This window comes from Actinocorallia sp. A-T 12471, assembly GCF_033875155.1.
In the GTDB taxonomy this organism is placed as follows: Bacteria; Actinomycetota; Actinomycetes; order Streptosporangiales; family Streptosporangiaceae; genus Actinocorallia.
The window spans coordinates 1-57,451 of record NZ_JAWZTE010000011.1 but is presented as its reverse complement, the minus strand read 5'-3'; the positions used below and the strand labels follow the sequence as shown (position 1 = coordinate 57,451).

50 protein-coding genes (1 of these 50 cut by a window edge) are annotated in these 57,451 nt (G+C 71.0%); 21 read left to right on the top strand and 29 right to left on the bottom strand.

The features are described 5' to 3' along the window. Positions 1-1,198, bottom strand: partial view of a PucR family transcriptional regulator gene (locus tag R9X44_RS26295; protein ID WP_319816963.1) — the 5' portion only. The gene continues 161 nt to the left of window position 1, outside the view; only the first 1,198 of its 1,359 coding nucleotides appear in the window; it begins with the start codon at positions 1,196-1,198; its stop codon lies off the left edge, out of view. Between the two features lie 105 nt (positions 1,199-1,303). Between R9X44_RS26295 and gabT the strand changes: the two genes are divergently transcribed. Further along, on the top strand, positions 1,304-2,635 hold the full coding sequence (gabT, locus tag R9X44_RS26290; RefSeq protein ID WP_319816962.1) for a 4-aminobutyrate--2-oxoglutarate transaminase: 1,332 nt from the start codon (positions 1,304-1,306) through the stop codon (positions 2,633-2,635). Positions 2,636-3,552: 917 nt separating this feature from the next. On the opposite strand, the gene R9X44_RS26285 is transcribed toward gabT, so the two are convergent. Beyond that, positions 3,553-4,731 (bottom strand): extracellular solute-binding protein, encoded by a 1,179-nt coding sequence (locus R9X44_RS26285; RefSeq protein ID WP_319816961.1) that lies wholly within the window; start codon positions 4,729-4,731, stop codon positions 3,553-3,555. A 240-nt stretch (positions 4,732-4,971) separates the two neighbouring features. Further along, positions 4,972-5,274: a hypothetical protein gene (locus R9X44_RS26280; RefSeq protein ID WP_319816960.1), complete on the bottom strand. Its 303-nt coding sequence runs from the start codon at positions 5,272-5,274 to the stop codon at positions 4,972-4,974. Positions 5,275-5,501: 227 nt separating this feature from the next. Between R9X44_RS26280 and R9X44_RS26275 the strand changes: the two genes are divergently transcribed. Both R9X44_RS26275 and R9X44_RS26270 read left to right on the top strand, forming a co-directional pair. After that, complete coding sequence (locus tag R9X44_RS26275) at positions 5,502-6,845, top strand: CoA transferase (protein WP_319816959.1); 1,344 nt, start codon at positions 5,502-5,504, stop codon at positions 6,843-6,845. 109 nt (positions 6,846-6,954) lie between these two features. After that, positions 6,955-9,051: a hypothetical protein gene (locus tag R9X44_RS26270; protein ID WP_319816958.1), complete on the top strand. Its 2,097-nt coding sequence runs from the start codon at positions 6,955-6,957 to the stop codon at positions 9,049-9,051. A gap of 141 nt (positions 9,052-9,192) precedes the next feature. Here R9X44_RS26270 and R9X44_RS26265 read toward each other — a convergent pair whose 3' ends face one another. After that, entirely contained in the window at positions 9,193-10,800 is a 1,608-nt protein-coding gene (locus tag R9X44_RS26265; protein ID WP_319816957.1) for a PucR family transcriptional regulator, read from the bottom strand. A 109-nt stretch (positions 10,801-10,909) separates the two neighbouring features. Between R9X44_RS26265 and R9X44_RS26260 the strand changes: the two genes are divergently transcribed. Both R9X44_RS26260 and R9X44_RS26255 read left to right on the top strand, forming a co-directional pair. Beyond that, positions 10,910-12,193, top strand: a complete 1,284-nt coding sequence (locus R9X44_RS26260; RefSeq protein ID WP_319816956.1) for an aspartate aminotransferase family protein — start codon at positions 10,910-10,912, stop codon at positions 12,191-12,193. Beyond that, positions 12,193-13,683 carry a CoA-acylating methylmalonate-semialdehyde dehydrogenase gene (locus R9X44_RS26255; RefSeq protein ID WP_319816955.1) on the top strand — a complete coding sequence of 497 codons (1,491 nt, stop codon included), beginning with the start codon at positions 12,193-12,195 and terminating at the stop codon, positions 13,681-13,683. The genes R9X44_RS26260 and R9X44_RS26255 overlap by 1 nt, the downstream gene beginning before the upstream one ends. Positions 13,684-13,717: 34 nt before the next feature. On the opposite strand, the gene R9X44_RS26250 is transcribed toward R9X44_RS26255, so the two are convergent. Further along, entirely contained in the window at positions 13,718-14,875 is a 1,158-nt protein-coding gene (locus R9X44_RS26250; protein WP_319816954.1) for an alpha/beta hydrolase, read from the bottom strand. Between the two features lie 670 nt (positions 14,876-15,545). Between R9X44_RS26250 and R9X44_RS26245 the strand changes: the two genes are divergently transcribed. The 5 genes from R9X44_RS26245 to R9X44_RS26225 all read left to right on the top strand — a co-directional run bounded on the left by R9X44_RS26245 (position 15,546) and on the right by R9X44_RS26225 (position 22,038). Continuing rightward, the gene (locus tag R9X44_RS26245) at positions 15,546-16,403 is read left to right on the top strand and encodes a GDSL-type esterase/lipase family protein (RefSeq protein WP_319816953.1); all 858 of its coding nucleotides are present in this window, start codon (positions 15,546-15,548) and stop codon (positions 16,401-16,403) included. 261 nt (positions 16,404-16,664) lie between these two features. Continuing rightward, positions 16,665-18,767, top strand: a complete 2,103-nt coding sequence (locus tag R9X44_RS26240) for a serine/threonine-protein kinase (protein ID WP_319816952.1) — start codon at positions 16,665-16,667, stop codon at positions 18,765-18,767. Between the two features lie 109 nt (positions 18,768-18,876). Next, positions 18,877-19,791, top strand: coding sequence for a PP2C family protein-serine/threonine phosphatase (locus tag R9X44_RS26235; protein WP_319816951.1), 915 nt, complete (start codon positions 18,877-18,879; stop codon positions 19,789-19,791). Positions 19,792-19,801: 10 nt separating this feature from the next. Next, positions 19,802-21,208, top strand: coding sequence for a hypothetical protein (locus R9X44_RS26230; protein ID WP_319816950.1), 1,407 nt, complete (start codon positions 19,802-19,804; stop codon positions 21,206-21,208). Then, positions 21,205-22,038 carry a glutamate ABC transporter substrate-binding protein gene (locus tag R9X44_RS26225; RefSeq protein ID WP_319816949.1) on the top strand — a complete coding sequence of 278 codons (834 nt, stop codon included), beginning with the start codon at positions 21,205-21,207 and terminating at the stop codon, positions 22,036-22,038. The genes R9X44_RS26230 and R9X44_RS26225 overlap by 4 nt, the downstream gene beginning before the upstream one ends. Here the strand turns inward: R9X44_RS26225 and R9X44_RS26220 are convergent. From R9X44_RS26220 to R9X44_RS26190, 7 genes are all read right to left on the bottom strand, one after another. Continuing rightward, positions 22,035-22,625 (bottom strand): ATP/GTP-binding protein, encoded by a 591-nt coding sequence (locus R9X44_RS26220; RefSeq protein WP_319816948.1) that lies wholly within the window; start codon positions 22,623-22,625, stop codon positions 22,035-22,037. The two genes, R9X44_RS26225 and R9X44_RS26220, sit on opposite strands and share 4 nt — an antisense overlap. Next, positions 22,606-22,995, bottom strand: a complete 390-nt coding sequence (locus R9X44_RS26215; protein WP_319816947.1) for a DUF742 domain-containing protein — start codon at positions 22,993-22,995, stop codon at positions 22,606-22,608. The genes R9X44_RS26220 and R9X44_RS26215 overlap by 20 nt, the downstream gene beginning before the upstream one ends. Then, positions 22,992-23,399, bottom strand: coding sequence for a roadblock/LC7 domain-containing protein (locus R9X44_RS26210; RefSeq protein WP_123662616.1), 408 nt, complete (start codon positions 23,397-23,399; stop codon positions 22,992-22,994). Before R9X44_RS26210 ends, R9X44_RS26215 begins: the two co-directional genes overlap by 4 nt. After that, a complete protein-coding gene (locus tag R9X44_RS26205; protein ID WP_319816946.1) occupies positions 23,399-25,633 on the bottom strand; it encodes a nitrate- and nitrite sensing domain-containing protein in 2,235 nt (744 codons plus the stop codon). The genes R9X44_RS26210 and R9X44_RS26205 overlap by 1 nt, the downstream gene beginning before the upstream one ends. A gap of 239 nt (positions 25,634-25,872) precedes the next feature. Then, a complete protein-coding gene (locus R9X44_RS26200; protein ID WP_319816945.1) occupies positions 25,873-27,363 on the bottom strand; it encodes a prenyltransferase/squalene oxidase repeat-containing protein in 1,491 nt (496 codons plus the stop codon). Then, positions 27,360-28,202: a terpene synthase family protein gene (locus tag R9X44_RS26195; RefSeq protein WP_319816944.1), complete on the bottom strand. Its 843-nt coding sequence runs from the start codon at positions 28,200-28,202 to the stop codon at positions 27,360-27,362. The genes R9X44_RS26200 and R9X44_RS26195 overlap by 4 nt, the downstream gene beginning before the upstream one ends. A gap of 34 nt (positions 28,203-28,236) precedes the next feature. Beyond that, a complete protein-coding gene (locus tag R9X44_RS26190) occupies positions 28,237-29,487 on the bottom strand; it encodes a cytochrome P450 (RefSeq protein WP_319816943.1) in 1,251 nt (416 codons plus the stop codon). A gap of 448 nt (positions 29,488-29,935) precedes the next feature. Here R9X44_RS26190 and R9X44_RS26185 point away from each other — a divergent pair, with 448 nt between their 5' ends. Beyond that, a complete protein-coding gene (locus R9X44_RS26185) occupies positions 29,936-30,976 on the top strand; it encodes a polyprenyl synthetase family protein (protein WP_319816942.1) in 1,041 nt (346 codons plus the stop codon). Here the strand turns inward: R9X44_RS26185 and R9X44_RS26180 are convergent, their stop codons facing one another. The 3 genes from R9X44_RS26180 to R9X44_RS26170 form a co-directional block, all read right to left on the bottom strand. Continuing rightward, the gene (locus R9X44_RS26180; protein WP_319816941.1) at positions 30,977-31,354 is read right to left on the bottom strand and encodes a DUF742 domain-containing protein; all 378 of its coding nucleotides are present in this window, start codon (positions 31,352-31,354) and stop codon (positions 30,977-30,979) included. It abuts the gene before it with no gap. Continuing rightward, the gene (locus tag R9X44_RS26175; RefSeq protein ID WP_319816940.1) at positions 31,341-33,752 is read right to left on the bottom strand and encodes a nitrate- and nitrite sensing domain-containing protein; all 2,412 of its coding nucleotides are present in this window, start codon (positions 33,750-33,752) and stop codon (positions 31,341-31,343) included. The genes R9X44_RS26180 and R9X44_RS26175 overlap by 14 nt, the downstream gene beginning before the upstream one ends. A 311-nt stretch (positions 33,753-34,063) precedes the next feature. Then, positions 34,064-34,528 (bottom strand): winged helix-turn-helix domain-containing protein, encoded by a 465-nt coding sequence (locus R9X44_RS26170; protein ID WP_319816939.1) that lies wholly within the window; start codon positions 34,526-34,528, stop codon positions 34,064-34,066. Positions 34,529-34,601: 73 nt separating this feature from the next. On the opposite strand from R9X44_RS26170, the gene R9X44_RS26165 reads away from it, so the two are divergent. The 4 genes from R9X44_RS26165 to R9X44_RS26150 all read left to right on the top strand — a co-directional run bounded on the left by R9X44_RS26165 (position 34,602) and on the right by R9X44_RS26150 (position 38,408). Continuing rightward, positions 34,602-35,135, top strand: a complete 534-nt coding sequence (locus R9X44_RS26165) for a PH domain-containing protein (RefSeq protein WP_319816938.1) — start codon at positions 34,602-34,604, stop codon at positions 35,133-35,135. A 151-nt stretch (positions 35,136-35,286) separates the two neighbouring features. Next, entirely contained in the window at positions 35,287-36,621 is a 1,335-nt protein-coding gene (locus R9X44_RS26160; protein WP_319816937.1) for a hypothetical protein, read from the top strand. Positions 36,622-36,693: 72 nt separating this feature from the next. Continuing rightward, a complete protein-coding gene (locus R9X44_RS26155; protein WP_319816936.1) occupies positions 36,694-37,128 on the top strand; it encodes a hypothetical protein in 435 nt (144 codons plus the stop codon). Further along, on the top strand, positions 37,128-38,408 hold the full coding sequence (locus R9X44_RS26150) for a hypothetical protein (RefSeq protein WP_319816935.1): 1,281 nt from the start codon (positions 37,128-37,130) through the stop codon (positions 38,406-38,408). The genes R9X44_RS26155 and R9X44_RS26150 overlap by 1 nt, the downstream gene beginning before the upstream one ends. Positions 38,409-38,449: 41 nt before the next feature. On the opposite strand, the gene R9X44_RS26145 is transcribed toward R9X44_RS26150, so the two are convergent. The 6 genes from R9X44_RS26145 to R9X44_RS26120 all read right to left on the bottom strand — a co-directional run bounded on the left by R9X44_RS26145 (position 38,450) and on the right by R9X44_RS26120 (position 45,552). Next, entirely contained in the window at positions 38,450-39,859 is a 1,410-nt protein-coding gene (locus R9X44_RS26145; protein ID WP_319816934.1) for an FAD-dependent oxidoreductase, read from the bottom strand. A gap of 86 nt (positions 39,860-39,945) precedes the next feature. Beyond that, positions 39,946-40,731 (bottom strand): ABC transporter permease, encoded by a 786-nt coding sequence (locus tag R9X44_RS26140; RefSeq protein ID WP_319816933.1) that lies wholly within the window; start codon positions 40,729-40,731, stop codon positions 39,946-39,948. Next, the gene (locus R9X44_RS26135) at positions 40,728-41,582 is read right to left on the bottom strand and encodes an ABC transporter permease (protein ID WP_319816932.1); all 855 of its coding nucleotides are present in this window, start codon (positions 41,580-41,582) and stop codon (positions 40,728-40,730) included. Before R9X44_RS26135 ends, R9X44_RS26140 begins: the two co-directional genes overlap by 4 nt. A 1-nt stretch (position 41,583) precedes the next feature. Continuing rightward, positions 41,584-42,795, bottom strand: coding sequence for a spermidine/putrescine ABC transporter substrate-binding protein (locus R9X44_RS26130; protein ID WP_319816931.1), 1,212 nt, complete (start codon positions 42,793-42,795; stop codon positions 41,584-41,586). Between the two features lie 4 nt (positions 42,796-42,799). After that, entirely contained in the window at positions 42,800-43,909 is a 1,110-nt protein-coding gene (locus R9X44_RS26125; protein ID WP_319816930.1) for an ABC transporter ATP-binding protein, read from the bottom strand. A gap of 206 nt (positions 43,910-44,115) precedes the next feature. Continuing rightward, complete coding sequence (locus R9X44_RS26120; RefSeq protein WP_319816929.1) at positions 44,116-45,552, bottom strand: gamma-aminobutyraldehyde dehydrogenase; 1,437 nt, start codon at positions 45,550-45,552, stop codon at positions 44,116-44,118. Between the two features lie 224 nt (positions 45,553-45,776). Between R9X44_RS26120 and R9X44_RS26115 the strand changes: the two genes are divergently transcribed. After that, a complete protein-coding gene (locus R9X44_RS26115; RefSeq protein WP_319816928.1) occupies positions 45,777-46,247 on the top strand; it encodes an Lrp/AsnC family transcriptional regulator in 471 nt (156 codons plus the stop codon). Here R9X44_RS26115 and R9X44_RS26110 read toward each other — a convergent pair. The 8 genes from R9X44_RS26110 to rpsB all read right to left on the bottom strand — a co-directional run bounded on the left by R9X44_RS26110 (position 46,244) and on the right by rpsB (position 53,171). Further along, positions 46,244-46,672 carry an HIT family protein gene (locus R9X44_RS26110; RefSeq protein ID WP_319816927.1) on the bottom strand — a complete coding sequence of 143 codons (429 nt, stop codon included), beginning with the start codon at positions 46,670-46,672 and terminating at the stop codon, positions 46,244-46,246. The genes R9X44_RS26115 and R9X44_RS26110 overlap by 4 nt on opposite strands. Before the next feature lie 20 nt (positions 46,673-46,692). Continuing rightward, on the bottom strand, positions 46,693-47,862 hold the full coding sequence (locus tag R9X44_RS26105) for a hypothetical protein (RefSeq protein ID WP_319816926.1): 1,170 nt from the start codon (positions 47,860-47,862) through the stop codon (positions 46,693-46,695). A gap of 41 nt (positions 47,863-47,903) precedes the next feature. Continuing rightward, complete coding sequence (rlmN, locus tag R9X44_RS26100; RefSeq protein ID WP_319816925.1) at positions 47,904-49,094, bottom strand: 23S rRNA (adenine(2503)-C(2))-methyltransferase RlmN; 1,191 nt, start codon at positions 49,092-49,094, stop codon at positions 47,904-47,906. A 14-nt stretch (positions 49,095-49,108) separates the two neighbouring features. After that, on the bottom strand, positions 49,109-49,888 hold the full coding sequence (locus R9X44_RS26095) for a phosphatidate cytidylyltransferase (protein ID WP_319816924.1): 780 nt from the start codon (positions 49,886-49,888) through the stop codon (positions 49,109-49,111). Positions 49,889-49,941: 53 nt separating this feature from the next. Beyond that, positions 49,942-50,499, bottom strand: a complete 558-nt coding sequence (gene frr / locus R9X44_RS26090) for a ribosome recycling factor (protein ID WP_319816923.1) — start codon at positions 50,497-50,499, stop codon at positions 49,942-49,944. A 16-nt stretch (positions 50,500-50,515) separates the two neighbouring features. Then, positions 50,516-51,277: a UMP kinase gene (gene pyrH / locus R9X44_RS26085; protein ID WP_319817180.1), complete on the bottom strand. Its 762-nt coding sequence runs from the start codon at positions 51,275-51,277 to the stop codon at positions 50,516-50,518. A 111-nt stretch (positions 51,278-51,388) separates the two neighbouring features. Then, positions 51,389-52,225 (bottom strand): translation elongation factor Ts, encoded by an 837-nt coding sequence (gene tsf, locus R9X44_RS26080; RefSeq protein ID WP_319816922.1) that lies wholly within the window; start codon positions 52,223-52,225, stop codon positions 51,389-51,391. A gap of 37 nt (positions 52,226-52,262) precedes the next feature. Further along, positions 52,263-53,171: a 30S ribosomal protein S2 gene (gene rpsB, locus R9X44_RS26075; RefSeq protein ID WP_319816921.1), complete on the bottom strand. Its 909-nt coding sequence runs from the start codon at positions 53,169-53,171 to the stop codon at positions 52,263-52,265. Positions 53,172-53,528: 357 nt separating this feature from the next. Between rpsB and R9X44_RS35820 the strand changes: the two genes are divergently transcribed. The 5 genes from R9X44_RS35820 to R9X44_RS26055 all read left to right on the top strand — a co-directional run bounded on the left by R9X44_RS35820 (position 53,529) and on the right by R9X44_RS26055 (position 57,265). Continuing rightward, a complete protein-coding gene (locus R9X44_RS35820) occupies positions 53,529-55,211 on the top strand; it encodes a peptidoglycan DD-metalloendopeptidase family protein (RefSeq protein ID WP_413774993.1) in 1,683 nt (560 codons plus the stop codon). A gap of 217 nt (positions 55,212-55,428) precedes the next feature. Continuing rightward, positions 55,429-55,923, top strand: a complete 495-nt coding sequence (locus R9X44_RS26070; protein WP_319816920.1) for a Mu transposase C-terminal domain-containing protein — start codon at positions 55,429-55,431, stop codon at positions 55,921-55,923. Continuing rightward, positions 55,920-56,078, top strand: coding sequence for a hypothetical protein (locus R9X44_RS26065; RefSeq protein ID WP_319816919.1), 159 nt, complete (start codon positions 55,920-55,922; stop codon positions 56,076-56,078). Before R9X44_RS26070 ends, R9X44_RS26065 begins: the two co-directional genes overlap by 4 nt. A gap of 91 nt (positions 56,079-56,169) precedes the next feature. Next, the gene (locus R9X44_RS26060) at positions 56,170-56,736 is read left to right on the top strand and encodes an ExeA family protein (protein WP_319816918.1); all 567 of its coding nucleotides are present in this window, start codon (positions 56,170-56,172) and stop codon (positions 56,734-56,736) included. 88 nt (positions 56,737-56,824) lie between these two features. Further along, positions 56,825-57,265 carry a DUF4259 domain-containing protein gene (locus R9X44_RS26055; RefSeq protein WP_319816917.1) on the top strand — a complete coding sequence of 147 codons (441 nt, stop codon included), beginning with the start codon at positions 56,825-56,827 and terminating at the stop codon, positions 57,263-57,265. Positions 57,266-57,451: the final 186 nt, after the last annotated feature.

Genomic DNA, 57,451 nt, shown 5'->3' with positions numbered 1-57,451 from the left:
CCTGGCCGTGGTGGGCGAGGTAGGCGTGCAGGGAAGCGCGCAGGGACGGGTCGAGGGGGGCCAGGAGGTCGGCGGCGGCTTCCCGCGCGGGGTCGCCCAGGTGGCCGAGGACGCCGCCCGGGAGGTCGCTGTGGCGGCGGACGCCCTCGGCTGGACGGGCGCGTTCGGCCTGCGCGAGGGAGCGTGCCGCCTCCGTCAGCGGAACCGCCTCGCCGACCCCGACGGGCCCCGCCGCGACGGCCAGGGCGGCGACCCGCTCGACGAGCGCATCCGGCGCGATGACGGCCGTGAGCGTGCCGTGCGGGGCCGTCAGGCAGCGATCGGCCGCCGGGTCGCCTTCGAGGGCGTCGGCGGCGTCCTGGCCGCACAGCAGCACCCTGACGGGCTCGTCGGGGAAGCCCGGAGCGCCGCCCAGCAGCATCCGGCCCAGCGCCTCGCGCACCCGGTGCTCGCCCGTCTCCGAGAGCAGGCTGAGCAGCGACACAGCCGCCCCGACCACGGTGTGCGCGACCGGCCGCAACTGATCCGGCGTACCGACCGCGAGGTACGCGCGCGGCCTACGACCCAGCCCGACGGGCTGCACCACGACCGGCCCCGGCAGCGCGAGGCTCGCGGCACTTGCCAGCCGCGGAAGCTCCACGGCTATCTCCGGCGCGCGTACGCGAGCCGAATCCGGCGCGGCGTAACGCACCTCCCCGGCCGGGTCCAAGAGAAGCGCCCACCCACGCAGCACCCGCGCGAGCACAGCCAAGACCGCGTCCGGGCCGCGCAAGGCCGCCCGCGCAAGCTCCCGCTGTGCCTTGGCCGCCCGTGTGACGTCCTCATACTGCTCGGCCGCCAGCATCCGTGACACGGCCTTGCCTATCGCGACGAACGGGGTCGGCCTGGGCACCTCGAGCAACGGAAGCCCATATACGCGGGCCGCCTCCACCAGCGCGGGAGGCACCCTGTCATGTCCGAGTCCTACGCCGAACCCCAACCCCGCGACGTCACGGCCCACAAGGCGCGACACGTACGTCTCGGCATCCTCCAGCCGCATCCCCGTCGTCAGTACCAGCTCGCCGCCTTCGAGGAACGGCGTCGGGTCGGCGAGCTCGCTCACCGCGACCCAGCGGACCGGCACGTCAAGGGGCGCTTCGGTGCGCGGGAGCAGCCGCAACGCGGGCAGGGCCGCCACCGCGGCGAGGGTCGGTGCCATGATCGTCCAGAGCGGGTGTGGATGTTCCAAGGTGTCCAGTTCGGACGGCCCAGTTGTCCGGTGTGGACCGTCCCCAGCCTAGGTCTTCCCGCCTAGGGTCGAGCCATGAGCGAGCCGATGAACGGCGGGCCCGACCTGCCGCAGCAGCGCAAGATCGTCACCGAGATCCCCGGTCCGAAGTCGCGGGCCCTCCAGGAACGCCGCCTGAAGGCGGTGCCCCCGGGCGTCGGCTCGACCCTGCCCGTCTACACCGTCGCGGCGGGCGGCGGCGTCCTCGTCGACGTGGACGGCAACAGCCTCATCGACTTCGGCTCCGGCATCGCCGTCACCAACGTCGGCAACGCCCACCCGGAGGTCGTCCGGCGGGTGCAGCAGCAGGTCGCGGCGTTCACCCACACCTGCTTCATGGTCACCCCGTATGAGCCCTATGTCGAGGTTTGTGAGCGGCTGAACGCGCTCACCCCCGGCGACCACGAGAAGCGGACGATCCTCGTCAACTCGGGCGCGGAGGCCGTCGAGAACGCGGTGAAGATCGCGCGGTACGCGACGAAGCGGCCCGCCGTCGTCGTCTTCGACCACGGCTACCACGGGCGCACCCTGCTCACGATGACCCTCACGGCCAAGAACATGCCGTACAAGGAGGGATTCGGGCCATATGCGCCCGAGGTGTACCGGGTGCCGATGGCCTACCCGTTCCGCTCCCCCGAGGACGGGCCCGCGACCGCCGCCCGCGTCATCGACCAGATCACCAAGCAGATCGGCGCGCACAACGTCGCCGCCGTGCTGGTCGAGCCGATCCTCGGCGAGGGCGGCTTCATCGAGCCGTCGCCCGGCTTCCTGCCCGCGATCGCCGAGTTCGCCAAGGACAACGGCATCCTGTTCATCGCCGACGAGATCCAAACCGGCTTCGGCCGCACCGGGCACCTGTTCGCCAGCGAGCACGAGGGCATCGTCCCGGACATCATCACCACCGCCAAGGGCATCGCGGGCGGCCTGCCGCTCGCCGCCGTCACCGGCCGCGCCGACGTCATGGACGCCGTCCACGGCGGCGGCCTCGGCGGCACCTACGGCGGCAACCCCCTCGCGTGCGAAGCCGCCCTGGCCGTCTTCGACGCCCTCGACGCCGACGACATCACCGCCAAAGCCGCCCGCATCGGCGACATCATGCTCCCGGCCCTGCGCGCCCTCGCCGCCGCCGACCCGCGCATCGGCGACGTCCGGGGCCGCGGCGCGATGATCGCCATCGAACTCGTCAAGCCCGGCACCACCGAGCCCGACCCGGCCCTCGCCGCCTCCATCGCCAAAACCTGCCACGCCAACGGCCTCATAGTCCTCACCGCAGGCACCTACGGCAACGTCCTCCGCTTCCTCCCACCCCTGGTCATCCCCGAACCCCTCCTCCACGAGGGCCTACAAATCCTCACAGAAGCGTTCTAATTGCCGCGCTGTGTTTTGTGGGCCTCGCTCCGCTCGGCCGGTGATTGGGCGCCTCAAGCCGCCGTCTTCCCTCCGGACTTGCTCGCCTAGCGGCTCACAAGTCCTCCGGTCCAGACGACGGCGCGCCCAATCACTCCCAGCGTTAGGACCCACGGCCGTGGCCCCGGCTGACCTGGAACCCTCACACAGCGCTAAGTCCCGAGGCCGTGGCCACGGCGGACGTGGTCAACGACGCGCCCGATCACTCTCAGCGTTAAGCCCGAAGGCCGTGGCCCCGACTGGGGCTCGCTCTGTGGTGTTCTGCTGAAGGTGCGGTCTCGGCGGGCGTGGGGGCCTTGCGCGGTGCTGGGTGCCGGGGGCGTGGTCTCGGGGGTGGGGTGGGGGTGGGGGCAAAGCGACACAGGGGCTTTTGCCGAGTGCTGACCGGGGGGTGGGACGGGGCAAAGGTGGGGGCACGTACAAAGGAGGAGAACCGAGGAACGGTCACCGCGAAGGGGGAGAGCAAATGAGCCGCACGACCAGCCGAGAGGGCATGGTCCTCGGCGCCGGCGCTCGCGCCCGCATGCCGGGCGGCTCAGGGGTGTTCGCGCACGCTTCGATCGGCGTGCCCGCCCTGCGACCCGGCGATGGCCGTTCACGGTTCCCCGGAGGGACGCGAGCGTCCTGAAGGGTGAGGCGAAAGACCTCACTGGATAAGCGGGGCCCCTGGCTTTCGGGGGGTTGGCCAGGGGCTCCCGCTCCCACAAAGGGATGCGAAGTAGGCGGTTCTCGCCCACGCGTCCGCGAGACGGGCCTGACTGGGGGCGGTCGGGCCCGTTCTCGTTTCCCGAAACTCGCCAGAGGCGAGAAACTCAGAGACAAGATTCTTAACACTAAGATTATTAGGACCTCGGATAAGATTCTTAGGACCGAGATTCTCAGGGCTCTGTCGTGACGCGGGTCCAGGCTTGGGTCCAGGCGTCCCAGCGGGCGCAGTCTTCGCAGTCCTGCTTCGGGGAGCGGGCGAAGACCAGGGAGTCGAGGTAGGAGCGGTCGCCGACGTGGTAGGCGGTGCAGAAGCCGGGGCGCAGTGAGCCGCACGCTTCGCCGTTGGCGGGGGCGACGCCCTTCCACTCGGCCATCAGGCGCTGGACGCCGGGGGTCGAGACCCACTCCATCCAGCGGTACATGCAGCCGGGGTGCCGTGCCGTGGCGCTCATCATCCAGGCGTTGGCCCAGCCGGTCCTGCCCTCGCGCGGCCCGGCCTCGGCGACGGGACGGCCGCCCTTGAGGAGCACGTCGAGCGTGTGCGCGTCGGCCATCGCGATCTTCGCGCCGCCCGTGGCGAGGCCCTCGACGGGCTCGGAGCCGTCACGCCAGACCGTCCGCACGTTGCGGCGCTGCTCAACCAGGACGTCGGCGACCGCGTCGAGCTGCGGGACGGTCAGCGCGAACGGGTCTTCGATCTTCAGTTTGGGGCGGCGTTCCTTCAGCCAGAGGGCGGCGAGCCCGAGCGTCGCCGGGGAGTCGCGCCACAGGACGGTGCCGCGCTGCTCGTCCTGCGGCGAGAACACCTCACCCCACGATGACGGGCTCGCCGCCCTCGGGTCGTACAGCAGCAGGTCCGCGCCCCACGCGTTCGGCACCCCGTAGACGGCGTCCTTCGCGTCCTCGTCGTCCTCGTCGTCCTCGTCGGCCTTGACGGTGACGAGCGCGCGCAGCTCGGGCGCGATCGACCGCAGCACCGGAAGCAGGTCGGGGTTGAGCGGCGCGGCGGCGTCGCCCGCGATCAGCTCGCCCGCGACCTCGACGGGCACGAGCCCGCCGTCGTAGCCGCCGGCCGCGAGCCTGTCGCGCACGTCCTTGGCGGTGCCGACGGTCCGGACGGTGACCTCGCAGCCCGTCGTCTTCTCGAACGGCGTCACCCAGTCGGCGGCCTGGTCGACCGCGCCGCGCTCGGCGTACCCGGGCGGCGCGACGAGGGTCAGCGCGCCCTCCCCCGCGGCGACCGAGGCGGCCGGGGTGACCGCGCCGCGCGGCCGCGGGTCGTCGCCGCTGCACCCGGCGAGCGCGAGCGCGAGGAACACGCCGACCGCGCAAGGCCGAAGAAGACTCATGACCGCGCAGCCTAACCGTTCTCCCGCCCCGTCCGCGCCGGGCCCTCAGGCCCCGGGCCCCGCCCGGCCCCGCGCCCGTCGGAGCCGGGTGCGCGGGACGCGGGGCGGGCGGGAAGGTGACGACCCCGGGGGCGGGGCCGGGCGGGTGCGCTCGTCAGGGGCTTGGAGGAAACGAGTGCGTCCGCTTGCCCTCCGGGGTCGTCGTGGGCCGTTGGATGTGGCGGGGCTGGGGTACAGCTGTCACCTTGCGGGGTTGCCCGGCCGGGTCGCCAACGGCACCGGTCGCGCCGGGGGTGTGCCGAGCCGGAGGAAGCTCGGTGCGGTCCGGAGCGCCGGGGTCTCTGACTGGATGAGGTCAATCCGGGAGACGAGGCCCTCGACGTCGAGGGCCTCGACGAAGTCGCCGATGTCGCGTTCGCGGGGCGGCAGCGCCCACCACCTTCGCGTCGCGGGACCGAACCAGATGGTCCAGCGCGGATATCGGCGGACCAGGAAGGACAGTTCCGCGACGTGTTCCGCAGTGAGCCCTTCCGCGTCCGACATGTCCGCCTCCCCTTTCCCCGTCCATTGTCGAGTGTGTCCAGAGAAACAATTCAGGTCAAGAGTTGTAGGAATGTTCCGCAATGCCGTGGGATACCGGAAAACCGCTTACCTTCGGCATGCCGATCCGGGTTACGGAAATGGCGTGCGCCGGGGTCGCGGGCGGATTCTTCCCGGGTGGGCCGCGCCACACCGTGATTCGGCTGCCGGAGGACGGGAAGACCGCCCAAGTGAAGGACACGACCGAAGAACAGACCGCGTGGCTGTGCGGCCTCGCGGAGCTCCCCCCGGTCCCCGTCGCGTTCGGCGGCGCCACCGACCTGCTCCCGTCGGTGTACCAGGTCGGCACGGTGGCCGCCGCGAGCGTCGGCGCGGCGACCGCCGCGGCGGCCCTGCTGTGGGAGCTGCGCGGGGGGCCGCCCGCCGCCGCGACCGTCGACCGCGGGCACGCCGAGTTGGCGTTCCTTTCCGAGCGCGTCTTCAAGATCGCGGGGCGGCCGCTCCAGCTTTGGGCGGAGTTGTCCGGCGATTATCGGACGCGTGACGGGTGGGTGCGGCTGCACTGCAACTTCCCCGCGCACGAGGCCGCCGCCCTAAGCGCGCTAGGGTGCCCGCCCGAACCCGACGCCGTCGCACGGGCGTGCGCCGCGCTCGACGCGGTGGACGTCGAGGAAGCCGTGCTCGCCGCCGGAGGGGCCGCCGCGGCGCTGCGCGACAGGGCCGAGTGGGCGGCGTTCGCGCACGGGCCGCTGCTCGCGCTGAACCGGATCGGCGACGGGCCGGTCGTCCGGCCGTCCGCCGCTGAGCTGCCGCTTGAGGGCCTGCGGGTGCTCGATCTGACGCGCGTCATCGCCGGACCCGTCGCGACAAGGCTGCTCGCCGCCTACGGGGCCGACGTGCTGCACGTCGGCGCGCCCGCGGTGCCCGAAGTGCCGGGTCTCGTGCTCGACATGACGTTCGGCAAACGGGTCTGCCGGCTCGACCTGAAGACCCCCGAAGGCCGCGCCGACCTGCGCGCGCTCGTCGCCGACGCCGACGTCCTCGTGCAGGGCTACCGGCCGGGCGCGCTCGCCGCGCTCGGCTTCGGCCCCGAGGACCTGCGCGCGCTCAACCCGTCGCTGGTGACCGTCGACGTCCAAGCCTACGAGCCGGGCACGCCGTGGGCCGCGCGCCGGGGGTTCGACAGCCTCGTGCAGTTCTCGACGGGCATCGCGCTCGAGTCGCAGCGCGCCGCCGACGCCGACTCGCCCGGCGCGCTCCCCGCGCAGGCGCTCGACCACGCCACCGGCTACCTCGGCGCGCTCGCCGCGATGGGCGGCCTCGTCCACCGCGCCGCGAGCGGCGGCTCGTGGCACGGCACCGTCTCCCTCGCCGCCACCGCGCGCTGGCTCGACGCGCTGGGCCGCACCGCGGTACGCCCCGCCGGAACCCCGCCCGACGACGTCCTCGCCGCCATGGACAGTCCGCACGGAGTCCTCAGCTTTGTGCTTCCACCCGGCATGGTCGGCGATTTCCGTCCCTTCTGGGCGACCCCGCCCCCCGGCGACGCGCTCGATCCCCCGAAGTGGCGCTGAAAACCATTTTTTCCCCCGCTCCGTAATCTGTCCGCATTCTTCTCCCCCCGAAGCAAGTAATAGGTGTCCTGCAGTTCCGGCAACCTTTCCTGATTCGGGGGGAAATAGCTTGTCCACCACCACACCGCCCAACCCGTCAGCGTCCGCGCGCGGCCCGCGCCGCGCGGCCTCCGCGGCACTCTCGGTGGCCCTGACCAGCGCCTTGACCGGAGCCCTGACGGCGGCGCCGTCCTACGCGGCGGCTCCTCCGCCTCCCCCGCCACAGCCCGCACGCCACCCCATCGTGATCATCCTCGACCCGGTTTTCATCCCGTACACACCCGTCGCACCCGCCGTTCCCGCCCAGCAGCCCGCTTCGGGACCCGCACAGCAGGGCGACCCCTTCCCGAGCCCGATGCCCGTCCCCGCTGACGCACCCGTCGGCGACGCGTCCGACTCCGCGCCCTACTTCGGGGAGGGCGCGCCCTTCGTCCCGGGCCAAGCCGAAGGCCAGGATTCTGCAGGAAGGCCCTACTTCGTCCAGGAACCGGGGACTGACTCCGCAGCACCCGACGCCTACCTCGTCCCCGGCCTCGGCCTCACCTCCGACGCCGACAGCCGCGACCCGTTCCCCGCCGACGTCTACGGCACACCCGATCCCCGCGGCACCTCACTGCCCGCTCCGGAAGACCCGGCTGACCAGAAACCCGCGGTGAAGCGCCCCGCCGCACCCGCCCCGAGCCCCACGACTCCGAGCCCCGCACCCACCGCCTCAAAAACCGCGAGCCCCGCGCCGAAGACCCCGAACGCCGCGCCCACAGCGATCAAGTCCCCGAGCCCCACACCGACGGGCTCCAAGACCGCAAGCCCCGCGCCCACGGGCTTTGCGACCCCGAGCGCCGCGCCCACGGGGGTCAAGTCCCCGAGCCCGACGCCGACGGGCTCGAAGACCGCGAGCCCTGCGCCCACGGGCTTTGCGACCCCGAGTCCCGCGCCGACGAGCCCGACCCCGACGTCTGGGAGTGACGCTTCCGCTGAGCCTGTGAGCCCCTCCCCTGCGGTGGACGTGCCCGCGTCGCCGACGCCCGTCCCGTCGGTGCCCGGGGTTCCGAGTCCGGCTGTGCCGTCGAGTGCGGACGAGCCCGGTGCGGCGCGGCCGGGCTCGGTCGGCAGGCCCTGGATCGCGGACGCGATCCTCGAGGCGCTCGCCAAGGGACCCAAGCGGAACAAGGCGAAGACCCCGGCCGACGACCCGCTGCCCCCGGGCCTCGACGCCGAGAAGCCCGAGGCGGTCGGCGCTGAGCCGCACATCCCCGAGCCTGACGAGCCAGGCGTCACGCGTCCCGGCTCGGCAGACCCGGACACGGACGTGCAGGACACCGGGGACCCCGGTACCGAAGCACCCGGTACTGACGCGCCCGGCGTCGGGGAGGTCGACGGCGAAACCCCTGACGAGCCGGGTGTCGAAGACCCGGGCGCCGAGGAGCCTGCCGACGAACTCCCGGCGACTGACGAGCCCGGATCGGAGGAGCCCGGGACCGACGTGCCCGGGACCGACGTGCCCGGTGCGGAGGAGCCGGGGACGGAGGAGCCAGGGGCCGAAGACCCGGGCACTGAGGAGCCCGGATCGGAGGAGCCCGGATCGGAGGAGCCCGGAATCGAAGGGCCTGGGGCTGAGAAGCCTGGTGCTGAGGAGCCCGGGACGGAGGAGCCGGGCGCGGAGACGCCGGGGTCTGAGGAGCCCGGGGCTGAGGAGCCTGGGACGGAGGAGCCTGGCGCGGAGACGCCGGGGTATGAGGAGCCCGGGGCTGAGGAGCCCGGGGTTGTGGGGCCGCGGATGCCGGTGGGGACGACCGTGGCGACGTCGTTCTGGGATGCGCGGACGGCGTCGGGCAAGCCGATGCGGTATCGGACGCTCGCGAGCCCGTACTGGCCGCTGGGGACGAAGGTGCGGATCACGTATGGGGATCGCAGTGCGATCGGGTATGTGGAGGACTTCGGGCCCGCGCAGTGGGCGGTGCGCCAGCACCGACCTCCGGCGATCGTTGATCTGTCGGAGAAGATGATGCAGCGGCTGACGGGCAGGCGGTCCCACGCCGTCAAGGTGAAGTTCGAGGTGCTGCGCTGGGGCAAGGGCCGCCGTTACAAGACCGCGGGCATCGGCTACGCCCTCGCGATGGGCGACCACGACCGCGCCCGCCCGAACAAGTCCGCCGACGACCGCTGACCGACCGGGCTGCCGGGAGCCCGCCTCCCGGCAGCCCGACGCACCCAACGCGCTGTCCCGGGCGCGCCACCTCCCGGGACACGCGCCGAAAAGCGCGGCGATCCCGACCAGGGCCCCGAAGCGCAGGCCGGAGGGGTGGGGTTAGGGGGATTGGGGGCGGCGGAGGGAGGTTAGGGCCAGGAGGGCCACGTGGAGGGAGGTGCAGGTCTCGATGTCGTCGAGGTCGGTGTTGAGGATGCGTTCTATGCGGCGGAGGCGTTCGTAGAGGGCGGGGCGGGACAGGTGGGCGCGTTGGGCGGCTTCGGCTTTGTTGCGGCCGGCGTCGAGGTAGAGAGAGAGGATGCCGGTCAGGTCGGAGTCACGTTGGGCGTCGTATTCGAGGAGCGCGCCGAGTTCGCGTTCCACGAACGTCTGGAGGCGGGCGTCGTCGCGCAGGAGGTGCAGGAGGCCGCGCAGGCGCAGGTCGGGGAGGCGGTAGAAGGGGCGGTCGCCGGGGCCCCGCGCGGCGACGTCGGCCACCTGCTCGGCTTCGAGGAACGATCTGCGGACGTCGCGCACCGACTCCACGACCGACCCGCACGCGACGACGGCGTCCGGCGCGCTCTCGCGCAGCGCCCCCGCCAGCGCGGTCAACGCCCGCTCGACCTGGGTGCGGTGCGGCAGCGACGCGAGCACCCCCACCCTGGCCTGCTCGGTGCCCTCCCCCAGCACCCCGACGAGCGCCGCGAGCCCGGCGGCCCGGCTCGCCGCCGCCGTCGCCTCCGCCAGATCCGCGACGGCCTCCGGCGCGGTCCGCTCACGCGGCCGGATCACCACCCCGAGCAGCCGCCGCCCGGAAAGCTGGACGCCCAGCGCGCGGGCCCGCGCGGCGGCCTCCTGCGGGTCGGAGTAGGCGTGCGCGAGGATCGCGCTGATGATCGTCCCGTGCGCCTGCCGCTCAAGTGACGCCTCGTGCCGATCCAGCAGCCGCCCGAGCGCCAGCGTCGTCGCGGCCCGCTCCATCAGGACGGTCTCGCGCGGCGTCGGCGCGGCCCCCGCGAGCATGATCAGCCGCCCCCAGTCCTCCCCCCGCGCCCCGACCATCGTGACGAGCCAGCCGGTCGCGTCGTCGTAGGCGGTCCGTTCTGCGGGCCGCACCGACCGCGACCGCGCCTCCCATGACGACAGCAGCTCGGCCGGGTCGCGCCCTGCCGCGTCGGCGGCGAGGACCTGGTGCGCGAGGTTCTCCAGCACCACGGGCCGCCCCGCGAGCACCGCGACCTGCCTGACGACCTCGTCGGGCCCCGCCCCCTCGACGCTGAGCTGGGTGAAGATCTCGTGCAGCTGTTCCGACGCGCGCAGCTCCTCGAGCTGGGCGTCGAGAATCCGCGCGTGGACCGCCTCGGTGACGTCGACGAAAAGCGTCTCGCGCTCCAGCACGATCACCGTCACGCCGAGCTTCTCGGCCTCCCTGACCAGCGCCTGCGGCAGTTCGCCCCGGTAGCGGCGGCCGAGTTCCACGATCAGCCCGCTCACCCCGACCTCGGCGAGCGCGCCGATGTAGTCGCGCAGCCTGGACGCCTGGTCGGGCAGCGCGATCCCGGTGGTGAGGACGAGTTCGCCGCCGCGCAGCAGCGGCGCGATGTCGGCGATCTCCGCGACGTGGACCCAGCGCACGCGGGAGTCGAGGCGGTCGCGGCCCGCCACCACCCGGGGCCTGCCGCGCCGCACCGGTTCGAGGTCCAGGACGTCGGCAAGGGTCGGCATCATCGCCCCATCATCCTAGGTGACCTGCATGAACATGCTGTAAAGGGTTCGGTCGATTCGCCGACATGTTGCAGCTGGCCGGACGGGCGCGGCCGGACCCAGACTTGGCGGCATGTCGGAACTCCTGGCGCGGCACCGCGCGGTCATGCCCCACTGGATGAGCCTCTACTACGAGCAGCCCATCGAGATCACGGGCGGCAAGGGCAACCACGTCGTGGACGCCGAGGGCAAGTCCTACCTCGACTTCTTCGCCGGAATCCTCACCAACATGATCGGCTACGACGTGGCCGAGGTGCGCGAGGCCGTCGAGCGGCAGATCGCCACGGGCGTGGTGCACACCTCGACGGTGTACCTGCTGCGCGGCCAGGTCGAGCTTGCCGAGAAGATCGCTCGGCTTTCCGGCATTCCGGACGCCAAGGTCTTCTTCACCAACTCCGGCACCGAGGCCAACGAGCTCGCGCTGCTGCTGGCGACGGTCGCGCGGCGCAGCAACCAGATCCTCGCGATGCGCCAGAGCTACCACGGCAAGTCCTTCGGCGCGACGGCCGTCACCTCGAACCGGGCCTGGAAGAACAACGGCCTGAGCCCGTTCAACGTGAGCTTCCTGCACGGCGCGGACCGCCACCTGCCGCAGTTCGCGCGGCTGTCCGACCACGACTACGCGGCGGTGTGCGTCGAGGACCTCCGGCATGTCCTGGCCACCGCGACGGGCGGCGACGTCGCCGCGCTGATCGCCGAGCCGATCCAGGGCGTCGGCGGGTTCACCATGGCCCCCGACGGCCTGTTCGCGGCCTACAAGGAGGTCCTCGACGAGCACGGCATCCTGTTCATCGCCGACGAGGTCCAGACCGGCTGGGGCCGCACCGGCGAGAACTTCTGGGGCATCGCCAACCACGGCGTCGTCCCGGACGCGATGACCTTCGCCAAGGGCCTCGGCAACGGCTTCGCCATCGGCGGCGTCGTCGCGCGCGGCGACCTGATGGACGGCCCGGGCGCGATCGGCCTCGCGACGTTCGGCGGCAACCCGATCTCGACGGCCGCCGCGAACGCCACCCTCGACTACGTGCTCGACAACGACCTCCAGGCGAACGCCGCGGCCCGCGGCGCGGAGATCATCGACGGTCTGCGCGCGGCCGCCCCCCGCTTCCCGTTCGTCGGCGACGTGCGCGGCAAGGGCCTGATGTTCGCGCTCGAACTCGTGGACCCCGAGACCGGCCGTCCGGACCCCGCGCTGGCGGCCCGGATGATGGAGGAGACCAAGGCGCGCGGCCTGCTCGTCGGCAAGGGCGGCCTGTACGGTAACGCCATGCGGATGGCTCCGCCGCTCACCCTCACGCAGGCCGAGGCCGCCGACGGCCTGCGCATCCTCGTAGAGTCGCTGGAGGCGATCGCCTGATGGGCAAGCACGTCACGCACTGGATCAACGGCAAGCCGTGGAGCGGCCAGGCGCAGCGGACCGGAGACATCTACAACCCGGCGACGGGCCTGGTCACCGGAACCGTCGACTTCGCCTCGACGGCCGACGTCGATGAGGCCGTCGCGTCCGCCAAGGCGGCGTTCCCCGGCTGGCGCGACACCTCGCTGTCGCAGCGCGCGAAGATCCTGTTCCGCTTCCGTGAGCTGCTCGTCCGCGACTCCGCCGAGGTCGCCGCGCTCATCTCCGAAGAGCACGGCAAGGTCCTCTCCGACGCGGCGGGCGAGGTCGCGCGCGGCCTCGAAGTCGTCGAGTTCGCCTGCGGCATCCCGCACCTGCTCAAGGGCGGCTTCTCCGAGAACGTCTCAAGCAAGGTCGACGCCTACTCCATCCACCAGCCCCTCGGGGTGGTCGCGGGGATCACGCCGTTCAACTTCCCGGCGATGGTGCCGATGTGGATGTTCCCGATCGCGATCGCGTGCGGGAACACGTTCGTGCTGAAGCCGTCGGAGAAGGACCCGTCGGCCGCGCTGAAGATCGCCGAGCTGTGGGCCGAGGCGGGGCTTCCCGAGGGCGTGTTCACCGTCGTGCACGGCGACAAGGTCGCCGTTGACGCGCTGCTCGAGCACCCGGACGTCAAGGCAGTCTCGTTCGTCGGCTCGACCCCGATCGCGCGCTACATCTACGAGACCGCCGCCCGGCACGGCAAGCGGGTGCAGGCGCTCGGCGGCGCGAAGAACCACATGCTGGTGCTGCCGGACGCCGACCTCGACCTCGCGGCCGACGCGGCGGTGAACGCCGGGTTCGGCTCGGCGGGCGAGCGCTGCATGGCGATCTCGGTCCTCGTCGCGGTCGACCCCGTCGGCGACGAGCTCGTCGCCAAGATCAAGGACCGCATCTCCGGCCTGGTGACGGGCCCCGGCGACGACCCCGCCTCGGAGATGGGCCCGCTGGTCACCCGCCAGCACCGCGACAAGGTCGCCTCCTACCTGACCTCCTCGGTCGAGCAGGGCGCGACCCTCGCCGTCGACGGACGCGAGGGCCTGCCGTCCGGCGACGGTTTCTGGCTCCGCCCGACCCTCATCGACGGCGTCACGCCGGAGATGGACTGCTACAAGGACGAGATCTTCGGCCCGGTCCTGTCGGTCGTCCGGGTGCCCAGCTTCGATGAGGGCATGGCCGTCATCGACGCCAACCCCTACGGCAACGGCACCGCGATCTTCACCAACGACGGCGGCGCGGCCCGGCGCTTCCAGAACGAGGTCGAGGTCGGGATGGTCGGCGTCAACGTGCCGATCCCGGTGCCGATGGCGTACTACAGCTTCGGCGGCTGGAAGGCGAGCCTGTTCGGCGACAGCCACGCGCACGGCACCGAGGGCGTCCACTTCTACACCCGCACCAAGGCGGTGACGGCCCGCTGGCTCGACCCGTCGCACGGCGGCGTGAACCTGGGCTTCCCCACCAACGGCTGACCCTGTGCTGACGCCGCCGCGCGACGCGGCGGCGTCAGCAGTAAGCGCCGGGCCCGAGCATGCCCGGGTAGTGGTGCAGCGTCTCGTCGAGCCAGTCGTAGACCCGCTGGTCGAGCCGCGACCTGTTCCACAGCTCCAACGGGCCCGCCGCGCCCTCCGCGCGGGTGAAGACGGTGAAGGTCTTCTGGCATTCCAGGGCCTGGTAGAACCGGGCGGCGCGGTGTGAGAACAGGTCGGCCTCGGCGGCCGTGACGAAGGTCGGGCAGCCGATGTCCCCGACGATCTCGGTGAGCCGGTAGCGCGCGAGGTCTTCCACGTAGGCGTCGAGGTCGTGGAAGCCGTGCGCCCACATCCCGGCCCGCTGGTACAGCCACCGCATGACGGGGTCGGCGAACGCGTCATCGTCGGGCGGTTCCGCGCCGAGGTCCCACGGGCCCGGGTCGGTGACGAGCGCGGCGACCTCCGGGAACGCGGCGGCGGTCCGCGCGGCGAGGAACGCGCCGAACCCGACGCCGACGAGCGCGATCCTGTCCGGATCGACCTCGGGACGGCGGCGCAGGTCGGCAAGGACCGGCGTCATGACGTACTCCCAGTCCGGCCGCATCGGCAGGCCGAGTTCGATGAGGCCCCTGCCCTGGCCCGGGCCGTCGAGGAGCAGACAGTGGTAGCCGCGCCGCACGGCCGGCAGCCCGTGCATCCCCCACCGCTCGTGCAGGTTGGTGCCGACCCCGCCGACCGACACCACGACCGGCCTGCGCTCGGCCTCCTCCGGACCCTGTGCCGGACACAGGTAGCCGCGCAGCTTCACCCCGTCGAAGGGGACCTCGACCTCACGCAGCTTGCGCAGCTCGGCGAAGCGCCGGAAACTCTCCTCCTCGCGTCGGAACCCCAGCACAAGACGCGGATCAACCGGAGTGCCGTAAAGCGGGTAATAGGCCGTACGGTAGTAGGTGGCGGCCTTGAGCCAGGCGTCCGACGCGCTCAGATAGTGCCCCTTGTCGTCGCTCACCGCCGCCCACTCCGCGACCGTGTCGCCGAGCGTGGTCCACGAGCGGTACCAGCTCGCGTCATCACCCTCGACGATGTCGGCCGCGGCCGCCTGGCACTCCCCGTACTCCGCGCCGCCACGCGGGATCATCGCGAGGGCACGCGCCGCGAACAGCTGGAGCAGCGGGTTCTCGAACAGACGCATGATCGGCCCCTACCCTGTTTGATGGTCGCTCGCGCATTTGGGTCGCTCCTTCGTCGCTCCCGGGTTCGGGCGCTTGAGAGCCTCAGGCTCGGTTCGAGCGCTAGGGCGCTCAAACCGAGCCTGAGGGCGCCCGAACCGAAGGCATCGGGGTGGAAGGCCCTTGTCCGTGGCTCGGGTGGAAGGGGGCTCGACCAGACCTGAGGGTGCCCGAACCGCGCATCGGGGCGGAAGGCCCCTGTGGTGGCTCGGGTGGAAGGGGGCTCGACCAGACGTGAGGTGCCCGAACCGCGCATCGGGGCGGAAGGCTCCTGTCCGTGGCTTGGGTGGAAGGGGCGCCGGGAGGCGTGGGAAGTGTCGTGTTCGTTGGGTCGCCGGGGAGGCGGGCCGGGTAAAGGGGGTAAAGGTGGGGTGGTGGGCGGGGCATCGGGCGGTGATGGTTTGTCCGTGTGGGGGGAGTGAGTTTCCCGCGCCGGAGTTCGCGGGGCGGGCGGTGCGGCAGGTGGTGCATCTGCAGCGGGGTGGGACTCGGTTGCGGGTGTGGTTCAGCAATCAGTTCGGGCGGGGGGCTGTGCGGTTCGGGCGGGGGCGGGCGGGGCTTCATCTGGGGGGTGGGAGAGTTGCGCCGGGGGCTGCGGAGTTGCGGTTCGGCGGCGGGGAGGGGGTTGAGATTTTGCCGGGGCTCGATGTTGTCAGCGACCCCGTCGACCTCGATGTGCCGGATGACGCGGAGCTTGCGATCACCGTCGCGGTCCTGGACGACGGGGGCGCGGCCACGCAGCACCCGGAAGGTCTCCAGACGGGGTATGCCGCGCCGTTCGCGTCGGTGGACTCGCCCATCCTGCCCGGTGCGCGCGAGTTCACCGAGCTGCACTGGATCAAGGGCGTCGACATGTCCGGGGAGGCGGCGCGCGGCGAGCCCGTCATCGTGGCGTTCGGCGACTCGCTCACCGACGGGTCGGGCACCACGCCCAACGCGCACCAGAGGTACCCCGACCACCTGTGGCGGCGGCTCGGCGTGCCGGTGCTGAACACCGGGATCGGCGGGAACCGGCTGCTGGCCAACGGCTTCGGCCCGGCCGGGGTGCTGCGCTTCGCGCGGGACGCGCTCGGCGTCCCCGGCGTGACCCACGTGATCATCGCCCTCGGCGTCAACGACCTCGGCCTGACGGGCCGTCCGGTGACGGCGTCGGCGCTGATCGCGGGCTACACCGCGCTCGCCGCGCGGGCGCGCGAGGCCGGCGTGGTCCCGGTCGGCGCGACGCTGCCGCCGTTCGGCGGCGCGGTCTACCCCGGCTACCACACGGGCCACGGGGAGCAGACCCGCGCGGAGTTCAACGCCTGGATGCGCGCCTCCTCGGGGAAGACCGGCCTGTTCGCCGCCCACCTCGACATGGACGCCGCCCTGCGCGACCCGGCCAGGCCCGTCCTGCTGCGCGAGGACCTGCACTTCGGCGACGGCCTGCACCCGAACGACGCGGGCGCGCGGGCGATCGCCGCTGCGGTCTCCCCCTCCGCCTTCGGTCTGTGACGGGCCGCCCGTGACGCCGGACTGCCTTACGAAGTCGGGATTCTCACCGGGCATCCCGTTCCCGGTTTTCCGGACGTGCCGGGAGGTGCCTTAGCGGCGTCCGTGACCCTGTGGTTTTTCGCATGATGCCCACCTGATTGAACCGGTTGCGGGAATCTCGCATCCAAAGAGGAAAACGGTGGTCACGGACGGTGTACCGGCGGAGGCGGGGTGGGGGTAAACAATACCGAAAGGCGGCGCTTGTCCGATAATGGGGAATTGATGGACCACAAGCCGACCGTCGCGGACGACGGGTTCCCCAGGACGGGTTCGATCAGGCCGCCCGCGGCATGGTCGGCGCCCGCCCAGCCGGGTTCCACAAGCGGCAGGTCACGGCGCGGACTGCTCGGCGCGGGGCTCGTCGAGGTCCCCCCGGTGCCCTACCGGGACCCCGCCGAGGCGGTCCTGGACAATCCGATGGTCGCCGAGCGGCGCAGGTTCTGCCGGTGCGGCGAACCCGTCGGCCGGGGCAGGGGCGGTGGGCCCGGCCGGACCGAGGGGTTCTGCCCGCGCTGCGGCGCGGCCTACTCGTTCCTGCCGAAGCTGCGGCCCGGCGAGCTCGTCGGCGGGCAGTACGAGGTGCTCGGCTGCCTCGCGCACGGCGGGCTCGGCTGGGTGTACCTGGCCCGCGACCGCAACGTGAACGACCGCTGGGTCGTGCTCAAGGGCCTGCTCGACACCGACGACCCCGCCGCGGGGGCCGTCGCGGCCGCCGAGAAGGCGTTCCTGGCCGAGGTCGAGCACCCCAACATCGTCAGGATCTACAACTTCGTCCAGCATCCCGAGCCCCGGACTTTCGCGCCGGTCGGCTACATCGTCATGGAGTACGTCGGGGGGCGCTCGCTCAAGGACGTCCTGCTGGAGCACCGCGACAAGCACGGCCAGGACACCGCGCTGCCGCTCGGCCAGGCCATCGCCTACGCCCTCGAGGTGCTGCGCGCGATGGGCTATCTGCACGCGCTCGGCCTGCTGTACTGCGACCTGAAGCCCGACAACGCCATCCAGGCCGAGGAGCAGCTGAAGCTGATCGACCTGGGCGGGGTGCGCCGGATGGAGGACTTCACCTCCGCGATCTACGGGACGGTCGGCTACCAGGCCCCGGAGATCTCCGGGCTCGGCCCGTCGGTCTCCTCCGACCTGTTCACCGTCGGACGCACCCTGGCCGTCCTCAGCTTCCCGTTCCGCCACTTCACCACGACCTACGCGGCCGACCTGCCGCCGCGCGAGCAGGTCCCGGTGCTGCGCGACAACGAGTCCTACGACAGGTTCCTGCGCCGCGCCACCGCGCGCGACCCGTTCGCCAGGTTCACCGACGCGGGCGAGATGGCCGAGCAGCTCACCGGGGTGCTGCGCGAGGTCCTGTCGGCCGAGGACGGCGAGGCGAGGCCCGCCCCGTCGGCGCTGTTCGGGCCGGAGCGCCGTACCGTCTCGGGCGATCTGACGCCAAGACGCGCGGTGCGGGCGCTGCCCGTCCCGATCCTCGCGCCGACCGGCGAGGGCGTCCCCGCGCCCGCCGCGGGCGACGACGATCCCGTCGCGGTCCTCGCCGCGCTTGCCTCGGCGAACCTCGCCGACGCGCCCGTCGAGCTGCTGCTGCGCAAGGCGGTCGCGCACATCGAGCTGAGCGGCAGGGACGAGGCGCGCCAGGTGCTCGCCGGACTGCCGCCCGGCGACTGGCGCGCCGACTGGTGCCACGCGATGGCGGCCCTGTCGGCGGGCGAGGCCGCCGAGGCGCGCGCCGGATTCGACGCCCTGTACTCGCTGCTGCCGGGCGAGCTCGCGCCCAAGCTCGCCCTCGCCTTCTGCTGCGAACTCCTGGGCGATCTGCCCGCCGCCCAGCGCTACTACGAGGCGGTGTGGCGGACCGGCCGCTCCCACGTCAGCGCCGCGTTCGGGCTGTCGCGGGTGCGCCTTGCGGCGGGCGACAGGCCGGGCGCGGTCGGCGCGCTCGACTCGGTGCCGCCGGTCTCCAGCCAGCGCCAGGCGGCCGGGATGTCGGCGATCCGCGCGCTCGTGCTCGGCCGCTCCCCCGCGAACCTCGCCGAGGACGACCTCCTCGACGCCGGACGCCGTCTCGACCGGCTCAGGCTCGACGCCGAGCGGCACGGCACCCTCGCCGCCGACATCCTCGACGCGGCACTCGGATGGGTGCTCGCCGGGCACTCCTCCACCGCCGTCCTGCTCGGCCATCCCCTCACCGAGCGGGGTCTGCGGACCGGGCTGGAGAGGACCTACCGGACCCTCGCCCGCCTCTGCGACGACACACCCGAACGCCACAGGCTGATCACCCGTGCCAACGCCGTCAGACCGAGAACCCTCCTGTGACCGGGACCGCCGCGACAAGCGGCCCCGCGCACGGGAACGGCACGGCGACCAGCCGCAAGCTCCCAGCGAACGGAACGACATGCACTGCCCGATCTGCTCCGCACCGGTCATGCCCGGTGACGTGTTCTGTGAGGTCTGCGGCCACCGCCTGCGCGGGCGGGAGGCCGAGGCCGGCGGGACCTCCCGGCGCGCCCCCGCCGACCACATGGAGATAGACCTGGGCCACGACGCGGCCGCGGTGAGCGACCGCGGCCTGCGCCACCCCACCAACCAGGACGGCATGGCGCTCGCCCGCACCTCGGCGGGGGTCGTCGCGGTGCTCGCCGACGGGGTCTCCGCCTCGCCCCGCCCCGAGGAAGCCTCCCGGGCGGCGGTCGAGACCGGCCTCGCCGTCCTCACCGCCGAGCTCGAGGCGGGCGCGGACCCCCGTGACGCCACCCGCACCGCCGCGCTGGCCGCCGCCAAGGCCGTCGCCTCGCTCACCTCCGACAAGACCTCGGCCCCCGCCTGCACCTACATCTCCGCCGTCGCCGGACGCACCGGCGGCCGCGACACCCTCACCCTCGGCTGGATCGGCGACAGCCGCGCCTACTGGGTCGGCGCGACCGGCGACGAGCTGCTCACCGAGGACGACTCATGGGCCGAATGGGTGATCGCCCACGGCAAGATGTCGGAGGAGGAGGCGTACGCCGACCGGCGCGCGCACATGCTCGTCGGCTGGATGGGCGCCGACGCCCGTGAGATCGACGTCCACGTGCGCGTCTACGCCCCCGAGGTGCCCGGCGTCCTCGTGGTCTGCACCGACGGCCTGTGGAACTACATGGCCTCCCCGATCGCGATGGCCGCCGCCGTCGCCGACCCGCTCGCCGACCCCGTCTCAGGGCCGCTCACCGGGCCGCGCGGCCAGCGCAGGACCCCGCTGTCGGTCGCGCGGGAACTGGTCAGGACGGCGTTGCACGGCGGCGGGCACGACAACATCACCGTCGCGGTCGTCCCCGTCGAGGCCGACGGGCTCGACCTGTGAAGGGCGCGCCGTGACGGACACGATCACCCCGCCCTCCGAGCCGGCGCGCAGGGCCGTCAGGTCGCGGCGGCGCAGGGTGCGGACGCCGCGCCGCCGTCCCGCGCCGCGCACCGTGCCCGCGCGGCTGTACCTGTGGACGGCCGCCGTGGCCGTCGGCGTCGCCGGGCTGTTCGGCGCGGTGCACAGCGGCATGGCCGAGTCGCGCGAGGGGCTCCAGGTCGTCGGGGAGGGCGCCGGGCCCCAGGCCGTCAACACCGGGGGGCTGTACCTCGCGCTCAGCGACATGGACGCCCAGCTCGCCGGCATCCTGCTGATCGGCCGCGAGCACGGGCTCGGCCAGGGCAGGGACGCGTCCATGACGATGTACGAGGAGCGCCGCAAGCAGGCGGGCAGGGCGGTGCTCCAGGCGTTCGACATCGCGGGACGCAACGAGCAGGGCCGCGAGACCGTCCAGTCGGTGCTCGACAACCTCGGCGAGTACGAGCGGCTCGCCGCGCGTGCGATGGTCCTCGCCGAACGGACGAACCAGAGCGCGGGCCCGCCGCCCCGCGAGGTCCTCGCCGTCTACCGGCGGGCCACCGACCTCATGCGCACGAGGCTCCTCCCCCAGGCTTACAACCTGACGCTGGAGAGCGCCGCGATCGTCCGGCGCACCTATGTCTCGGAGACCGACCGGGCCACCGACGCGCTCGTCCGCGTCGGCGTCGCCGCCGTCGCGCTGCTCGCCCTGCTGGCCGGGCTCCAGGTCTGCATCTCGCGCAGGTTCCGCCGCGCGGTCAACCCGCCGCTCGCGCTCGCCACCGCGGCCGTCCTCGTGCTCTCCGGCCTCGCCATCGCCTCGCTTGCCAGATCCTCGGCGCATCTGCGCCAGGCCAAGGAGGCGGGCTTCGACAACGCGCTCACCTACACCAGGGCGCGCGCGATCAGCAGCACGGCCGCCGCCGACCAGCTCCGCTGGCTCCTCGACCCCGACAGGGCCGAGACCTACGAGCAGGTGTACTTCGACACCTCGCAGACCATCGCCTATGTGCCCGCAGGCAACCTCCCCACCTACTACGCGGCGATAGCCAAGTCCCCGCTCAAGGGCGGCTTCCTTCAGGACGCCGACGCCTCCGACCCCGTCCTCGTGCGCTACCGGGCGTTCCAGAAGACCGACCGGAACCTTCGCGAACTCGTCGGGGCGGGGAGGCTCAGGCAGGCGATCGTGCTGCGCACCGGCTCGGCGGCCGGGACCTACGCCGCCTACGACCAGGAACTGGACAAACTCGTCAACGCCGGACGCACCTCCTTCGACGCGGGCGTCACCCGCGCGGGCGAGGCGCTCGACGGCTGGGACACCGGCCTGCCCGTCAGCGTGCTCGCCGTCCTCGCCCTCGTGCTGCTCGGCATCCGCCCCCGCCTCGCGGAGTTCCGATGACCCCCACCCCGCGCGGCCTCGCGCGCCGCGTGCTCGCCCCCGTCCTCGCGGGCCTGCTCGCCCTGACCCTGACGGCCTGCGCCGAGGAGGCCCCCCAGGGCGTCGAGGGCAAGAAGACCCTCCGGATCGGCGTCAAGTTCGACCAGCCCGGCATCGGCCAGCGCACCTCGAACGGCGAGTTCGAGGGGTTCGACATCGACGTCGCCCGCTACGTCGCCGCCTACCTCGGGGCCGAACCGGACTTCGTGTCGATCACCTCCGGCGACCGGGAACGGCTGCTGCGCGAACGCAAGGTCGACCTCGTGGTCGCCTCGTACTCGATCACGCCCGACCGGCGTCTCGAGGTCAACTTCGCGGGCCCGTACATCATCGGCCACCAGGACATCATGGTCCGCGACGACGACGCCGACATCCACAGCGTCCACGACCTGCGCGGCAAGCGGCTGTGCAAGGCTGGCGGCTCGATCTCCTGGCAGCGGGTCACCGTCGAACTCGGCATCAAGGCGCGGCTCGTGCCCGCGACGACCTACGGCGAGTGCGTGGAGATGCTCGAGGCGGGCCGCCTCGACGCGCTCACCACCGACGACGTCATCCTCGCCGGGTTCGCGCTGCGCAGGCCCGAGGCGTTCCGCCTGGTGAACGCCAAGTTCACCGACGAGAAGTACGGGATCGGCATCCACAAGGACGACATAGGCGGATGCGAGGCGGTCAACCGCGCCCTGACCGAGATGTACCAGGACGGGACCGCAGGGAAACTGCTCGCCCGGTGGTTCCAGCCGACCGGGCTGAAGACCACCGGGCATGTGCCGCAGTTCGAAGGGTGCAGCTAGCGTGCCGCGCGCTGGCGCATCGCGTGCTGCACCAGCGTGATCAGGACCTCCTTGGAGGACTCCTTGGAGCGGGCGTCGCACAGCACGACCGGGATCTCCGGCGGGATCTGCAGCGCCTGCTTGACGTCGCCGACCTCGTAGCGCTGCGCGCCCTCGAAGCAGTTGACCGCGACGATGAACGGGGTGCCGCGGCGCTCGAAGTAGTCGATCGCGGGGAAGCAGTCGGCGAGCCGCCGCGTGTCGGCGAGGACGACCGCGCCGAGCGCGCCGAGCGCCACCTCGTCCCACATGAACCAGAACCGCTCCTGCCCGGGCGTGCCGAACAGGTACAGGACGAACTCCTCGCCGAAGGTGATCCTGCCGAAGTCCATCGCGACGGTCGTGGTCTTCTTGGCTTCGACGCCGTCGAGGTGGTCGACGCCGACGCCGCGGTCGGTCAGGATCTCCTCGGTGCGCAGCGGCTTGGTCTCCGAGACCGCGCCGACGAGGGTCGTCTTGCCGGCGCCGAAGCCGCCCGCGACGAGGATCTTGATCGCCGTCGGCATCCGGCGGCGCGTCCCCGGAGCGCTAGAGGGCGCGGAGGCCATCAATCACCGCCTGGTACATCCTGAGGTCCTGCATGTCGATCTCCGGTGTGGGTTCCTGGACGGTGACGTGACCCTTGTCGAGCAGGTCTCCCAGCAGCACCCTGACCGTCCCCGAGGGAAGGTCGAGGTGCGCGGTGAGTTCGGCCACCGACATCATCGTCTGCGCGAGGCGGAGGATCGCCAGATGCTCGGGTCCGAGCCCGATGACGTGCGCCGGGACGGGTCCCGTCGCCTCCACCAAGGTGATCAGGTCGAAGGTGCCGCGGACGGGCTGAAGCCGTCCGCCGGTCATCACATACGGCCTGACGAGGGGACCGGCGCCGTCGTCGGTCCAGCGGTCGGGATCCTGCCCCTCCGGCGGGTAGCTCACGCCGACTCCGTCACCCGCGCCGGGGTGGAGAGATGGTGGCCGAGCTTGGTGACCATCATCGCCATCTCGTAGGCGATCAGGCCGACGTCGGCGTCCTCGGTGCTGAGGACCGCAAGACACGCGCCCTGACCCGCCACCGTGACGAGCAGGAACGCCGACCGCATCTCCACGATGGTCTGGCGGACCGCTCCGCCGCCGAACCTCTCGCCCGCGCCCTTGGCGAGGCTCTGGATTCCGGCCGAGACCGCCGAGAGGTGCTCGGCGTCGTCCCGGCTGATCGCGTGCGACTGGGCCATGAGCAGGCCGTCGGCCGAGAGCACGATGGCGTGCTCGGCCTCGTTGACCCGCTTGACCAGGTCGTCCAACAGCCACGCCAGATCGGCGCCGGCCCCGGTCTTCTGCATCACTCGGTCTCACTCTCAACGGAGGCGGCCCTGCCGCGCAGTGTGCCGCTCTGGAACGCGCCCACGATCCTGCGGATCTCCTCGGGCGAACGGCCTGGATCGTCGTCGACGGTTGCCTCGTTGGGTTCCTCCCGGAGCTGGGAGGCGAGGCTGGCCTGCGGTACCCGCACCGGCAGTCCCGACTGCGTCGTCGGGTTCTGCGGCGGCGCTTCGGCGGCCGGCGGTGCGTTCACCGGCGGCGCCTGCTCGGGGGCGGGCGGGGGAACCAGGGCGGGGGCGCTGAACAGCTCCCCGTTCCGGCTCGGCGAGTCGGTGCTCTCCGGCATGGACGCCCCGACGACCGTCAGAGGCTTCGACGGCGCGCCGGACTCTCCTTCCTCGATGAGTTCCCGCGGGATGATGACCACCGCGGTCGTGCCCTTGTAGGGCGAACGCTTGAGCATCACCTGGATGCCGTACCGCTCGGCGAGCTTGCCGACCACGTAGAGGCCGAGCTGGACCGAGCTGGAGAGGTTGAACTCCGGCGGGTCGGCGATGCGCTGGTTGATGAGTTCCAGGTTCTCGTCCGACATGCCGAGGCCGCGGTCCTCCACCTCGATCGCGTACCCCGACGCCACCATGTGGCCGGAGATCTGCGCGTAGGTGTAGGGCGGCGAGAACGACACGGCGTTCTCGATGAGCTCGGCGAGCAAGTGCGCGATGTCGGCGACGGCGCGGCCGACGAGGTGGACCTCGTCGATCGGCATCACGGTGACGCGCGTGTAGTCCTCGACCTCCGAGACCGCCGAGCGGACCACGTCGACCATGGGGACGGGCCGCCGCCAGCCGCGCGCGGGGGTCGCGCCGGAAAGGATGATCAGGTTCTCGGCGTTGCGCCGCATTCGGGTCGCGAGGTGGTCGATCTTGAACAGGTCTTCCAGTTCCTCGGTGTCGATCTCGCGGCGCTCCATGACGTCGAGCAGCGTCAGCTGACGGTGCACGAGCGCCTGGGTGCGGCGGGCCAGGGACAGCAGGATGTCGCGGATGCCGCGCCGCAGCTCCGCCTGCTCGACGGCGGTGCGGATCGCGGTCTCCTGGACGGCGTTGAACGCCTGGCCGACCTTGCCGATGTCGTCGTCGCCGAACTCCAGCGGCGGGGCCTCGGCGTTGACGTCGACTGTCTCGCCGTGGCCGAGCCGCTCGACCACGTTCGGCAGCCGGACGTCGGCCAGTTCGTGCGCCGCCTCCTTCAGCCGTTCGAGCTGCTGCACGAGGTGGCGGGCGGTGGTGATCGACAGGACGACCGACGCGACGACCGCGAGGAAGCCGAGACCACCGGCCAGGATCAGCCGGATGATGACGCCCGCGGCGATCGGGATCGAGTCCTCGACGAGGCCGTCGCCGGAGTCGCGCATGATGTCGTAGGTCTCGTCGAACCAGGTCTTGGCCGCCGAGTTCCACTCCGCGAGGGTCACCGCGCGGATCTGCTTGCGCGGGTTGACCAGCGCGATGAGCTGGTCCTCGAGGCCGCTCGTCTTGATGCGCGCGGGCGCGGAGGAGATCCGCTCGGCGGCGTCGGGGAACGACTCCTGGAGGTTCTGCGCCACCTCGGCGTAGGCGTGCCGCTGCGCGCCGACCAGCTGCATGAACTCGTTGAACGAGCCGGTGGTGAACCGGCCGGAGGCCAGCACGCCGGCGACCAGCGCGTCCTCCTGGGAGAACAGCTCGCGGGCCCGGTTGATGCTCACCAGGACCCGTGTGTCGTTGGCGAACTGGTCGTCGTCGAGGGTCGCCATGCCGTCGTACACGCGGAACATCGCGGTGACGGCGTCGGTGTAGTTGGACCTGGCGTGGTCGGCGTACTGCTGGGTCGGGCTGTCGAACCAGCCGCGGGCCTCCTCCAGGCCCGCGAGCGCGGTGAAGGACGCCTCGATCCTGCGCTCGAGGATGTCGTCGCCGGCCAGCCGCACCATCGTGGAGTCGGCGAGGCGGGTGTACTCGGCGACTGCCGCGTCGGTCTCCTGGCGCTTGTCCCGCACCGCCTTGACGTTCTCCGGCGTGCGGTCGCCGGCGAGGATCATCGACAGCCGGCGCTCCTCCTGGAGCTTGATGACCAGCACGTCACCCGGCTTGGAGATCCGCTCGTCCATCTGCTGGACCCAGAGCAGGTTGACGCCTTCACGCAGGGTGACCCATGCGGCGAAGACCCACAGCGCGGCGAGCGAGAGCAGGAGTGCCGTGATTTTGGTCCGCACCCGAGAATTGCGGAGGCGCATATTACAGCCGCTCCATCGCACATAGACGGGGGATCGCCGAGCTCGGCCCGGCGTCCCGTTAACAAAGTCGAATCACACGGACCTGGATGTGCGGTACCGATTCAGTTCGACGGTCAGACACGATAGCAACCCCGGTCCGTGAGCATCGCAGTAAACGACAACATCACAGCATCTTCCAGATAAGTCGCAGAAATGCGTTCCGGAGTATGAGGATGCTTCTACGTGACCAACACGTCGTCCAGGCGTCGCCGGGCGCCCAGGACGCGCTCGGCGAGCCGCCGCGCGGCGAGCACGGTGGCCTCCACGATCGCCTCGGGGAGGTACAGGTCCTTGTCGTGCCACAGCGCGGGGTGGTCGTTCCCCGCGGCCTCCAGGAAGTCGGCTCCGGCGCGCGCGTCGGCGTCGCCGGGGCCCGTCGCGGGGTCGGCGAGCAGCAGGACGTGCAGGGCCAGCGCGGTCTCCTCGGCGGTCGGGCCCCAGACGCCCCAGCCGCCGTCCGCGCCGCGGGTGGCGCGCACCCAGGAGACGGCGCGCGCGACGGTCTCCGCGCTCTCCGGGCCGCCGTATTCGGCGAGGGCGAGCGCCGCGGACATCGTCGCGTAATACGGGGAGACGTGCCAGCGGTCGTCCCAGAAGCCCTCGGGCCGCTGCGTCTCGCGAAGGAAGCGCGCGGCTTTCGCGGCGGCGTCGGCATAACGCGGATCGGGGCCGTCGGCCAGCGCGCGTCCGAACGCTTCGAGGACATGCGCGTTGGTAGTCACCGATTTGCCCTGTTCGCCGGGCCACGTGCAGAAATGGGTATCTGTCGCGTATCCGAGCAGGCAGTCCGGCGCGACGGGGCTGCCGAGCAGGGACAGCGCGTGCAGGGCCCCGGACGTGGTGTCGGCGTCGGTCGGGAGGCCCGCCGCGCAGGGCGCGCCGTGCTCGCCGATCGGGTCGGCGAGGCTCAGCAGGAGGTCGGGGTGCGCGTGGAAGGCGAGTCCCGCGCGGGCGAGCGCGACGAGCACCCAGCCGCGCTCGAAGACGGTGATCGGCACGCCCGGCGCGACCGGGCCGCCGTACTGGCGCGCGGCGGTCTCCAGGAACCTGCGCGCGGGGTCGTGCGCGGGCGGCGGTTCCGCGCCGAGCCACGCCGCGGTCGCCGCGGGCGCGGCCCCGACGGTGCCGGTCGGCTCGACGGGCGCGGTGGCCAGGCCGACCGCGCCGGGGCCGAGGATCTCCAGTGCGTGCAGCAGCTTGACCGGCAGCGGCTCGCCGCTCGCCGCGAGGCTCCGCACGAGGTCGAGGGTGCCGTCGTCAAGGGCTTCCGGGACGGGCAGCGCGCCCGGTCTGCGCTCGTTGACGGCGCGGATGAGGGACGCCGAGATCAGCTCGATAGCCGGCATGTCGGGCAGCGGCGGCAGGTCGGACAGCAGCGCGTGCGCGAACGCCAGACCGCGCTCGGCGGCCTCGGTCCGCCCGGCCGCCAGCAGCGCGTCGACGGCGCTGAGCGTCTGCACGATCCGGTAGCCGGGACCGCTCTCCGGACCCCAGCCGCCGTCCGGCCGCTGGGCGTCGAGCAGATGGCGGACGCGGGCGTCGTGCCCGGCCAGCCAGGGCGTCAGCGCGACGAGCCTGCCGGTCTCGTACACCGACGGCGACGACCGCCCCCAGGGCTCGGCCAGCAGGCCGTCGACGAGCTCCTGGGCGCGGGCGTCGAGGGCGCTCACAGCTCGGCCCCCCAGTAGTCGGTGACGCCGTAGAACCCCGCGCAGAACTCCATCTGGCGGCGCATGTACACGCCGTGCTCGGGCGGCAGCGGCGCGAGCAGCCGCCGCGCGTCGTCCATCAGCGTCTCGACGCGCGCCTCGACCGCGGCCTTGTCGGCCCCGGGCAGCAGCAGCGCGTTCAGGTCGCCCCACTTGAGGTCGCGCTCGTAGGTGCCGAGGTCGTTCACCAGCCGCAGGACCCGCTGGACGACCCGGCTCGCCTCGCGCAGCGCGGGGAAGTCGCCGGTCGCGCCGTTGGCGATCCAGTGCGCGAAGAACACGAACGAGAACCCGAGGTTGTCGGCGTTGTCGAGGTAGCCGTCGAGGTCGGGGCGCGGGCCGTCGGACTTCCAGCGCCACTCGAAGGCCATCCCGTCGAGCATGACGCCCAGCTCGTCCCGCCAGATCCCGCGCAGGGCGGGGTCGTCGGGCAGGTCGTCGCGCAGCTCGGCGAGGAACGCGGTGAGCTCGTCGTCGGGCTCGGCCTCGCCCGCCGCGACCGCCTTGACGCGGCCGATGAGCGCGCTCACCTCGTCCTCGGACTTGGCCTGGTAGTCCACGAGCCAGTCGAGCCCGAAGGCCCACAGGCACGTCTTGTTGGCCGCGTCGAGCTGGTCCGCGTCGTACCAGGGGCCGCTGAAGGACGCGGCCTGGGCGAGCGTGCCGTACAGGGCGGGGTCGAACTCGGGCTTGTCGTACAGGCCCGGGTACTTGGCGGCCCAGCCGCGCATGCGCCGCTGTGCCTGGCCGGAGACCGCGGCGGCGATGCCGCAGCCCCGTGCGTCGAGCAGGTCTTTCACCGCACGTCCTCGTGCTTCTCGGGGGGTTCCGGGCTCAGCGCGCCGGCCTGACGGTCATCATGACGCGTTCCAGCGGCCGGAGGGTCGCGCCGACCACGGGGGTCGGGTCGGACGGGGTCACCGAGGTGATCCTGAACCGGCTCACCAGTCCCGCGAGCAGGAGCAGCGCCTCGGTGGCGAACAGGTGGTTGCCGATGCAGATGTGCGCGCCGCCGCCGAAGGGGAAGTAGGCGTAGCGGTGCGGGATCGGCGCGCCGGGCGCGAAGCGCTCGGGGTCGAACTCGTCGGGCCTGTCCCAGAACAGCGGGCTGCGGTGGGTCAGGTAGGGGCTGATGAGGATGTCCGCGCCCTTGGGGATGCGGACCCCGTCGATCACGTCCTCGCCGAGCGCGACCCGGCTGAACAGCCAGCCGACCGGCATGTACCGCAGCAGCTCGTCGATCACCTGCTTGGTGTAGACGAGCTGCGGCAGGTGGTCGGGGCTCACCGGGTCGGACCCGACGACCTCGTCCACCTCGGCGCACAGCTTCGCGTACACCTCGGGGTGGTTGAACAGGATCGGCATCGCCCAGACCATCGCCGAGACCGTGGTCTCGCTTGCCGCGCCGTACACGCCGGAGAAGTTGTCGCGCAGCCACTTGGGCGAGGCGGGCAGGCCGTGCGGGTCGGGCGCGCCGAGCAGGAGCGTCAGGAGGTCGTCGTCGCCGTCCTGCGGGGTCGCCTCGGCCACCGCGTACATGTGCCGGTCGAAGGTCTTGATCGCGTCGTTGAACTCCTTGTCCTTCGGCCGCGGCACCCAGCGGGGAAGGAACGGGGTGACCACGCGCGGGATCATCGACGGGATGATCGCGTTGGTCGCGCCGGCGAGGTCGTCCACCTGCTCGCGGGTGATGCGCTGGCCGAAGATCACGCCGACGATCGCCTTGGTGACGATCGAGGCCATGAGGTCGAGCGCGTCGACGGGCGCGCCGGTGCGGGCGGCCTCCTCGACGGGGTCGAGGCCCTCGTTGATGAACCCGGCGATGTCGGACTGGATCCGCTTGATGTGCCGGGCGGTGAACATGGGCTGGATGATGCGGCGGCTGTGCATCCAGGCGTCCTCGTCCTGGCCGAGGATGCCGTCGCCGAACAGCTTGTCGAGCGGGGCGTAGAACATCCCGCCGCGGGCGTAGTTGCCCTGGTTGGCCCGCAGGATGTGCTGCAGGTGCTCGGGCCTGGTCACCAGGTACGGGCTGAGGACCTTGGCGTCGAGGCGGACGATGTCGCCCCGGGCCTGGCGGCCCAATTCCTCGAATGTACCCAGAGGGTCACGGAGAAAGCTCGGAATGTCGCGGTAGACGGGCAGCTTTCGCGCTTCGCGCGCGGGTCTCACGGCTGTATCAAGAGCCATTTGTGCGGTCCCTCTTTCCCGAGCTGCGGCCGGCCAGACCCCGGAGCAGACCAGACCAGGATGAATCCGACAAGTCCGGAGTGTTTCATGATCCATTGAGAGGATCAAGCCACCTTCAACCTGACAAGTCGGACACGTTCATGTGACCTCCCACACATAGAAATACAGCCTGTGAGAGATGATCAACTCTCCGCGACCAACATTTATAGAAATGACTCTCCGCGTTCGACCGATCATCGAAAGATACTTACAACAATGAAACCAAGAAATGGTTTCATCCGATGATCGTTCTTTGGCATTCTGGAAAATCGGCGCCATCGCAGTCGTGAGAAAGGGCCATGTGATGACCCAGCAGACACTCGACCCCGGCATAGCAGCGCGCGTCCCCGACGTGGTCGGGATACTCGACGACACAAGACGCTGGATGCGCCCCGCGATGCGCGAGGCGGCCGACCGGCTCCATCCGGGGCCCCGCCAGATCTCCGGATTCACCTTCGGCTGGCGCGAGGCCGACGGCACCCCGCGTGACGGCGACGGCGGCAAGGGCGTGCGGCCCGCGCTCGCCGGCCTCGCCGCGGTGGCCGCGGGCGGCGCTCCCGAGGACGCCGCGCCGGGCGCGGTCGCGGTGGAGTTCGTGCACGCCTTCTCCCTCGTGCACGACGACATCATGGACGGCGACGAGCTGCGCAGACACCGCCAGACCGCCTGGAAGGCGTACGGGGTCGGCGCGGCCGTGCTCGCCGGCGACGGGCTGCTCGCCCTCGCCCTCGACACCCTCGCGCGCAGCGGGAACGCCGACGCGGTCAGCAAGCTCACCGGGGTCCTCGTCGAACTGGTCAACGGGCAGGCCGCCGACACCGCGTTCGAGGAACGTTCCTGGTCCGGGCCGGGGGCCGTCACCGTCGAGGAGTACACGGCGATGGCGATCGGCAAGACCGCGTCGCTGCTGGGGTGCGCGGCGTCGGTCGGGTGGCTGCTCGGCGGCGGCGACGCGGCGGGCGCGCACCTCATGGACCGGATGGGCCGCCACCTGGGCCTGGCCTTCCAGGCGGTGGACGACGTCCTTGGCATCTGGGGCGATCCGGCGGTCACGGGCAAGGCCGTCTACAACGACCTGCGGCAGGGCAAGAAGAGCCTTCCGGTCGTCGCGGCGCTCGGCGCGGGCGTCGAGGGGCTCGCCGAGCTGCTCGCCGACCGTCCCGACGACGAGGCGCGCGCCCGCCGCGCCGCGGGGCTCATCGAGAAGGCGGGGGGCCGCCGTTTCACCGAGGACCTCGCCGAACGCGAGCTGGCCGCGGCGCTCGCCGTCATTGACGAGATCGGCGCGGAGGCCGCGCCTGGGCTGCGGGCGCTCGCGGAATACGTCGTGCGCCGCCGCGCCTGATCACAGCGCGCGCAGGCCGTCAAGAACCTTCTGCAACAGCGCGCGGTCGGCGTGCGGCCGCTCCGGCCCCGGCCGCCGCGCCACCTCGAGCAGGCCGAGGTGGATGAGCTCGCCCGCGAGCACCTTGACCACGCCCAGCGGCAGGCCGAGGTCGGAGGCGAGGTCGGCGAGCACCGACGGGGCGCGGCACAGCGTCAGCAGCCGCGCGTCCTCACGGGACAGCCGGGTCCCCCAGGGCGGCTCCCGCCCCGTCGCCCGCAGCAGCGTGACGACGTCGAGCGAGACGCCGCGCGGGCGGGTCCTGCCCCGCGTGAACGCGTAGGACCTGACGACCGGGCCCGCGTCGTCGTCCACCCAGCGTTCGTCAAACTTCGCCATCACGGCCCTCCGGTCCGCCCGCGGGCCTCCGGCGCACCCTGCGCGGCAGGTCCCCCGAGCGCGCCGGGCGCGGCGGCACCACATGGCCGTTCGCGGTCGGCTCGGCGGGCGGCGGCTCGGGCATCAGCCGGCCGGACTCGGGCGTGTAGCGGCCCTCGGCCTCACCGGGACGCCCGTACCCGGGCGGGTACCCGGTGCCCGGGTCGGGCTGGACCGTGGGCTGCGCGCCGGTCGGGAACTCGGGCGGGAACTCGGTCCTGAAGTCGGCGGGGAAGCCCGGCGGCGGGTCGGCCGGGAGACCCGGCTGGTAGCCGGTCTGGAAGTCGCTGGGGAGGTCCTGGGTGAACTGCGGCGGGAAGCCGGGGGTCGGCCTGGGCGGCGCGTACCTGCCGTCAGGGCCCGTGCGCGGGGCCTCGCCGGGGGCCGCGGCCTGTTCCAGCGCGGGCATCTGGGAGGCGGGCAGCGGGTCGGAGATCTGCGACTCGGGCACGACGAGGCGGTGCGGGATGAGCACGATCGCGGTGACGCCCCCGTAGGCCGACGGCTGGAGCGTCACCCGGATGCCGTGCCGCGCGGCGAGCCGGGAGACGACGAACAGGCCGAGCCTGTCGCTGTCGGCGAGGTCGAAGTCGGGCACCTCGATGAGCCTGCGGTTGAGCTCGGCCAGCTCCTCCTGCGACAGGCCGACGCCCCGGTCCACGATCTCGATGGCGAAGCCGTTGCCGACCGCCTCGCCGTGCACGAACACTTCGGTGGGCGGCGGCGAGTACGCGGTGCCGTTCTCGACGAGCTCGGCGAGCAGGTGGATGACGTCGGTGACGGCCGCTCCGGCGAGCGCGACCGGCGCGTTGCAGGAGACCTCGACGCGCGTGTAGTCCTCGACCTCGGCGACCGCGCCGCGCAGCACGTCGGCGAAGTGCACCGGACGGCTCCACGCCCGCGCGGGCGCGGCCCCGGAAAGGATGATCAGGCCCTCGGCGTGCCGCCGCATGCGCGTGGTGAGGTGGTCGAGCTGGAACAGGTCGTTCAGCGTGTCGGGGTCGGGCGCGCGCCGCTCGAGCGCGTCGAGCATGCGCAGCTGGCGGTGCAGCAGCGACTGGCTGCGCCAGGCGAGGTTCAGGAACACGCGGCTGATGCCGTCGCGCAGGTGGGCTTCGCCGACCGCGGCCTCGAGGGCGGTGCGCCGGACCGTGCCGAGCGCGTCGCCGACCGCCGCGACCTCGGTGGTGCGGCTCTCCACGCCGGGTTCCGGCAGCTCCGACAGGTCGACCTTCTCGCCCCTGCGCAGCCTGGCGATGACCCACGGGAGCCGGTGTTCCGCGAGGTCGCGCGCGGCGGCCTGCAGGTTGCCGATGTCGCGGGCCAGACCCCGGCTGAGCAGCACGCTCAGCACGATCGACAGGATGACGGCGAGCAGCCCGAGACCGCCCGCGAGCCACAGCCTGAAGTAGACGCCCTCGGTGATCTCGTCGGCCTCGGCGCGCAGCTTGGCGGCCGCCTCGTCCATCTGCGGGTCCCAGACCTCGAGCAGGGCGGTCACCGCGGGCTCCCAGCCCTCGATGACCTCCTTCGGCAGCTTCTTGGCCCCCACCGCGCGCTGGATCGCGATCTCCAGCCCGGTGACGCGCTTGTAGGCCGGGTTCTGGGTGATCGCCAGGCCGTGCTGCTGGAGGTCAGCGCCCAGACGCCCGATGGACATCTGGGTCATCTGGGTGTGGCCCATGAACCAGATGCCGAAGTCCTGGTGCTGCGCGACGGTCATCCGGCCGGTCCCCGCCGCCGCGATCGGCGCGACGAGCGCGTCCTCACGGAGGATGAACTCGCGCGCCCACGAGAAGGAGACGAGCGCCTCGGACTTCTCGTACACCCGGACGGTGTCGGAGATGAGCAGGTCGTTCACCGCGGTCAGGCCCGCGAGGATGATCGGGCTGAGCCCGCCGACGGCCTCGGCCGGGGTCGCCGCGCCGGAGTCGACGCGGGCGCGCACCTCGGGCAGCGCGTCGAGGGTCTGCACGAACGTGCCGAGCAGCTTGCGCGCGTCGGCGTCGGCGGCGTCGCGGACGTCGTCGGTGAGCGCCTTGGCGCGGAACTCGACCTCGGCCTCGTCCACGGCGGCGCGCGCGCCCATCAGGCGCTGGTGCGACGGTCCGCCCGCGCCCTCGCCGCCGGCGAGGTGCAGGCCGCTCAGGCGGCGTTCGTCCTGGAGCGCGGTGACCAGCGCGCGGCCGGGGTCGCCGACCCCGTCGTACACCGTCTGGAGACGGTAGGTGTCGACCGCGTCCGACAGGGTCACCCGCGCGGTGAACGCCCAGAGGACGATGAGCGAGAGCACGGGAATGACCAGGAGGAGCGCGATCCTGCTGCGGACGCCGAAGGTCCGGCGTTTGGGCGAAGCCATGACAACCCACTCAATCTTTGGATAGCCGTCATCTCACCGCCCCCTCGGGAGATCATCGTGCCCGGCCCGCGCAGCGGGGTCAACATTGATTCCTGTTAACATTTGAGGCTCCTGTTAACAGTGAGGACCGAGAGCGCCCAAAGAGCGGACACGGCCTTTCAGACCCGGACTTTTCGCACGAAAAACCCCGGGTCATCGCCCGTCCGAATCCGGCCGGACACAAAATGCGGCGGCCGTCACGCAGACCGCACGCGCACACGTCCCCCGACGCCGCGCCGAGCGCGGGAAATGACCGGCTAAACGCACGGGGCTCAGCGGCGGGTGTACATGTACCCGAGCCGCCGTACCGTGACGATCCTGTCGCGGTAGGGGCCGAGCTTCCCGCGCAGCCGGTGGATGTGCACGTCGACCGTGCGCACCGAACCCGCCTCGGAGTACCCCCACACCGCGCGCAGCAGCTGCACCCGCGAGTGCACCCGGCCGGGGCTGGCCGTGAGGTGCGCGAGCAGCTCGAACTCCTGGTAGGTGAGGGGGATCTTCCTGCCGTCCACATGGGCCGAGCGCGACACCTCGTCCACGGTCAGGCCGTCGTGCACGATGCGCGTGTCGTCCGGGATGACCGGTGTTCCGGTCACTTCGACGTCCCTGCTCAGGGGCACGATGTGACCGACTATGACGAGAGCACTGTCGGTGCCCTCCATGGGAACCACGCCGAGGAGCTGACCCTGGTCGGCGGGGATGCCCTCCACTTTGGCGGCTGCTGTCATGGCGTCCATGAACCGATATTACACACTAACTTGGTCGAGTATATAGAGTTTCAGCGGCTTTCCCGTATGGAATCCTTGAGCCGTGGGCTTCAACGACGTGATGGTCGTGCGCGACAAGTCAAGGTCAAGGACGATCCGGCACTACCTCATGGAAGACGAGGAGCAGGTCATCGCGGTGCGCAGGCACCCGGCGTCACTGCTGCGCCCGGTCGCCGAGGTGTTCGGCGGGCTCATCCTCGCCGGCGTCCTCAGCGGATGGCTCGGCGGCGGCGTCGCCACCCTTGTGGTGTGGCTCGCCTGGCTGTACCTGGTGGCCCGTCTCATCTGGCGGGTGCTCACCTGGTCGGTCGAGTTCTTCATCGTCACCGAGCGGCGGCTGATGTACATCCAGGGGCTCATCGCCCGGCGGGTCGGCATGATCCCGCTGAAGAAGGTGACCGACATCAAACTGGAGCGCCCGCTCCAGGGCCAGTTCCTCGACTACGGCACCTTCATCATGGAGAGCGCCGGAGACGACCAGGCTTTCCGCGAGGTCACCTACATGCCGTACCCCGAACAGCTCTACTTCGACGTCTCCTCGATGATCTTCCCGTCGCTGGACGACGCGGGCGACTGAACCCGTCCCCGTAGGCCGTCCCCGCTATCCGTCCCTTGGGGGGAGGGGCAGCCGCCCCTTGCCCCCGGGACCCGGCCGCCCGGAACCTTGGACGAGCCGGGCGCGGTGCCCGGTCCGCCGCGCGCGCGGCCGGATGGGAGGGCGGCGAGGCATGGGCGGACCACGGCGAGGAATCCTTCCCCCGTCGCTGCTCGAATCGCCCCGCTGGAGCGACCCGATGGTCGCCGCCGCGATGCCCGTCGCCGACGTGCCCTTCGTCACGGTGGGCGGCGGGATCGGGTCGTTCGCCACGGTCGACAGGCTGCGCGTGCACGGGGTGCCCGCCGAGCGCATCCGCGTCATCACCGACCTCGACCACCCCGCGCAGACCTACGAGCGGCTGACGCGCTGGTCGCAGCTCCCCCCGACGGCGCGGATCGGCACCGGCTCGCGCGGCCGTCCCGACGCGCCATGGTGCTTCCCCTCCTACGCGTTGGAGGAGGCGTGGCGTGAGCGGTCGCCCCGGCCGCTGCCGGGCGCGCTGCTGCGGCGGCCCTGGAGCCCGCGCGCCGCGACCGTCCTCGCCGGGCTCGAGCGGGAGGCCGCCCGGATCGGGTATGCGGACATGACCGTCAAGGGGTCGGTCCACGTGGTCAGGCGGCGCGAGGACGGCGGCTACTTCACCGTGCTCACCGGGCCCGACGGCGCACCGCGCGCCTACCGGTCCCGGTACGTCCACCTCGCCGTCGGCAGGCCGGGGCTGCGGCTGCTGCCCGACCTCCAGCGGTACCGCAGCGAGTACGGCGACCGGGTGCGCGTCGTCAGCGCCTACGAGCCGCACGAGCACGTCTACGCGGCGCTGCGCGACAAAGCGGGCACCGTCATGGTCAGGGGCGGCGGCGGGCTCGCCGCGCGGGTCCTGCGGCGGCTCATCGAGGACCGTGAGGCGCACGGCCTGCAGACCCGGGTCGTCCAGGCGTTCCGCACGGTGCTCGCGCGGCCGTCCGGGCCGGAGCGGCGGGCCTGGCAGGCGCGGCTGCGCGACGGGGCCGCGCACGGCTGGTACCACTGCGTGCGCGGCGTCGTCGACCTCGTCGAGCCCGGCCCCGGCGGCCGCGTCGTCGCGCACCTGCGCCGCGAGGGCGGCAGGCACCAGTTCCTGTCGGACTTCATCATCGACTGCGCGGCCCTGCCCGCCGACATCGCCGAGCACCAGGTGCTCGCCGACCTCCTGGCCAGGGGCGGCGCGCGGCGCGGCCCGCTCGACCGGCTCGAGGTCGCCCGCTCCTTCGAGGTGACGGGCGCGGCCAGCGGCGACGGCGCGCTGTACGCGTCGGGGCCCGCCGCCCTCGGGGTGGGCGTGCCCGCCGACACCTTCCGCGGCCTCCAGCGCGCGGCCCGCGAGATCACCGCCGACCTCACCCGGCGCGGGTTCTGCCCGCCGCTCGGACCCGTCGCCGCGACCGGCCAGTGGCTGCGGTGGGCGCGCGGCGTCCCGGTGCGCTGAACCCTTACCTCACCGCTATCCCGCTTTACCTAGACTTGCGCGCGACACACCCCCTAACCATGGAGTACCGACGTGCTTCGCGCCCGCGCCCTCCTGCCCGTGCTCGCGCTGTCCCTGATCGCGGTGAGCGCCTGCTCCGCCGCCGAGGACCCCGCGCCGACGGCCTCCTCCCCCGCCGCCACGGCGACCCAGGACGCCCCGGCCGCCGACCCCTCGGCCACCCCGGACGCCGCGCCCGCGTTCGACGGCGCGGAGTTCACGGTCTCCGTCAACGGCAGCAAGGTCGCGCCGCGTCCCGCCGTCCGCAAGGTCGACAAGGGCACGAAGGTCCGCATCACCGTCACCTCCGACAAGGACGACGAACTGCACGTCCACGGCTACGACAAGGCGCTCGAGCTCAAGGCCGGACAGCCCGGCGTCGTGGAGTTCGCCGCGGACGTGAGCGGCAGGTTCGAGGTGGAGACGCACGCCGACCACCTGCTGCTGTTCACCCTCCAGGTCTCCTGATGGTCCTCGCCCACGGGATCGGCGGCCGCCAGGACCTGCCGATCCCGCTCGAGTTCCTCATGGTCGGCGCGGCCCTCGCCGTCCTGATCTCCTTCGCGGCGCTCGGGATCACCTGGCAGCGCTCGAAGTTCCGCGCCGACGCCGGACGCCCGGTGCCCGAGCGGCTCCAGACCCTCGCCGACGCCCGCGCGACGCGGATCGCGCTGCGCCTCGTCGGCGTCGTCGGCGCGGTCGCCACGACGGTCGTTGCCGCGCTCGGCCCGTCCGGCAACGCCAACCCCGCGCCCTGGACGATCTACGTGGTCTTCTGGGTCGGCCTGATCCCGCTGTCGCTGCTGTTCGGCCCGGTGTGGAAGCTGATGAACCCGCTGCGCGCGGTGCACGGCGGGATCGCCCTGCTCAGCGGGGGCAAGCCGCTCGCGAAGCTCCCCGCCTGGGTCGGCTACTGGCCCGCCGCGTTCGGGCTGCTCGCCTTCACCTGGATGGAACTCGTCGCGCCGGACCGGATCGAGGGCTGGGCGCTGCTCACCTGGTTCGCGGTCTACGCCTCGGTGATGATCGTCGGCTCGACCGTCTTCGGCGCGGAGTTCTTCGACAACGGCGACCCGTTCGAGGTCTACTCGGCGTTCATCGGCAGGATGGCCCCGCTCGGCCGCCACCCCGACGGCCACCTGGTGTTCCGCAACCCGTTCGACGGGCTCGCCGGCCTCGCCCCCGCGCCGGGGATCGTCGCCGTCATGTGCGTCATGCTCGGCTCTACCGCCTACGACGGGTTCACCCGCTCCCCCTGGTGGATCGGCCAGGTCCAGGACGGGCCGCTCGACCCCGTCCTGATGAGCTCGCTCGGCATGCTCGGGCTGATCGCGATCGTCGCGGCGACGTACTGGCTGTGCACCCGTCCGATCGGGCGGACCGCCCCCGGGGAACTCGCCCACTCGCTCATCCCGATCGCCGTGGGCTACCTCGTCGCGCACTACTTCTCGCTGCTGTTCTACAGCGGCCAGAGCACGTACCTGCTGTGGTCGGACCCGTTCGGGACCAACGCCGACTACCTGGGCGTCGGGGACTACGCGGTCGACTTCGAGCTGCTGCCGGTCTGGCTGCTCGCGGTCGTGCGGGCGGGCGGCGTCGTCGTCGGGCACGTGCTCGGCGTCTTCTCCGCGCATGACAGGGCGGTCGCCCTGCTGCCGACCCGCCGCGCGCTGACGGGGCAGCTCCCCCTGCTGCTGCTCATGGTCGTCTACACCGTCGGCGGCCTGTTCCTGCTCTTCGCCGCGTGACGCGGGCCGGGCCTTCCCGGGAAGGCCCGGCCTGTCCGGCGTCAGGAGTCGAACCCCAGCCCGAGCTTGTCGAGGGTGCGCAGCCAGAGGTTGCGCTTGCCCTGGTTGGCGTCGGCCCTGGCGATCGACCAGCGGGTGAGCTGGATCGCGCCGAACCGGAACGGCTCGGGCGGGAACGGCAGCGGCTTGGAGCGGACCATGTCGAGCTTCAGCCGCGGGGTCACCTCGCCCGGCGCGAGGCCGACGCCGAGGTTGTCGAGGATGACGTCCGCGCCGAAACGCGTCGCGCCGACGCCGAGGCCGGTGTAGCCCGTCGCGTAGGCGAGACGGCCGCCGAAGGCGGTGCCGTAGAACGCGCAGAACCTGCTGCACGTGTCGATCACGCCGCCCCACGCGTGGGTGAAGGCCAGGCCCTCGAGCTGCGGGTAGGTGCGGAAGAAGTGGGACGACAGCCGCGCGAACGTCTCAGGCCGCGACTCCAGCTCGTGCCGCAGTCCGTTGCGGAAGTGGTAGATCGCGTCGTAGCCGCCCCACAAGATGCGGTTGTCGGCGGTCAGCCGGTAGTAGTGGAACTGGTTCGCCGAGTCCCCGATGCCCTGCCGGTTGCGCCAGCCGAGCGAGGCCAACTGCGCGTCCGACAGCGGCTCGGTCATCAGGGCGTAGTCGTAGACCGGGACCAGATAGTGCTTCAGCCGCTTCAGCAGCGGCGGGAAGACGCCCGTGCCGAGCGCGACCCGGCGGGCGCGGACGCCGCCGTAGGACGTGCGCAGCCAGACGCCGTCGCGGCTCTCGGAGATCGCGGTGACGGGGGTGCGCTCGTAGATCCGGACCCCGAGGGACGCGCACGCGTCGCGCAGCCCCCAGGCGAGCTTCGCGGGGTGCAGCATCGCCGCGCCGTCGCGGTCCCACAGGCCGCCGAGGTAGGTCGGCGAGTTCACCTCCGCCCGGACGGCGTCGCGGTCGAGCAGCCGCAGGTCGTGGCCGAGCCGGATGCCGTGCTCGGCCTCCTCGGCCAGGTCGGCGAGCTGCCACTCCTCGGTCGCGACGTGCAGCTCACCGGTGAACTCGAACTCGCAGTCGATGCCGTACCTGGTGACGGCGTCGGCGATGCCCTGGAGGTTCTCCTTGCCGAGCCGTTCCAGCTCGCCCATCTGGTCGGGCCAGCGTTCCATGCCGTTCCACAGGCCGTGGGTGAGGGACGCGGCGCAGAAACCGCCGTTGCGTCCTGAGGCCGCGCCGCCCACGCGGTCGGCCTCGACGAGGACCACATCGAGGGACGGGTCGCGCTCCTTGGCCATGAGGGCGGTCCACAGTCCTGTGTAACCGCCGCCGATCACGGCGAGGTCGCAGGTGGTCGTCTCCACCAGCGACGGGAGGGGCTCGGGACGAGCCGGGTCTTCAAGCCAATACGGAGTCGGCTCCGCTTGCGCCAGAGCCTTCAGCGCATTCACATTTCCCTTCTCCTGTGTCCCCTGGGCCGTCGCCGGGGCCCGCCCTCTTCAGGCGGGGCTTCCCCGGCGGCGACTAGGGTCACTTCTCAGGTTGTTCTGCGGCGGCGCGCCGAGACGAGGTTGTACAGCGCGATCAGCACGCCGACCGCGAAGATCAACGTGCCCATGACGTTGACCTGCGGCGGAGTTCCGGTCCTTGTGGAACTCCATACCCACAGCGGGAACGTTACCGTCGACCCGCTGGTGAAATTGGTGATCACGAAGTCGTCGACGGACAGGGCGAAGGCGAGCATCGCCCCGGCCATGACGCCCGGCATGATCATCGGCAGGGTGACGAGCCGGAACGTGGTCCAGCTCGACGCCCCCAGGTCGGCCGCGGCCTCCTCGAGGGAGGGGTCGAGGCCGACGACGCGGGCCCGTACCGTCACCGCGACGAACGCGATGGAGAACATCACGTGCGCCAGCAGGATGGTGACGAACCCGCGAGGCGTGTTGAACTGCACGAACATCGCGAGGAGCGAGGAGCCCATGACGAGTTCGGGCGTCGAGATCGCCGCGAACAGCACGAGGTTCGACACCCCCGAGCCACGGAACCTGAACCTGCCGAGCGCGAGCCCGACCATGGTCCCGATGACCGTGGTGATGACCGTGCTGAGCAGCGCGATCAGCAGCGAGTTGACCAGCGCCCTGGTCAGGTCCTCCTTGTCGAACAGCTGGGCGTACCACTTGAGCGTGAAGCCCTCCCAGACGAAGTTCTGCTTGGAGGTCGTGTCGTTGAACCCGAACGCGATCATCACCGCGATCGGCAGGATCAGCCACGCGACGAGGACGAGCGTGTAGATGTGGAGCAGACGCCCCTTGAGCAGCTTCATCGGCCCGCCGCCTCCAGGACGTCCTTGGTGCCCAGCAGCCTGGCGTACAGGAAGATCCCGACGAGCAGGGCGCCCATCAGCGTGAACGACAGCGCCGAGGCCATCGGGTAGTCGCTGTTGTTGAAGTACTCGAGGTAGATGACGTTGCCGATCATCACGTTGCCGCTGCCGCCGAGCACGTCGGCGTTGACGTAGTCGGCCGAGACCGGGATGAACGTCATCACGACCCCCGCGAACACGCCGGGCAGCGACAGCGGGAGCACGACCCGCAGGAACGCCTGGACGCGCGAGGCGTACAGGTCCTGGGCGGCCTCGATCAGCCGGTAGTCGATCTTCTCCAGCGCCACGTAGATCGGCAGCACCATGAACGGCAGGAAGTTGTAGGTGAGGCCCGCGATCACCGCGAACGTCGTGCCGAGCACGTGGAAGTCCTGGTCGAGCAGGCCCCAGTCCTTCAGGGTGCCGATGAAGATCCCGTTGTCGGCGAGCACGAACTTCCAGGAGACCGTGCGCAGGATGAACGACACGAAGAACGGCAGCAGAAGCAGGAACAGGTACGTCGACTTGTTCCTGCCCGCCTTGAACGCGATCCAGTAGGCGGCCGGATAAGCCAGCGCGATGCACGCGGCCGTCGCCAGCAGGCCGTACCAGAGGGACCTGGCGAACTTGTCGCCGTACGTGGACAGGCCCTCGGTGTAGTTCTGCCAGTGGAACGTGAAGGCGAAGCCGTCGATCAGGTTGCCCTCCATCAGGGAGAAGGAGAGCATCATGATGATCGGCACCGCGAAGAACGCGGTGAGCCACAGTCCCCCGGGCAGGATCAGCAGGTAGGGGGTGAGACGCCGGCGCACCTTACGAGCCCTGGGGGATCGGGGTGAAGACGCTCTGGTACTTCTCCTTCTCGTCCTGGGTCAGCGTGCGGTAGCGGCGCAGCTTCGCCAGGTCCGCCTCGGTCGGGAAGACCAGCGGGCTGGAGATCAGGTCCTCGAGCGCCTTCTTCTCGTCGCCGGACGCGGCCTCGGCGTCCTGCCTGATGAAGTCCTTGGTCGCCGGGACGGGGGTGATGTAGTTGATGTACTCCGTCAGGGTGGCGTTCGCGCGCGGGTCGTACAGCCAGTTCATCAGCTCGAGCGCGTCCACCGGGTTCTCGGCCGTGGACGGGATGCACAGGTTGTCCGTCCAGATCGTGCCGCCCTCCTCGGGGATCACGAACTCGACCTCGGGACCGGCGAGGCTGTAGGCGTCACCGGACCACGCCATGGTGATCCACACGTCGCCCTTGGTGACCGCCTCGATGTAGTCCTGCGTGTAGTACTTGCGCACCAGCGGACGCTGCTCGCGCAGCTTCGCCGCGGCCTTCTCCCAGTCCTCGGGGGTCGACCGCTCCGGGTCGACGCCGACCAGGAACATGCCGACGTTGCCGAGTTCCTGCGAGTCGCCCATCATGCCGATCTTGCCCTTGTACTTCGGGTCGAGCAGATCGGCCCACTTGGTGATGGGCTCCTTGACGTACTTGGTGTTGTAGGCGATGCCCGTGATGCCCGACGTGTACGGCACGGTGAAGGTGTTGTCCGGGTCGAAGGGCGGGTTCTTGAACGACTCGCCCGCGTTCGCCGCGAAGTTCGGCAGCTTCGCGTGGTCGAGCGGCACGAGATAGCCGAGCTGGCGCGCCTGCTCCAGCTGGATGCCGTTGGACATGACCATCAGGTCGAAGCCGATCGACTGCCCGGCCCGCAGCGGGGCGTCGATCTTGCCGAACCACTCGGCGTTCTCGTTGATGACCTCCTTGTAGGTCACCTCGATGCCGGTCGCCTTGGTGAACGCCTTGAGCGTCGCCCGGTCGTCCTCCATGTAGCCGACCCAGTTCGCCCAGTTCAGCTTGCCGTTCTTGGTCTTGCCCGCCCAGTACTTCTCCACCTCGGACTGGGTGACGTTCTGCTTGCCGCCCTGGCCCTCGACGCCGCACGCCGCGGCGGCCAGGCCGACCGCGCCGACGCCCATGAGGCGCAGGAAGTCGCGACGGTGGGTCAGTCCGCGGCGCAGGAGGGGGTTGATCTCGTTCATTGCTTCAGGCTCCGATCGCGTAGGAGTGCCGCGGTTCCCACGACAGCCAGACGCTGTCCCCCCGTACGGCGATGTCATTGGCGTTTGAGGCGTTCTGGGTGAACACGACGATGTCCGCGCCGAGCGAGGTGCGGACGTTGTAGTTCGTGCTGGTACCGAGGTAGACGACCTCGGTGACGGTGCCGCGCAGCCTGCTCCGGTCGGCCCCCGGCTCCTCGGTGCGCATGTCGATCTTCTCCGGCCGGACCGTCAGCTCGATGTCCGCGCCGACCTGGGCCCCGTCCGCGGCGACCACGATCCGTTCGGCGTCCCCGAGCCCGATGACCGCGACGCCGTCGCGCAGCTCGGTGACCTTGCCCGACATGAGGTTGGAGGTGCCGATGAACCCGGCGACGAACTTCGAGGCGGGGTGCTCGTAGATCTCGCGCGGGCTGCCGAGCTGGGCGACGCGGCCGTCGTTCATGACCGCGATCCTGTCCGACATCGTCAGCGCCTCGCCCTGGTCGTGCGTGACGAACACGAACGTGATGCCGACCTCGCGCTGGATGCGCTTCAGCTCCACCTGCATGGTCTGGCGCAGCTTCAGGTCGAGCGCCGCGAGCGGCTCGTCGAGCAGGAGCGCGCGCGGATCGTTCACCAGCGCGCGGGCCAGCGCGACGCGCTGCTGCTGGCCGCCGGACAGCTCGGACGGGCGGCGTTTCTCGCGCCCGGCCAGCCCCACGGTCTCCAGCATCGCGCTGACCTTGCGGGCCGCCTCGGCCTTGCCGACGCCCTTGCGGCGCAGCCCGAACGCGACGTTGTCCGCGACGCTCATGTGCGGGAACAGCGCGTAGGACTGGAACACCATGTTCACGTCACGGCGGTTCGGCGGCACCCCCGTCACGTCCTCGCCGTGCAGGCGGACCGCGCCCGACGTCGGCTCGTCGAATCCGGCGATCATGCGCATCGTCGTGGTCTTACCACATCCGGAGGGGCCGAGAAGGGAGAAGAACTCGCCTTCGCCGATCCGCATGTCAACGCCCTTGACCGCCTGGACAGTCTCACCGTGCGAGGTGAACTCCTTGACGAGCCCTACCAGTTCGATGGCGGGGAGAACGGACTGGGTCTCCGTCATTACCACTTGTCCTTAGGGGGTCGTGCGCTGGGAGGGGCGCGGGGCCCGCCGCCTCCGTTGTGCGGGGTCGTACTCGGGGGTCGTGCTAGGGGGTCGTGCTAGGGGTCGTGCTAGGGGTCGTGCTCAGGGGGTCGATCGGGGTCGTGCTGTGACGGGCCCCTCGCGGGGCCCGCCGTCTCGGACGAATGGTTTATATCCGACTTTTGTTACCGCCCGATGTAGTGCATGACGTGCTTGATCCGCGTGTAGTCCTCAAACCCGTACATCGACAGGTCCTTGCCGTACCCCGAGTGCTTGAAGCCGCCGTGCGGCATCTCGGAAATGAAGGGGATGTGGGTGTTCACCCAGACGACGCCGAAGTCAAGCCGCCGCGTCATCCGCATCGCTCTGCCGTGGTCCTTGGTCCACACGCTGGACGACAGGCCGTACTGGACCCCGTTGGCCCACCTGACGGCCTCGTCCTCGTCGGAGAACGACTGGACCGTCATGACCGGGCCGAAGATCTCCTCCTGGACGTGCTCGTCGTCCTGGTGGAGGCCGGAGATGACCGTCGGGGCGAAGAAGTAGCCGCGCTCGCCGACCTGCGCGCCGCCCGTCTCGACGGTCGCGTGGCCGGGCACCCGGTCGAGGAAGCCCTTGACCCTGGCGAGCTGGCCCGCGTTGTTGACCGGGCCGAAGTAGGCGTCGGGGTCGTCCGGGCCCGCGGTCTTCAGGCCCGCCGCGGCCTCGGACAGGGCCGCGGTGAAGTCGGTGGCGATCCGCTCGGAGACCAGGATGCGGGTGGCGGCCGTGCAGTCCTGGCCCGCGTTGAACAGGCCGGACCCGGCGATGCCCTCGGCGGCCGAGGCGATGTCGGCGTCGTCGAACACCACGACCGGGGCCTTGCCGCCCAGCTCCAGGTGGACGCGCTTGAGGTCGCGCGCCGCCGAGGCCGCCACCTCCTTGCCCGCCCGCACCGAACCGGTGATCGACACCATCTGCGGCGTCGGGTGCTCCACCAGGGCCCGGCCGGTCTCGCGGTCGCCGGTGACCACGTTCAGCACGCCCGGCGGCAGGAACTCCGCGGCGATCTCGGCGAGCAGCAGCGTCGACACCGGCGTGGTGTCCGACGGCTTCAGCACCACGGTGTTGCCCGCCGCGATCGCCGGGGCGAACTTCCACACCGCCATCATCATCGGGTAGTTCCACGGCGCGACCTGCCCGATCACGCCGATCGGCTCACGCCGGATCGATGAGGTGTGGTCGGCGAGGTACTCGCCGGACGAGCGGCCCTCGAGCACCCGCGCGGCACCGGCGAAGAACCTGATGTTGTCGACCATCGGGCCGATTTCCTCGTCCAGCGTCAGCTGGTAGGGCTTGCCGGTGTTCTTCACCTCGGCCTTGGCGATCTCCTCGCCGCGCGCCTCGACCGCGTCGGCGATCTTCAGCAGCGCCAGGCTCCGCTCCCTGGGGGTGGCGTCACGCCAGCCCTCGAACGCCTGCGACGCCGCGGCGTAGGCGACGTCGAGGTCGGCCTTGCCCGTGACCGGGGCCTCGGCGTACGCCTCACCCGTGCTCGGGTCGACGACGTCGGAGTAACCGCCGTCCGAGGGCTCCACATAGGCGCCGTTGACGAAGTTGCGCAGTCGCGCCTTGCCGGTCATCTTCGACCTCCGCAGGTGATCCCGTATCGCTTGACTTTCGCAGAGCATAACGTCAGGGACAAGTGATTCCGTTGTTACAATCGCATTTCACGACGGATTCCCTCGGAGAGGGCCTTTTTGGTTGCGGTTATGCGCCGACACCCGACCCTGACGCGTGAGTCCTGCCCGTCCCTGTGTGAGGCTATGCGGCGCACACGACCCTGGCCAGGCGGAAGGATGGAGCCATGAGCGAGCCCCCGCGCCCCGCCCGCGTCCCCATCGACGCGATCTCCAAGCAGATCATCGAACAGCTCCAGCAGGACGGGCGGCGCTCCTACGCGGCGATCGGCAAGGCCGTCGGCCTGTCCGAGGCGGCCGTACGCCAGCGCGTACAGCGGCTCCTGGACACCGGGCTCATGCAGATCGTCGCCGTCACCGACCCCCTCATGCTCGGCTTCAGCCGCCAGGTCATGATCGGCGTCCGCTGCGAGGGCGACCTGTCCCGCGTCGCCGACGACCTCGCCGCCATGCCCGAGATCGACTACGTCGTCATCACCGCGGGGTCCTTCGACGTCATGGTCGAACTCGTCGCCGAGACCGACGACCAGCTCCTTGAGATCCTCGGCCGGATCAGGGCCGTGCCGTCGGTCGTGAGCACCGAGAGCTTCGTCTACCTCAAACTGCGCAAGCAGACCTACAGCTGGGGCACCCGCTAGCGGCCCTCAGAAGCCTCCAGCGCCTCCCGCACCCTCCGGCCGTACTCCGCGCGCTCCTCGTCCGAGTCGTACCTGTGACGCGGCCAGAAGAAGCCGCGCAGGCCGTCCTTCCGGTTGCGCGGCACCACGTGGACGTGCAGGTGCGGGACGCTCTGGCTCACTTTGTTGTTCATCGCCACGAAGGTCCCGGCCGCGTCGAGGCCCTTTTCGACGGCCCCCGCGACCTCGCGGACCACCTCGAAGAACGGGCCGACCTCCTCGGGCGTCAGATCCGTCAGCGTCTCGGCGTGCCGCCTGGGCACCACCAGCACATGCCCCTTGAACAGCGGCCTCGCGTCAAGGAACCCCACCGCCTCCGGCACATCGAGGACGACCTCCGCCCCCACCTCCCCGGCCACCACCCCGCAGAACACACACTCATCCATGCCCCACCCCTACCCCCACGTCACCCCACCTTCCCCACAGCCTCCCTGGCCCCACCCCCCTGCCCGGAACCCTGACCCTCACCGTCGGCCGAGACGGGCTTCTCAAGCCTCGGCGCGGGCACATCGGAAGCCGACACGTCCCGCGCAGCCACATCCTGTGCGCTCTCGGGACCGGACGCGTCCCGCGCGACCTCGTCAGAGACACGCTCATCCGACGCGGAAGCGTCCCGCTCGAGCACATCGCGCGCGGACCCATCAGAGACGGACGCATCCGGCGCGGGCTCAGAAGCTGCCGCGTCCCGCGCGGACTCATCAGAGACAGGCCCATCCGACGCGGAAGCGTCCCGCTCGAGCACATCGCGCGCGGACCCATCAGAGACGGACGCATCCTGCACGGGCTCAGAAGCTGACGCGTCCTGCGCGGAGGCATCGTCGGCAGTAGGCACGTCGGAGGGCACGTCCTGCGCGGGCTCGAAACCGGGCGCGTCCTGCGCGGAGGCGTCGGGAGCAGGCACGTCGGAGGCCGACACGTCGTGCGCGGACACGTCAGGCGCAGGCGCGTCGTGCGCGGACACATCGGGCGCAGGCGCGTCAGGCGCAGGCACGTGACGCGCGGGGGCGTCGTGCGCGGGCGCGGGGACGGGGGTCGGGGCGGGGGGTGGGGGGAGGTGGTGCTGGAGGTGGTCGAGAGCGGCGGCGAGTTCGTCGAGGAAGCGGTCCACGGCGGGCTCGGCGTAACCGGCCCGGAAGAACACCCCGCCGAAGACCGCCTCGCGCACCGCCCTTCCGGTGACGGCCGGGCCCTCACCGCGCAGGCCCGCGAGGACCCGGTCGAGGAAGGCGTCGACGTCACGCTCCCGGTAGGCCGCGCGGACCCGCGTCACCGGGAACTCCGCCTCCGACACCCACCTGACGAGCCAGGGAACCTGCCCGGAGACCGTCTCCACATACGGGTCGGCGTCACCGTGCTCCCGGTGCTCCAACTGCCGCACGTACTCCAGCAGCGCGACGTCCACCGCCCGCCGGTCGTAGCCGTGCAGGACCACGCCGAGCCGGGTCTCACGCAGCTCCGCCGCGGTGATCGGCGGCACCGGCTCGTCGTGGACGCCCAGCGCCCCCTCGATCCGGACGATCAGCGCGTCGACCTCGCTGGCGAAGTAACCGCGCAGCGCGCGGGGGAACCTGGCCACCGGGGGACTCCTTCGAACTCAAGGCCGCTCTGGCGTTCACGTCAAGCGTTCGTCGCCGCGGCGAGCTGGCCGCAGGCGCCGTCGATCTCCCTGCCCCGCGTGTCGCGGACGGTCACGGCGACGCCGTGCGCCTCGAGGCGGCGGACGAACTCACGCTCGTCCTCCGGCCGCGACGCCGTCCACTTCGACCCGGGTGTCGGGTTCAACGGGATCAGATTGACGTGTACGAGCTTGCCTTTCAAGAGCTTCCCGAGCAGATCGGCCCGCCACGCGTGGTCGTTGACGTCCTTGATCAGCGCGTATTCGATCGACACCCTTCGCCCGGATTTGCGGGCGTATCCGAACGCGGCGTCCAGGACCTCGCGGACCTTCCAGCGCGTGTTGATCGGCACGAGGGTGTCGCGCAGCTCGTCGTCGGGGGCGTGCAGCGATACCGCGAGCCGCACCGACAGGCCCTCGTCGGTGAGCTTCTGGATCGCGGGCACGAGGCCGACCGTCGAGACCGTCACGCCGCGCTGGGAGATCCCCAGCCCCGACGGCGACGGCTCGGTGATCCGCCGGACCGCGCCGAGCACGGCCTTGTAGTTCGCCAGCGGCTCGCCCATCCCCATGAAGACGATGTTGCTGACGCGTCCGGGCCCGCCCGCGATGTCCCCCCGGTTCAGCGCGCGCTGGCCGGCCGCGACCTGCTCCACGATCTCGGCCGTCGAAAGGTTGCGGGTCAGCCCCGCCTGCCCGGTGGCACAGAACGGGCAGTTCATCCCACATCCGGCCTGGGACGACACGCACATCGTCACCCGGTCCGGGTAGCGCATCAGCACCGACTCGAACAGGACGCCGTCGAACGCCTTCCACACCGTCTTGTGGGTCTTCCCACCGTCGCACGCCAGATCCCGCACGGAGGTGAGCAGTTGCGGCAGCAGCTCGGGCCCGAGCTTGTCGCGCAGCTTCTGCGACAGATCCGGCATCTGCTCCGGATCGCTGATCAACCTGTCGAAATAGTGCCGGGACAGCTGGTCGGCCCGGAACGGCTTCTCCCCCAGGGCCGCGACCGCCTCCCGCCGCTCGGCGACCGTGAGGTCGGCCAGATGGCGCGGCGGCTTCGCGCGGCGCGGCCCCGCGAAGATCAACTGACCCGGACGGCGCGGCGCGACGGCCTGGCGCTGCGCCTCTGGGTCGACGTTCTCTGGCCGCTCGTCACTCGGGGACTCCGGCGCTACCTGGGCAGACATTCTTCCAGTGTCGCTCATCGCAGGAACGTCTCGAACAGAATCCACGCGACCGGGACGGTGACCAGCAGCGAGTCGAGCCTGTCCATGACGCCGCCGTGGCCCGGCAGCAGCGTCCCGAGGTCCTTGATGCCGAGGTCGCGCTTGATCATCGACTCCACGAGGTCGCCCAGCGTCGCGGTGAGCACCACGCACGCGCCGAGGATCACGCCCTGCCACCACAGCCCGTCGAGCCGCCACGTCAGCAGCAGCGCGCCGACCAGCATGCAGGTGAACGCCGACCCCGCGAAGCCCTCCCAGGTCTTCTTCGGGCTGATCTTCGGCGCGATCTTGTGCCTGCCGAGGTACGCGCCGACGAAGAAACCGCCGATGTCGCTGGCCACGGTGACGGCGATGAACACGGTGATCCGGTCGGCCCCGTCGGGATGGGCGAGCATCAGCATCGCGAACCCGACGAGGAACGGCAGGTACACCATCGTGAAGACCGCGGCGGTGACGTCGCGCACATAGCCCGCCGCGCCGTCCTTCATCCGCCAGATCAGCGTGACGAGAACGGTCATGGCCAGCGTCACGACCATGCCGCCGGGGCCCCAGAAGAACGCCGCGGGCAGCATCACCGCGCCGCCGAGCGCCACCGGGAGGAGCGGCACCGCGATGTCGCGGGACGCGAAAGCGCCGGTCAGCTCGCGCAGCGCGACCGCGCCGAACACGAGAAGAACGACGATGAACGATTCACGCACGGTGTAGAGCGAGACCAGCACGAGCGCGCCGAGTCCCGCCCCCACACCGACGGCCACCGGGACATTACGCCCGGGATTGCGTTTGGTTGGGGGCTCCACTGCCTGCGTCATCAGACTTCGAGGAGTTCGGCCTTCTTGTGCTCCAACAGAGCGTCGATCGAGGCCACGTACCGCTTCGTCGCCTCGTCCAGCTCCTTCTCCGCACGCCGGACCTCGTCCTCACCCGCCTCGCCGTCCTTGACGAGCTTGTTCAGGGTCTCGTTGGCCTTGCGCCGGATGTTGCGGATCGAGATCTTGGCGTCCTCGGCCTTGCCGCCGGCGATCTTGATGTACTCCCTGCGGCGCTCCTCCGACAGCTCGGGGAAGACCACACGGATGATGTTGCCGTCGTTGCCCGGGTTCACCCCGAGGTCGCTGTTGCGGATCGCCTTCTCGATCGCCGCCATCGACCCCTTGTCGAAGGGCTGGATGACGACCATGCGGGGCTCGGGAAGGTGGAAGGAGGCGAGCTGGTTCACGGGGGTGAGCGCGCCGTAGTACTCCACCAGGATCTTGTTGAACATGGCGGGGGTGACCCGGCCCGTGCGGATGCCGGCGAAGTCGTCCTTGGCGACCGACACCGCCTTGTCCATCTTCTCCTCGGCTTCGAAGAGGATCTCGTCGATCACTGCGTTGGCTCCCGTCTTAGTTCTGTGCCGGGCTGACGAGGGTGCCGATCTTCTCTCCTCGGACGGCCCGCACGATGTTGCCTGTGCCCATCAGGTCGAACACCACGATGGGAAGGCCATTGTCCATGCACAGGCTGATCGCCGTCGCGTCCATCACCTTCAGACCGCGCTGGAGCACCTCGCCGTAGTCGAGGCTGTCGAAGCGGACGGCGTCCGGGTTCGTCCTGGGGTCGGCGTCGTACACGCCGTCCACCTGGGTGCCCTTGAGGACGGCGTCCGCGCCGATCTCCAGCGCGCGCTGGGCGGCGCAGGTATCGGTGGAGAAGAAGGGCTGGCCGAGCCCCGCCCCGAAGATGACCACACGGCCCTTCTGCAGGTGGCGGACGGCCCTGCGGGGGATGTACGCCTCGGCGACCTGGGCCATCGTGATCGCCGTCTGGACGCGGGTCTCCACCCCAAGCCGCTCCAGGAAGTCCTGGAGGGCGAGGCAGTTGATCACGGTGGAGAGCATGCCCATGTAGTCGCCGCGGTTGCGGTCCATGCCGCGCTCGGACAGCTCAGCGCCGCGGAACATGTTGCCGCCGCCGCAGACGATCGCGACCTCGATGCCCTCCTTGACCGTCGTCCTGATCGACTCGGCGATGGTCTGCACCACCGTCGCGTCGATGCCGAGCGGCTGGCCTCCCGCGAACGCCTCGCCGGACAGCTTCAGCAGCACCCGGCGGGGGCGGACATGCGGGGAGGCCGTCGCTGCGTCGGTCTCTGGATTCTCGGGCACGGCGACGGCCTCCTCGGTGTTGCGCACGTTCAGTGTTCAGTTTCTCCCATGGACGGCCCGCGCCCTCCGTCGGGGGGCGCGGACCGTAACGGGGGCGGTACGGTCGGTAGCCTAGGCTTGGCCGACCTTGAACCGCACAAAACGCTCGACCTTGACGCCGGCCTCGTCAAGAAGCTTCGCGATGGTCTTCTTGTTGTCCTTCACGAACGCCTGCTTGAGCAGGACGAAGTCGCTCAGGTAGGAGTTGACGCGGCCCTCGACGATCTTGGCGATCGCGGCCTCGGGCTTGCCCTCCTCGCGGGTCTTGGTCTCGGCCAGGGCCCGCTCCTTCTCGATCACGTCGGCCGGGATCTCCTCGAAGGTGAGGTACTTGGGCGCCATCGCGGCGATCTGCTGCGCGACGTCCTTGGCGATCTCGGGGTTCTCGGCCGAAAGCTGCACCAGCACGCCGGTGGTCGGCGGCAGGGCCGGGTCCGACTTGTGCAGGTAGCTGGCCACGTACGGGCCGGTGAAGTGCGCGAAGCGGCGCAGCTCGAGCTTCTCCCCGATGGTGGCGGAGTTCTCCTCGATCAGGGCCTGGACGGTCTTGCCCGGCTCGATCTCCGCGCCCAGCAGGGCGGGGACGTCGGCCGCGCCGGACTCGGACGCGAACTTCGTGATCTTGTTCGCGAGCTCGACGAACGAGTCGAGCTTCGCGACGAAGTCGGTCTCGCAGTTGAGCTCGAGCAGGGTGCCGTCGCCGGAGCCCTTGAAGTACTCGGCGACCAGGCCGTTGCCCGCGGTGCGCTCGGCGCGCTTGCCGACGTCCTTGGCGCCCTTGAGACGCAGCAGCTCGACCGCCTTGTCGAAGTCGCCCTCGGCGTCGGTGAGCGCGTTCTTACAGTCCATCATTCCGGAGCCGGTGAGCTCGCGGAGCCGCTTGACGTCAGCGGTCGTGAAGTTCGCCATGGTCAGGGATCTCTCTTCGTCGTCTCGTCTGAAGGACTTACTCGGCGGCCGGGGCCTCGGGGGCCGCGGTCTCCTCGGCGGCCTCGGCGGCGGGCGCCTCAGGGGCGGCGGCCTCGGGGGCGGCGGTCTCAGGCGCTGCCTCGGCGGCCGGGGCGGCGTCGGCGGCCTCGTCGTCCTTCTTGCCCTCGAGCAGCTCGCGCTCCCACTCGGCCAGCGGCTCGACTGCCTCGACTGCCTTGTCGGAGCCACCACCGGAGCGGGCCAGCAGGCCGTCGGCGGCGGCGTCGGCGACGACGCGGGTCAGGATGCTGACGGCGCGGATCGCGTCGTCGTTGCCCGGGATCGGGTAGTCGACCTCGTCGGGGTCGCAGTTGGTGTCAAGGATCGCGACGACCGGGATGCCGAGCTTCTTGGCCTCGTTGATCGCGATGTGCTCCTTCTTGGTGTCCACGATCCACACGGCGGAGGGGACCTTCGCCATGTCGCGGATACCGCCAAGGGTCTTCTCGAGCTTCTCCTTCTCGCGGCGGAGGCCCAGCAGCTCCTTCTTCGTCATGCCGGAGGCGGCGACGTCGTCGAAGTCGAGGAGCTCGAGCTCCTTGAGGCGCTGCAGGCGCTTGTGCACGGTGGAGAAGTTGGTGAGCATGCCGCCCAGCCAGCGCTGGTTCACGTACGGCATCCCGACGCGGGTCGCCTGCTCGGCGATGGCCTCCTGGGCCTGCTTCTTCGTGCCGACGAACAGGATCGTGCCACCGTGCGCGACCGTGGCCTTGATGAACTCATAGGCGCGGTCGATGTGGGCCAGCGACTGCTGGAGGTCGATGATGTAGATGCCGTTGCGCTCGGTGAGGATGAAGCGCTTCATCTTCGGGTTCCACCGACGCGTCTGGTGGCCGAAGTGAACGCCGCTCTCCAAGAGCTGGCGCATCGTGACGACGGGAGCCATACCCGTACTCCTTCTTGTGTTTCGGTTCGCCTGTCACGCCCGGACGCGCCCCACCACAACCCGTTCGGATCGCGGACCTTGGAGACGCGCCCCGCTCAAAAGCGGTGAAGCGGACGCTGAGAATTCGGCCGGATGCCTTGCGCGCAGGGCACAGTTCACCCGTCCGTTCCCCCAGTTTAGGGGAACCGCCGCCCCTTCTCGAACCGAAGCCCACAGGAGCCCGCCCCACACCCGACCCAAAACCCAGAAGAGACCACCCCGCACTCCACCCGAAGCCGAACAGCGCCACCCCCGCCGTTATCCACAGAACCCCGTTCGGCCACCCAAATCACGTCACCACCCCGCAGAGTGGCACCCATGATCATGCCGCCCACCCTGCTCACCACACTCCTAGCCCCCCTACCGCCCCTGCCGCCCCTCCCGTCCCCCGCCGAATGGCCCCTGAACCCGCCCTTCACCATCGCCCGCGACTTCAACCCCCCACCCCACGACTGGCTCCCCGGCCACCGCGGCATCGACCTCCGCACCACAACCCCCAACGCCCCCATCCTCGCCCCCGCCGACGGCACCATCACCTACGCAGGCCCCGTAGCCACCCGAAGCGTCATCACCCTCACCCACGGCCCCTGGCGCACCACCTACGAACCCGTAACCCCCCTCCTCCCCCCTGGCACCCAAGTCACCAAAGGCCAACAAATCGCCACCCTCTCCCCCACCCCCTCCCACTGCCCCCCAACCCCCTGCCTCCACTGGGCCCTCCTCCACGGCCCCACCTACCACAACCCCACCAACCTCCCCACCCCACCCCCCATAATCCTCCACCCCCAACCCCACCCACCCAAACAAGGCCCCTCCCCCGCAGCCCCTTCAGGCCCAAACCCTCAAGCCCAAAGACCCCAACAACACACAAAAGCCACACCCCCCAAAACCCCACCCCTCTCCGAACCCCATCCCCAGGCCCCCACCCCACAAGCCCACCCCCCCACACACACAAGCCCCCCAGAAGCCCACCCTCACACCCCCACAACACCCCGCCAGCAAGCCCCCACCCCCAGACCCCAACCAGCCAACTCCCACCCCACAGCACCCACACCCACCACCCCACACACCCCAACCGCACGCCCGCACCCCACAGCCCAACCGCACGCCCGCACCCCACACCGCCCAACCGCGAGAGCCCCACCCCACACGGCCCCACCCCCTCAAAACCCACCCCCACAAAACCTCCCTACAAAACCGCACCTAACCCACCCAAACAGGCCACAACCCCACAACACACTCGCCCCCCACAAGGACTCCACCCCACAAGCCCCCAGCCACAAGACCCACAAGCCCCCAGCCCAAAACCCACAAACCCACCACTTCGGGCATCAACTCCCAAACCCGCCCCCAGCCCAAGCCCGACCCAGCCAGAACCACAGCACAGACCAGACACACCCTGAAGCTCCCCCCTCCGCACCAGCACCCAGCCCCCAACTCCAAGCCCAACCCGCGCCCCACTCCCACACCAGCCCCAAAACCCAGCACCAAACCCCACCCACCGCCCAAGACCCAGAACCAAACCCCACCCACCCCCAAACCGGAACCATCATCCAACCCCAGGCCCAGGCCGAACCCAGCGCAAAACCAGAACCAGAAGCCCAGCCCCAAACTGAAACCAGGCCCAGCCCAGGCCCAGACCCAGGTCGAGCCCAGGCCCAGGTCGAGCCCAGGTCAGACCCAGGGCCAGGTCGGACCCAGAGCCAGGTCGGACCCAGAGCCGGGCCGGGCCGGGCCAAGGCCAGGTCGGTGCCAGAGCAGGGCCAGGGCCAGGGCAGGGCCAGAGCCGGGCCGGGCCGGGCCAGGGCAGGGCCAGAGCCGGGCCGGGCCGGGCCAGGGCAGGGCCAGAGCCGGGCCGGGCCAGAGCCGGGCCGAGGCCAGGGCCGGGGCCAAGGCCAGGCCGGAACCGGCGTCCAGCCCCAGAGGCCCAGCGACCGAGTCGGCCCCAGGGCCAAACCCAGCGGTCGCAGGACCCACCTGCCTGGCTCCAGCCGGGCCTAGGGCCCAGGTACAGCAAAACCGGCCGCCAGGCCCGGAGCAAGGTCGGGCCCGTGCCCCCTCGGACTTCAGGCCAGACCGAAGTTCGACCCCAGGCCCAGCGGCCCTAGGCCCAGCCCGCGTCCAGCCGCTCCTGAGCCAGGTCACGCCCACCCCGAGCCCGACCTGAACTAAGCCGAACCCAGCCCCAGGCCGGACCCAGCAGCCCCTCACACGCTGGATGGCCGGGGCGCCGTTCCCGACCCCGACGCCCTCCCAGCTGGCCGAGGCGTTCAAGTGGAGCGAGATCCGACAGGTCACCAAGACCGCGACCGTTCGGTTGTTCTCCAACGCCTACGAAGTCGACGCCTCGCTGGTCGGCCGGAAGGTCGAGCTGGTCTTCGACCCGTTCGATCTGGAGGTGATGGAGGTCCGCTTCCGCGGCGAGCCGATGGGTCTGGCCAAACCCCAGGACATCGGGCGGCACGCCCACCCCAAGGCCAAGCCCGAACTGCCCGCCGACCCAGACCCGATCACCACCACCGGCATCGACTACCTGGCCCTGCTGGACCAGACCCACACCGAGAGCCTTGCCGGCGGCATCAACTACGCCGCTCTCTCCCGCTTCGACCAGCCCACCCCCGAACAGACCGCCGACATGCCTCCCACCAGCGGAAACACCGACCGGCAGAGTGAGGACGAAGAAGGCGCCACCCTCGCGGAGGACCCGTCATGATGGACCGCATCCAGTCCTACTTCGGCTTCACCAAGATCCCGTTCGGGCGGGACCTGGCGCCCGGGATGCTGCACCTCCACGCCGCACACGGCGAAGCCATGGCCCGCATCAGCTGGTGCGTCTCCGAACGCTCTCTCGGCGTGATCACCGGGTAAGTCGGAGTCGGGAAGACCGCCGCGACCCGCGCGGCGATCGGGAGCCTGGACCCCGCCCGCCACATCCCGATCTATCTCGGGAACCCCGACGTTGGAGTCCGCGGCATCCACACCGCGATCGTCACCGCCCTGGGCGGAGTCCCCAAACCGCACAAGGCCACGCTCATCCCGCAGGCCAACGACGCGCTGGCGACCGAGCTCGCCGAGCGCGGCCCGGACCCCGGTCCTCATCCTGGACGAGGCTCACCTGCTCGCGCACGATCAGCTGGAGTCGGTGCGGATGCTCACCAACCACGACATGGACTCCACCAGCCCGTTCGCCACGCTCCTGATCGGGCAGCCGACCCTGCGCCGGAAGATCAAGCTCGGCGTGTTGGCCGCTCTCGACCAGCGCATCGGGATCCGCTACCACATGGCCGGGATGACGCTCGGCGAGACGGTCAGCTACCTCAGCCACCACGTCTCCCTGGCCGGCCGCGCCGACCCGCTCTTCACCGAGGACTCCGCCGCCCTGATCCACACCACCAGCCGCGGCTATCCCCGAGCGATCAACAACCTCGCCATCCAAGCGCTCCTGGCGACCTTCGCCGCCGACAAGACGATCGTTGACGAAGCCTCCACCCGAGCAGCGGTCAACGAGGTCATCGCACCCGAGTGACGACCGGGCGGCACCGCCAGATCCCAGCCAAGCCATCCCTGGCCAGCACGAATATCATCCCCAGCAATCGGACAAGGGATCGCGGAGCATGGGCAGCTGGGACATCGGACCATTCGAAAACGACACGGGAGGGGACTTCGCCTTCATCCTCGACGACCTACCCGCCGAAGACCGGCCGGCAGCCATCCGCACCGCACTCGAGGAAGGCCTGGCCACCAGTCTCCGAGACGGCGGCCCCGACGAGGAGGCCCTCGCCGCTGCCGCCATCGTCGCCTCCCAATGCCCCGACGGACCCGCCACCCACCCCATCCACGGCCCCCAAAACCCGATCCCGCCGCTCCCCGATGACCTCAGACCGCTCGCGATCCAGGTCCTCGATCAACTCATCGAACACGACTCCTACCTCTGGCAGAACTGGGTCCTCAACGGAAAAGCCGACGCCTGGCTCGCCGGAATCCGCCAGCTCAGAACCGCCATCGCCAGCAACCAGCAAGACCCGAACCAGCAAGCCCTGAGCATTGACACCTAGACAAGGCCAAACCACACCCGACGAGCACGCGTCACGCACGCTGCACACCAAGCCGCCATGACGCACACCAAGACCTCGGCATCCTCACGCTGCCGAGGTCTTTCCACACCCGCTCGTCCTCACCCTGGATGACGCGCTCATCCTCAATTTGAGTGATCGCTAACACCGGGCGGGCCGCGCCGAGGT

What these genes read in the sequence shown, in the direction of transcription:
- gabT (WP_319816962.1), top strand. Translation starts at nt 1,304, where the DNA reads ATGAGCGAGCCGATGAACGGCGGGCCCGACCTGCCGCAGCAGCGCAAG.
- R9X44_RS26285 (WP_319816961.1), bottom strand. Translation starts at nt 4,731, where the DNA reads ATGAGTCTTCTTCGGCCTTGCGCGGTCGGCGTGTTCCTCGCGCTCGCG.
- R9X44_RS26280 (WP_319816960.1), bottom strand. Translation starts at nt 5,274, where the DNA reads ATGTCGGACGCGGAAGGGCTCACTGCGGAACACGTCGCGGAACTGTCC.
- R9X44_RS26265 (WP_319816957.1), bottom strand. Translation starts at nt 10,800, where the DNA reads ATGATGCCGACCCTTGCCGACGTCCTGGACCTCGAACCGGTGCGGCGC.
- R9X44_RS26260 (WP_319816956.1), top strand. Translation starts at nt 10,910, where the DNA reads ATGTCGGAACTCCTGGCGCGGCACCGCGCGGTCATGCCCCACTGGATG.
- R9X44_RS26255 (WP_319816955.1), top strand. Translation starts at nt 12,193, where the DNA reads ATGGGCAAGCACGTCACGCACTGGATCAACGGCAAGCCGTGGAGCGGC.
- R9X44_RS26250 (WP_319816954.1), bottom strand. Translation starts at nt 14,875, where the DNA reads ATGCGTCTGTTCGAGAACCCGCTGCTCCAGCTGTTCGCGGCGCGTGCC.
- R9X44_RS26240 (WP_319816952.1), top strand. Translation starts at nt 16,665, where the DNA reads ATGGACCACAAGCCGACCGTCGCGGACGACGGGTTCCCCAGGACGGGT.
- R9X44_RS26235 (WP_319816951.1), top strand. Translation starts at nt 18,877, where the DNA reads ATGCCCGGTGACGTGTTCTGTGAGGTCTGCGGCCACCGCCTGCGCGGG.
- R9X44_RS26225 (WP_319816949.1), top strand. Translation starts at nt 21,205, where the DNA reads ATGACCCCCACCCCGCGCGGCCTCGCGCGCCGCGTGCTCGCCCCCGTC.
- R9X44_RS26220 (WP_319816948.1), bottom strand. Translation starts at nt 22,625, where the DNA reads ATGGCCTCCGCGCCCTCTAGCGCTCCGGGGACGCGCCGCCGGATGCCG.
- R9X44_RS26210 (WP_123662616.1), bottom strand. Translation starts at nt 23,399, where the DNA reads ATGCAGAAGACCGGGGCCGGCGCCGATCTGGCGTGGCTGTTGGACGAC.
- R9X44_RS26185 (WP_319816942.1), top strand. Translation starts at nt 29,936, where the DNA reads ATGACCCAGCAGACACTCGACCCCGGCATAGCAGCGCGCGTCCCCGAC.
- R9X44_RS26180 (WP_319816941.1), bottom strand. Translation starts at nt 31,354, where the DNA reads ATGGCGAAGTTTGACGAACGCTGGGTGGACGACGACGCGGGCCCGGTC.
- R9X44_RS26175 (WP_319816940.1), bottom strand. Translation starts at nt 33,752, where the DNA reads ATGGCTTCGCCCAAACGCCGGACCTTCGGCGTCCGCAGCAGGATCGCG.
- R9X44_RS26170 (WP_319816939.1), bottom strand. Translation starts at nt 34,528, where the DNA reads ATGGACGCCATGACAGCAGCCGCCAAAGTGGAGGGCATCCCCGCCGAC.
- R9X44_RS26160 (WP_319816937.1), top strand. Translation starts at nt 35,287, where the DNA reads ATGGGCGGACCACGGCGAGGAATCCTTCCCCCGTCGCTGCTCGAATCG.
- R9X44_RS26150 (WP_319816935.1), top strand. Translation starts at nt 37,128, where the DNA reads ATGGTCCTCGCCCACGGGATCGGCGGCCGCCAGGACCTGCCGATCCCG.
- R9X44_RS26140 (WP_319816933.1), bottom strand. Translation starts at nt 40,731, where the DNA reads ATGAAGCTGCTCAAGGGGCGTCTGCTCCACATCTACACGCTCGTCCTC.
- R9X44_RS26130 (WP_319816931.1), bottom strand. Translation starts at nt 42,795, where the DNA reads ATGAACGAGATCAACCCCCTCCTGCGCCGCGGACTGACCCACCGTCGC.
- R9X44_RS26125 (WP_319816930.1), bottom strand. Translation starts at nt 43,909, where the DNA reads ATGACGGAGACCCAGTCCGTTCTCCCCGCCATCGAACTGGTAGGGCTC.
- R9X44_RS26120 (WP_319816929.1), bottom strand. Translation starts at nt 45,552, where the DNA reads ATGACCGGCAAGGCGCGACTGCGCAACTTCGTCAACGGCGCCTATGTG.
- R9X44_RS26115 (WP_319816928.1), top strand. Translation starts at nt 45,777, where the DNA reads ATGAGCGAGCCCCCGCGCCCCGCCCGCGTCCCCATCGACGCGATCTCC.
- R9X44_RS26110 (WP_319816927.1), bottom strand. Translation starts at nt 46,672, where the DNA reads ATGGATGAGTGTGTGTTCTGCGGGGTGGTGGCCGGGGAGGTGGGGGCG.
- rlmN (WP_319816925.1), bottom strand. Translation starts at nt 49,094, where the DNA reads ATGTCTGCCCAGGTAGCGCCGGAGTCCCCGAGTGACGAGCGGCCAGAG.
- tsf (WP_319816922.1), bottom strand. Translation starts at nt 52,225, where the DNA reads ATGGCGAACTTCACGACCGCTGACGTCAAGCGGCTCCGCGAGCTCACC.
- rpsB (WP_319816921.1), bottom strand. Translation starts at nt 53,171, where the DNA reads ATGGCTCCCGTCGTCACGATGCGCCAGCTCTTGGAGAGCGGCGTTCAC.
- R9X44_RS35820 (WP_413774993.1), top strand. Translation starts at nt 53,529, where the DNA reads ATGATCATGCCGCCCACCCTGCTCACCACACTCCTAGCCCCCCTACCG.
- R9X44_RS26070 (WP_319816920.1), top strand. Translation starts at nt 55,429, where the DNA reads ATGGCCGGGGCGCCGTTCCCGACCCCGACGCCCTCCCAGCTGGCCGAG.
- R9X44_RS26065 (WP_319816919.1), top strand. Translation starts at nt 55,920, where the DNA reads ATGATGGACCGCATCCAGTCCTACTTCGGCTTCACCAAGATCCCGTTC.
- R9X44_RS26055 (WP_319816917.1), top strand. Translation starts at nt 56,825, where the DNA reads ATGGGCAGCTGGGACATCGGACCATTCGAAAACGACACGGGAGGGGAC.